This window comes from Desulfobaculum xiamenense (assembly GCF_011927665.1).
GTDB lineage: Bacteria > Desulfobacterota > Desulfovibrionia > Desulfovibrionales > Desulfovibrionaceae > Desulfobaculum > Desulfobaculum xiamenense.
The window spans coordinates 115343-172466 of record NZ_JAATJA010000004.1 but is presented as its reverse complement, the minus strand read 5'-3'; the positions used below and the strand labels follow the sequence as shown (position 1 = coordinate 172466).

50 protein-coding genes (1 of these 50 only partly in view) are annotated in these 57124 nt (G+C 63.6%); 23 read left to right on the top strand and 27 right to left on the bottom strand.

All coding sequences use genetic code 11. The features are described from left to right. Positions 1-2 precede the first annotated feature (2 nt). Positions 3-482: a GNAT family N-acetyltransferase gene (locus GGQ74_RS14780; RefSeq protein WP_167942366.1), complete on the top strand. Its 480-nt coding sequence runs from the start codon at positions 3-5 to the stop codon at positions 480-482. A gap of 80 nt (positions 483-562) precedes the next feature. Beyond that, positions 563-1234, top strand: a complete 672-nt coding sequence (locus tag GGQ74_RS14775; RefSeq protein ID WP_167942365.1) for a YkgJ family cysteine cluster protein — start codon at positions 563-565, stop codon at positions 1232-1234. Between the two features lie 56 nt (positions 1235-1290). On the opposite strand, the gene GGQ74_RS14770 is transcribed toward GGQ74_RS14775, so the two are convergent. Together GGQ74_RS14770 and GGQ74_RS14765 are read right to left on the bottom strand one after the other, a co-directional pair. Continuing rightward, on the bottom strand, positions 1291-1464 hold the full coding sequence (locus GGQ74_RS14770) for a hypothetical protein (RefSeq protein ID WP_167942364.1): 174 nt from the start codon (positions 1462-1464) through the stop codon (positions 1291-1293). Positions 1465-1514: 50 nt separating this feature from the next. After that, positions 1515-3044, bottom strand: a complete 1530-nt coding sequence (locus GGQ74_RS14765) for a YifB family Mg chelatase-like AAA ATPase (RefSeq protein ID WP_167942363.1) — start codon at positions 3042-3044, stop codon at positions 1515-1517. Positions 3045-3237: 193 nt separating this feature from the next. Here GGQ74_RS14765 and GGQ74_RS14760 point away from each other — a divergent pair, with 193 nt between their 5' ends. Beyond that, positions 3238-4725 carry an ATP-binding protein gene (locus tag GGQ74_RS14760; protein WP_167942362.1) on the top strand — a complete coding sequence of 496 codons (1488 nt, stop codon included), beginning with the start codon at positions 3238-3240 and terminating at the stop codon, positions 4723-4725. Between the two features lie 140 nt (positions 4726-4865). Here GGQ74_RS14760 and lepB read toward each other — a convergent pair whose 3' ends face one another. Both lepB and lepA read right to left on the bottom strand, forming a co-directional pair. Then, complete coding sequence (lepB, locus tag GGQ74_RS14755) at positions 4866-5465, bottom strand: signal peptidase I (protein WP_167942361.1); 600 nt, start codon at positions 5463-5465, stop codon at positions 4866-4868. 100 nt (positions 5466-5565) lie between these two features. Next, positions 5566-7371 carry a translation elongation factor 4 gene (gene lepA, locus GGQ74_RS14750; protein WP_167942360.1) on the bottom strand — a complete coding sequence of 602 codons (1806 nt, stop codon included), beginning with the start codon at positions 7369-7371 and terminating at the stop codon, positions 5566-5568. Positions 7372-7840: 469 nt separating this feature from the next. Here lepA and GGQ74_RS14745 point away from each other — a divergent pair, with 469 nt between their 5' ends. The 3 genes from GGQ74_RS14745 (at position 7841) to GGQ74_RS14735 (ending at position 10875) form a co-directional block, all read left to right on the top strand. Next, complete coding sequence (locus GGQ74_RS14745) at positions 7841-9328, top strand: sodium-dependent transporter (RefSeq protein ID WP_167942359.1); 1488 nt, start codon at positions 7841-7843, stop codon at positions 9326-9328. Positions 9329-9482: 154 nt separating this feature from the next. Continuing rightward, complete coding sequence (gene plsY / locus GGQ74_RS14740; protein WP_167942358.1) at positions 9483-10070, top strand: glycerol-3-phosphate 1-O-acyltransferase PlsY; 588 nt, start codon at positions 9483-9485, stop codon at positions 10068-10070. A 409-nt stretch (positions 10071-10479) separates the two neighbouring features. Next, positions 10480-10875 carry a DnaJ family domain-containing protein gene (locus tag GGQ74_RS14735; protein WP_245168317.1) on the top strand — a complete coding sequence of 132 codons (396 nt, stop codon included), beginning with the start codon at positions 10480-10482 and terminating at the stop codon, positions 10873-10875. 8 nt (positions 10876-10883) lie between these two features. On the opposite strand, the gene GGQ74_RS14730 is transcribed toward GGQ74_RS14735, so the two are convergent. From GGQ74_RS14730 to acs (GGQ74_RS14705), 6 genes are all read right to left on the bottom strand, one after another. Then, on the bottom strand, positions 10884-11411 hold the full coding sequence (locus tag GGQ74_RS14730) for a chemotaxis protein CheD (protein ID WP_167942357.1): 528 nt from the start codon (positions 11409-11411) through the stop codon (positions 10884-10886). Positions 11412-11564: 153 nt separating this feature from the next. Continuing rightward, positions 11565-12257 (bottom strand): amino acid ABC transporter permease, encoded by a 693-nt coding sequence (locus GGQ74_RS14725; protein WP_167942356.1) that lies wholly within the window; start codon positions 12255-12257, stop codon positions 11565-11567. Then, positions 12258-13016, bottom strand: a complete 759-nt coding sequence (locus GGQ74_RS14720; protein WP_167942355.1) for an amino acid ABC transporter ATP-binding protein — start codon at positions 13014-13016, stop codon at positions 12258-12260. It abuts the gene before it with no gap. Continuing rightward, positions 13016-13729: an amino acid ABC transporter permease gene (locus GGQ74_RS14715; RefSeq protein ID WP_167942354.1), complete on the bottom strand. Its 714-nt coding sequence runs from the start codon at positions 13727-13729 to the stop codon at positions 13016-13018. The genes GGQ74_RS14720 and GGQ74_RS14715 overlap by 1 nt, the downstream gene beginning before the upstream one ends. 95 nt (positions 13730-13824) lie before the next feature. Further along, positions 13825-14577, bottom strand: a complete 753-nt coding sequence (locus GGQ74_RS14710) for an ABC transporter substrate-binding protein (RefSeq protein ID WP_167942353.1) — start codon at positions 14575-14577, stop codon at positions 13825-13827. Between the two features lie 300 nt (positions 14578-14877). Further along, entirely contained in the window at positions 14878-16863 is a 1986-nt protein-coding gene (gene acs / locus GGQ74_RS14705; RefSeq protein WP_167942352.1) for an acetate--CoA ligase, read from the bottom strand. 275 nt (positions 16864-17138) lie between these two features. On the opposite strand from acs (GGQ74_RS14705), the gene GGQ74_RS14700 reads away from it, so the two are divergent. The 3 genes from GGQ74_RS14700 to acs (GGQ74_RS14690) all read left to right on the top strand — a co-directional run bounded on the left by GGQ74_RS14700 (position 17139) and on the right by acs (GGQ74_RS14690) (position 23194). After that, entirely contained in the window at positions 17139-19853 is a 2715-nt protein-coding gene (locus GGQ74_RS14700; RefSeq protein ID WP_167942351.1) for a bifunctional acetate--CoA ligase family protein/GNAT family N-acetyltransferase, read from the top strand. Between the two features lie 396 nt (positions 19854-20249). After that, a complete protein-coding gene (locus tag GGQ74_RS14695; RefSeq protein ID WP_167942350.1) occupies positions 20250-21116 on the top strand; it encodes a LytR/AlgR family response regulator transcription factor in 867 nt (288 codons plus the stop codon). Positions 21117-21256: 140 nt separating this feature from the next. Next, complete coding sequence (gene acs / locus GGQ74_RS14690) at positions 21257-23194, top strand: acetate--CoA ligase (protein WP_167942349.1); 1938 nt, start codon at positions 21257-21259, stop codon at positions 23192-23194. Between the two features lie 71 nt (positions 23195-23265). Here the strand turns inward: acs (GGQ74_RS14690) and GGQ74_RS14685 are convergent, their stop codons facing one another. The 3 genes from GGQ74_RS14685 to GGQ74_RS14675 form a co-directional block, all read right to left on the bottom strand. Further along, the gene (locus tag GGQ74_RS14685; RefSeq protein ID WP_167942348.1) at positions 23266-26367 is read right to left on the bottom strand and encodes an EAL domain-containing protein; all 3102 of its coding nucleotides are present in this window, start codon (positions 26365-26367) and stop codon (positions 23266-23268) included. A 277-nt stretch (positions 26368-26644) separates the two neighbouring features. Beyond that, a complete protein-coding gene (locus GGQ74_RS14680; RefSeq protein WP_167942347.1) occupies positions 26645-27193 on the bottom strand; it encodes a hypothetical protein in 549 nt (182 codons plus the stop codon). Between the two features lie 360 nt (positions 27194-27553). Continuing rightward, positions 27554-28462 carry a Tim44 domain-containing protein gene (locus GGQ74_RS14675; protein ID WP_167942346.1) on the bottom strand — a complete coding sequence of 303 codons (909 nt, stop codon included), beginning with the start codon at positions 28460-28462 and terminating at the stop codon, positions 27554-27556. 175 nt (positions 28463-28637) lie between these two features. On the opposite strand from GGQ74_RS14675, the gene GGQ74_RS14670 reads away from it, so the two are divergent. After that, positions 28638-28916 carry a peptidylprolyl isomerase gene (locus GGQ74_RS14670; RefSeq protein WP_167942345.1) on the top strand — a complete coding sequence of 93 codons (279 nt, stop codon included), beginning with the start codon at positions 28638-28640 and terminating at the stop codon, positions 28914-28916. An 89-nt stretch (positions 28917-29005) separates the two neighbouring features. On the opposite strand, the gene GGQ74_RS14665 is transcribed toward GGQ74_RS14670, so the two are convergent. Together GGQ74_RS14665 and GGQ74_RS14660 are read right to left on the bottom strand one after the other, a co-directional pair. Beyond that, positions 29006-29599: a TetR/AcrR family transcriptional regulator gene (locus GGQ74_RS14665; protein ID WP_167942344.1), complete on the bottom strand. Its 594-nt coding sequence runs from the start codon at positions 29597-29599 to the stop codon at positions 29006-29008. A 173-nt stretch (positions 29600-29772) separates the two neighbouring features. Further along, positions 29773-32076 (bottom strand): methyl-accepting chemotaxis protein, encoded by a 2304-nt coding sequence (locus GGQ74_RS14660; RefSeq protein ID WP_167942343.1) that lies wholly within the window; start codon positions 32074-32076, stop codon positions 29773-29775. Between the two features lie 671 nt (positions 32077-32747). Here GGQ74_RS14660 and GGQ74_RS14655 point away from each other — a divergent pair. Beyond that, a complete protein-coding gene (locus tag GGQ74_RS14655; RefSeq protein ID WP_167942342.1) occupies positions 32748-33122 on the top strand; it encodes a NifB/NifX family molybdenum-iron cluster-binding protein in 375 nt (124 codons plus the stop codon). Between the two features lie 82 nt (positions 33123-33204). Here GGQ74_RS14655 and GGQ74_RS14650 read toward each other — a convergent pair whose 3' ends face one another. The 3 genes from GGQ74_RS14650 to GGQ74_RS14640 all read right to left on the bottom strand — a co-directional run bounded on the left by GGQ74_RS14650 (position 33205) and on the right by GGQ74_RS14640 (position 35591). Continuing rightward, complete coding sequence (locus GGQ74_RS14650) at positions 33205-33654, bottom strand: DUF2721 domain-containing protein (RefSeq protein WP_167942341.1); 450 nt, start codon at positions 33652-33654, stop codon at positions 33205-33207. Positions 33655-33991: 337 nt separating this feature from the next. After that, positions 33992-34084, bottom strand: a complete 93-nt coding sequence (locus GGQ74_RS14645; protein WP_167942340.1) for a MetS family NSS transporter small subunit — start codon at positions 34082-34084, stop codon at positions 33992-33994. A gap of 4 nt (positions 34085-34088) precedes the next feature. Beyond that, positions 34089-35591 (bottom strand): sodium-dependent transporter, encoded by a 1503-nt coding sequence (locus GGQ74_RS14640; RefSeq protein WP_167942339.1) that lies wholly within the window; start codon positions 35589-35591, stop codon positions 34089-34091. A 453-nt stretch (positions 35592-36044) separates the two neighbouring features. On the opposite strand from GGQ74_RS14640, the gene GGQ74_RS14635 reads away from it, so the two are divergent. After that, complete coding sequence (locus GGQ74_RS14635) at positions 36045-38105, top strand: glycosyltransferase (RefSeq protein ID WP_167942338.1); 2061 nt, start codon at positions 36045-36047, stop codon at positions 38103-38105. Continuing rightward, entirely contained in the window at positions 38086-39177 is a 1092-nt protein-coding gene (locus GGQ74_RS14630; RefSeq protein WP_167942337.1) for a radical SAM protein, read from the top strand. Before GGQ74_RS14635 ends, GGQ74_RS14630 begins: the two co-directional genes overlap by 20 nt. 263 nt (positions 39178-39440) lie before the next feature. Here GGQ74_RS14630 and GGQ74_RS14625 read toward each other — a convergent pair whose 3' ends face one another. Both GGQ74_RS14625 and GGQ74_RS14620 read right to left on the bottom strand, forming a co-directional pair. Next, positions 39441-40850 carry a sigma-54-dependent transcriptional regulator gene (locus GGQ74_RS14625; protein WP_167942336.1) on the bottom strand — a complete coding sequence of 470 codons (1410 nt, stop codon included), beginning with the start codon at positions 40848-40850 and terminating at the stop codon, positions 39441-39443. Next, entirely contained in the window at positions 40825-43278 is a 2454-nt protein-coding gene (locus GGQ74_RS14620; protein WP_167942335.1) for a c-type heme family protein, read from the bottom strand. Before GGQ74_RS14620 ends, GGQ74_RS14625 begins: the two co-directional genes overlap by 26 nt. A gap of 252 nt (positions 43279-43530) precedes the next feature. Here GGQ74_RS14620 and GGQ74_RS14615 point away from each other — a divergent pair, with 252 nt between their 5' ends. The 8 genes from GGQ74_RS14615 (at position 43531) to ald (ending at position 49650) form a co-directional block, all read left to right on the top strand. Further along, positions 43531-45171 (top strand): YeiH family protein, encoded by a 1641-nt coding sequence (locus GGQ74_RS14615; protein WP_167942334.1) that lies wholly within the window; start codon positions 43531-43533, stop codon positions 45169-45171. Positions 45172-45180: 9 nt separating this feature from the next. Further along, the gene (locus GGQ74_RS14610; protein ID WP_167942333.1) at positions 45181-45351 is read left to right on the top strand and encodes a hypothetical protein; all 171 of its coding nucleotides are present in this window, start codon (positions 45181-45183) and stop codon (positions 45349-45351) included. A gap of 134 nt (positions 45352-45485) precedes the next feature. Next, the gene (locus GGQ74_RS14605) at positions 45486-45932 is read left to right on the top strand and encodes a universal stress protein (protein WP_167942332.1); all 447 of its coding nucleotides are present in this window, start codon (positions 45486-45488) and stop codon (positions 45930-45932) included. Then, positions 45929-46549 (top strand): hypothetical protein, encoded by a 621-nt coding sequence (locus tag GGQ74_RS14600; RefSeq protein WP_167942331.1) that lies wholly within the window; start codon positions 45929-45931, stop codon positions 46547-46549. The genes GGQ74_RS14605 and GGQ74_RS14600 overlap by 4 nt, the downstream gene beginning before the upstream one ends. A 14-nt stretch (positions 46550-46563) precedes the next feature. After that, a complete protein-coding gene (locus tag GGQ74_RS14595; protein WP_167942330.1) occupies positions 46564-46869 on the top strand; it encodes a hypothetical protein in 306 nt (101 codons plus the stop codon). Between the two features lie 267 nt (positions 46870-47136). Then, positions 47137-47382, top strand: a complete 246-nt coding sequence (locus tag GGQ74_RS14590) for a hypothetical protein (RefSeq protein ID WP_167942329.1) — start codon at positions 47137-47139, stop codon at positions 47380-47382. A 574-nt stretch (positions 47383-47956) separates the two neighbouring features. Then, positions 47957-48439, top strand: a complete 483-nt coding sequence (locus GGQ74_RS14585; protein WP_167942328.1) for an Lrp/AsnC family transcriptional regulator — start codon at positions 47957-47959, stop codon at positions 48437-48439. 107 nt (positions 48440-48546) lie between these two features. Then, on the top strand, positions 48547-49650 hold the full coding sequence (gene ald, locus GGQ74_RS14580) for an alanine dehydrogenase (protein ID WP_167942327.1): 1104 nt from the start codon (positions 48547-48549) through the stop codon (positions 49648-49650). A gap of 163 nt (positions 49651-49813) precedes the next feature. Here the strand turns inward: ald and GGQ74_RS14575 are convergent, their stop codons facing one another. From GGQ74_RS14575 to flgB, 7 genes are all read right to left on the bottom strand, one after another. After that, the gene (locus GGQ74_RS14575) at positions 49814-51193 is read right to left on the bottom strand and encodes a FliI/YscN family ATPase (protein ID WP_167942326.1); all 1380 of its coding nucleotides are present in this window, start codon (positions 51191-51193) and stop codon (positions 49814-49816) included. After that, positions 51190-51921, bottom strand: a complete 732-nt coding sequence (locus GGQ74_RS14570; protein ID WP_167942325.1) for a FliH/SctL family protein — start codon at positions 51919-51921, stop codon at positions 51190-51192. The genes GGQ74_RS14575 and GGQ74_RS14570 overlap by 4 nt, the downstream gene beginning before the upstream one ends. Then, on the bottom strand, positions 51908-52903 hold the full coding sequence (gene fliG, locus GGQ74_RS14565; protein WP_167942324.1) for a flagellar motor switch protein FliG: 996 nt from the start codon (positions 52901-52903) through the stop codon (positions 51908-51910). Before fliG ends, GGQ74_RS14570 begins: the two co-directional genes overlap by 14 nt. Further along, positions 52903-54513, bottom strand: coding sequence for a flagellar basal-body MS-ring/collar protein FliF (gene fliF, locus GGQ74_RS14560; RefSeq protein WP_167942323.1), 1611 nt, complete (start codon positions 54511-54513; stop codon positions 52903-52905). The genes fliG and fliF overlap by 1 nt, the downstream gene beginning before the upstream one ends. Before the next feature lie 32 nt (positions 54514-54545). Then, positions 54546-54827, bottom strand: coding sequence for a flagellar hook-basal body complex protein FliE (gene fliE, locus GGQ74_RS16600; protein ID WP_167942427.1), 282 nt, complete (start codon positions 54825-54827; stop codon positions 54546-54548). 175 nt (positions 54828-55002) lie between these two features. Then, positions 55003-55440: a flagellar basal body rod protein FlgC gene (flgC, locus tag GGQ74_RS14550; protein ID WP_167942426.1), complete on the bottom strand. Its 438-nt coding sequence runs from the start codon at positions 55438-55440 to the stop codon at positions 55003-55005. A gap of 6 nt (positions 55441-55446) precedes the next feature. After that, on the bottom strand, positions 55447-55857 hold the full coding sequence (gene flgB, locus GGQ74_RS14545) for a flagellar basal body rod protein FlgB (protein ID WP_167942322.1): 411 nt from the start codon (positions 55855-55857) through the stop codon (positions 55447-55449). A gap of 330 nt (positions 55858-56187) precedes the next feature. On the opposite strand from flgB, the gene GGQ74_RS14540 reads away from it, so the two are divergent. After that, positions 56188-56751, top strand: coding sequence for a tetratricopeptide repeat protein (locus GGQ74_RS14540; RefSeq protein ID WP_167942321.1), 564 nt, complete (start codon positions 56188-56190; stop codon positions 56749-56751). 232 nt (positions 56752-56983) lie between these two features. Continuing rightward, on the top strand, positions 56984-57124 hold the beginning of the coding sequence (locus GGQ74_RS14535; RefSeq protein ID WP_167942320.1) for an IMP cyclohydrolase. The gene runs 459 nt beyond the window's last position; the window shows 141 of its 600 coding nt (coding positions 1-141); its start codon is at positions 56984-56986; its stop codon lies off the right edge, out of view.

Genomic DNA, 57124 nt, shown 5'->3' with positions numbered 1-57124 from the left:
ACATGAGCATGACGTGCAGACCGCTTCTCCCGGACGAAACCGCACAGGCCGCGGCCCTCATCGAGGAATCGTTCGACCACGGCGTGGCCCCGCTTTATCCACGCGAAGGCATTGAGGAATTCAAGAGCTTCGTCACACCGCAAAGCCTCCGGGAGCGCCTCTCCGGAACAGGCTTCGCCTTCGCCGCGGAGCGCGACGGCACGCTCGTCGGCGTCGTGGAGGTGCGCGACGGGCACCACATCGCCATGCTCTTCGTCGCCCCGCACTGCCAGCGGCAGGGCATCGGGCGCATGCTCCTCCGCCATGCCACCACGGCCTGCCTCGAACGCGACCCGACCCTTGACGCGATAACGGTCTTTTCGTCGCCCAATTCCGTCGGCGCTTACAAGCGCTTCGGATTCGCGGCCGACGGCCCGGAACAGGAGAAGAACGGCATCCGCTACACGCCGATGACACTCGACCTGTCCCAGACACGCAACTGACTGCCGCAGGGATCACCGGAAGCGCCCACAGTGGGCACGGTTCCCTCGACGGCACACCTGAAGGAAGGAATATAAGGACAATGACTCAGGAAAAGACCAGAACGCATTGCGAACAGTGTGGCACCTGCTGCCGCAAGGGCGGCCCGTCGCTGCACCGCGACGACCTGCGCCTGTTCGCAGAGGGAATCCTCGGATTCGGCGACGTGGTGACCCTGCGCCGTGGCGAATTCGTCCACGACCAGATCACCGGCCAGCTCGCCCCGTTGGAAGAGGAACTCGTGAAGCTGCGCGGCACGGGCCTGTCGTGGTCCTGCGCGCAGCTCGAACTGGACGGCAACATGTGCCGTATCTACGACAACCGCCCCGTGGAATGCGCCGCCCTCAAATGCTGGGACACCGCAGAGGTCGAGGCCATGTACGCCGTGGACCGCATCGTCCGCGCGGACATCCTGCCCGAGGGCCATCCCCTGCTCGACCTCGTCGAGGCGCACGAGGCCGAATGCCCCTACGAGCGTCTTGAGGACGCCATGCTCGGCTTCGTCAACGACGATCCCGGCGCGGAGGCCGCAGTCTTCGAAATGATCGACTACGACGCCAACTTCCGCACCGTGTTTCGCGAACGCACCGGCGCGTCCGCCGAGGATTGCGACTTTCTCTTCGGCCGCCCGCTGCACCGCACCATCCGCCAGTACGGCGTGGACATCGTCACCCGCGATGGCCGAAGCCGCCTTACGCGAATGGCGCACCCCTAACGCACGTTTCTACAACACTGTCTCCACGGCCCCCGCGCAACCGCCGGGGGCCTTTTTCATCCGCGCCCGGCCTCGGCCTGCGCTTCGCCCTGCGCCTGACGCTTGTAGAGCCGATAGCCGGGGCACCACGATATGTGCCAGCGCCAAATGCGGGCGATGAGGGATTGCGGACGACGCTCCGCAAAGCGCCGTAGCGGGCAGATTTCACACATGGGTTTCAAAAATGGCATCGGTGTCCTCCCGCGTTGAGATGATACGCCACGCCGCCCGTTGCCGACGGCTAGGCGCTTGGCCTGTCCAGACTCCGATAGTTGATGGCCTCGGCCAGATGGCCGCATTCGATGCGCTGCGCACCATCGAGATCGGCAATGGTCCGTGCGATGCGCAGCACGCGGGTGTAGGCGCGGGCCGAGAGGCCGAGGCGATGCACGGCCTTTTCCAGAAAGGCATGCTCCATCTCGGACAGGGCGCAGTGGCGCTCCAAGAGCCGCCCGCCAAGATCGGCGTTGGTCAGCACGCCCTGCCCGGCATAGCGCCTCGCCTGCACCTCGCGCGCGGCCTGAATGCGCGCCCGCATGCCCGCCGAATCCGCGCCGCAACCAGAGGCCTTGAGGTCCTCATACTTCACGGCGGGCACTTCCACATGCAGATCGATGCGGTCCAGCAGGGGGCCAGACAAGCGCGAGCGGTAGTTGGCGATCTGATGCGGGGAACAGGTGCACGCGTGGGCCGAATCGCCAAGGTAGCCACACGGGCACGGATTCATGGCCGCCACCAGCATGAGGTCCGCAGGATAGGTCAGGGACACGGCGGCGCGGGAGATGGTGACCCGCCCGTCCTCCAGCGGCTGGCGCAGGACTTCCAGCACGTGCTTCTTGAACTCCGGCAACTCGTCGAGGAAGAGCACGCCGCGATGCGCCAACGAAACCTCGCCGGGGCGCGGATGCGCGCCGCCGCCGATGAGTCCGGCATCGGAAATGGTGTGATGCGGACTCCGGAATGGGCGCGACACGCACAGCGCCCTGCCGTCCAGCAGTCCGGCCACGGAGTAGACCTTGGTCACTTCCAGCGCCTCGTCGAAGCCGAGCGGCGGAAGCACCGTGGGGATGCGGCTGGCGAGCATGGTCTTGCCGCTGCCGGGAGGTCCGATGAAAATGAGGTTGTGCCCGCCAGCGGCCGCGATCTCAATGGCACGCTTGGCGTGCTCCTGTCCCTTGACCTCGGCGAAGTCCATGGGGAAATTCTCGCGGTCCGCCCAGAGTTCGTCGAGCCCGTTCGTCACAGGAGCGGCGTCGGCATCACCCGTCACAAGACGCACGGCGTCAGCGAGGGTCTGCGCGGCATAGACGGACACGCCGTCCACGACCGAGGCCTCGGCGGCGTTGACGGCGGGCACGATGAGCCCCCGCGCCCCGTCATCGCGTGCGCGCACGGCCAGCGGCAACACCCCGGACACGCCCTTGAGTTCCCCAGTCAGGGACAGTTCCCCGGCCAGAAACCAGCCATTCAAACTTTCGGCGTCGAGCACACCGGCACCGGCGAGCAGGCCGAGGGCGAGGGGCAGATCGTAGGCGCTCCCCTCCTTGCGCAGATTGGCCGGAGCGAGATTGACGGTGATGCGCGAGGGCGGAAGCCTGAATCCGCAATTGCGTAGCGCGGCCATCACGCGTTCCTTACTCTCGCGCACGGCCCCTTCGGCCAGCCCGACCATGGTAAAGGCGGGCATGCCGCATCGCGAAAAATCCACTTCGAGTTCGACCTTGAAGGCGTCGATACCCATGAGGGCAGCGCAGGAGGCTTTAGCGAGCATGTGAACATCCATGAAGAAAATTCGTGAAGAGGCAGTTCGCGTTTTCAATACATCCTTACACATATCAGCGCAACCACCCGCTGCCTCACGAAATTCCTCCACCACTCCCCAAAACAGAACAAGAGCATTGCACTGCCTTCTTTGATGCGGTAACCAAATGCGCTACACCAACACCCATCTGGAAACAGGAAACATGCACCACCACGCACGCTATTTTCTGGCTCAGCTCTCTCTCCCGGTCCGCAAGATCATGGCTGCAACCGCAGTCGACTGTGCGCGCCATGTTGCGCAGACACTCGGCTTCAACAAGACAGAAATCTTCGGCGTCAAAATGGCCGTTGAAGAGGCCTTCATCAATGCAACGAATTACTATCCGGACGAAGTAGGCCCGGATGAACTGATATATTTAGACTTTTTCGTCGAAAACGACGCGCTAATCATTTCCGTCAGGGACAAAGGCATCCCTTTCGATCAAAAACGCGCTGCACAATTCTCCGCAGACAACTCCTGCAATTCCGACGCACGGGCAATGCACACGTTCATGGATTCGGTCACGGTCCTTTCCCATGGCCGCGACGGCAGAGAGGTGCGCCTGACCAAGAGGATTCAAACTGGAACCCTGCCCGCCGAACTGGTTGACGACAAACAGGCATCAGTCAAAAAACCGCGTACAACAGTGAAAGCGCCACTCATACGTCTGGCCCGCCGTGCAGACGACCTCGCCGAAGTCTGCCGGTTGGCATGGCGCTGTTATGGATTCACCCACGAGGAACTTCTCTACGACCCCGGCTTGCTAACCGAAAAGGTCGCCAAGGGAGAATTCAAATCCGTCATCGCGATCGACCCGGAGAGTGGGCGCATTTTCGGGCACATCGGGCTCAAGTATCACTGCCCTGACGACCCGGCCCCGGAACTGGGGCTGGCATTCGTGGACCCGGCATTTCGTTCGCCACAGGTGCCGCTGAAAATGGCCAACGTCCTCTTCGACATTGCGGAAGCGGATGGGGCCAAGGGGATTTTCGACTGCTCCGTCACCACGCATACGTTTTCGCAAAAGGGCATGCAGGACAGGGGTTCCAGGCCATGCTGCATCATGCTGGGCATCGCCGCTTCCGGCATGCAGGCCAAGGAACTGAAGACCTCCCGACAGGCCAAGGGTTCTGTCGTGAACCACTACTATGCCTTCGATCACTCCCGCCGCACGATCTACATCCCGCCACATCATCAGGCCATGGTGAACGACATATACGGCTGGATGGAAGTCCCGAGGGACTTCGGAACACCCGCCGTCACTCCCCCTGCTGAGACCTCCTCCATCAGCGTTATCGACCTTCCGGACGCACTCAACGCGAGCTTCATCATCGTCCACGCCATCGGCGCGGAAACGGCGGCCGAGGTGGGCATCCGGCTGCGTCAATGCCGCACCATGCGAAAGGATGCCGTGTTCGCCTTCATCCCGACCAACGACGCCGCGTCGCCAGCCCTTGTCGAGCAGTGCGAGGCCATGGGGTTCTTCTTCTCGGGCGTCATGCCGCACATCCATGGGGGAGAGGACCGGATACTCCTGCAGTTCGTAGATATCCCCATCAATCTTGATGCGATCAAGGTGTATGGCGACATGACCAGGACGCTCTTCGACTACATCACGCGCGAACAGCTCAAGGCTCTCGGCCCGCGCTAACCCCTCGCCATCATCCGGCGCACGCGATGCGGACCCCACGCAAGACGTGCGGCCAATCCATGCGTTCAGACGCAAAAAGGGGCCGATCCCTGCGGACCGGCCCCATACATGCGGAAAGGCAAACCTCGACTACGTGGCGGCTACTCCACGAGGCTACCGAGGCGGCTCCAGCGGATGCTGAAAGGCCCGTCCCACGACCAGTAGATGCGCCACGCCTTGCCCACAATCTGCGAACGGTCCACGAAGCCCCAGTAGCGGGAGTCCGAGGAGTTCTCGCGGTTATCGCCCATACAAAAGTACTTGTTGTCGGGCAGGGTGACCGGGCCGAAATTGTGGGCCGGGGGGAAGTTCTTGGCCGGAAGTCCAGCGAGGTACGGTTCGTCGAGGCGCTCCCCATTGCGGTAGACGACGTTGTCGCGCATCTCCAGCGTGTCTCCGGGCAGGCCGATGACGCGCTTGATGTAGTCCTTGGACTCGTCGAGGGGATAGCGGAAGACGATGATGTCGCCGTGCTCGGGGTCGGAGATCGGAACGACGGTGATGTCTGTGAAGGGGACCTTGATGCCGTAGAGGAACTTGTTGACCAGCAACTGATCGCCGATCTGCAGGGTTTCAAGCATGGAACCCGAGGGAATCTTGAAGGCCTGCACCACGAAAGAACGTATGAAAAACGCGAGGATCAGCGCAATGATGAGCGCCTCCGCGTAGTCACGTACAACCTTGTGCCATCTGGGATTCATGAGTGTGTCCTGTCGCGTTTCCGGAAGAAAGGGGCGAACGCATGGCGCGGCCCCTTTCCCGAGGTTGAGTCCGAAGCGGCGGGCGTTCCCGCGCCCGTCTCTAGTCCGAATCGGCCTTGAGGGCGGCGAGGAAGGCTTCCTGCGGAATCTCCACGCTACCCATCTTCTTCATGCGCTTCTTACCCTCTTTCTGCTTTTCGAGGAGCTTGCGCTTTCGGGTGATGTCGCCGCCGTAGCACTTGGCCGTGACGTTCTTGCGCAGGGGGGCGTTGCGTTCGCGGGCGATGACCCGCGTGCCGATGGCCGCCTGCACGATCACTTCGTAGAGCTGACGGGGGATGGAGTTCTTAAGCTTCAAGGCCACGGCACGGCCGTAGCGCGCGGCGCGCTCCCGGTGCACGATGACCGCCAGCGCATCGACGACGTCGCCATTGATGAGCATATCGAGCTTCACGAGGTCGGCCTCGCGGAAGTCGATGAACTCGTAATCCATGGACGCGTAGCCCTTGGTCACGGACTTCAGCTTGTCGAAGAAATCATAGACGATTTCCGCGAAGGGCAGCTCGTAGGTGATGATGACCCTCGTGGACGTCAGGTAGCGCATATCCTTCTGGATGCCGCGCTTCTCCTCGCACAGCTTGAGCACCGCGCCCACGAACTCGTTGGGCACATGGATTTCCATGCGCACGAACGGCTCGGCCAGCGAGGCGATGGACTGCTGTTCCGGCAGCTTGCTCGGATTGTCGATGACAAGGACGGTGCCGTCGGTGGCGGTGACCTTGTAGGCCACGGACGGAGCCGTGGCGATGAGCTTGGCTCCGAATTCGCGCTCCAGCCGCTCCTGGATGATCTCCATGTGCAGCAGGCCGAGGAAGCCCGCACGGAAACCGAAGCCGAGAGCCTGCGAGGTCTCCGGCTCGAAGCGGAAGGCCGCGTCGTTGAGCTGGAGCTTTTCGAGGGCGGTCTTCAGCGGGTCGTACTCGGCGGGTTCCACCGGGTACAGGCCGCAGAAGACCATGGGCTTGATTTCCTTGAAGCCGGGGAACGGCGTGGTCGTGGGATTACGCATGAGGGTGACGGTGTCACCCACGGGCGCATCCGAGAGGTCCTTCATGTTGGCGCACATGAATCCCACGTCACCGGGGCCGAGTTCGGGAACGTCCTTGGCCTCGGGCGAGAACACGCCGAGGTTGGTGGTCTCGAAGGCCCGCCGGGTGGAGTGGATGAGGATGCGGTCACCCTTTTTGATGGTGCCGTCCAGAATGCGGAACATGACCACCACGCCGCGGTACGAGTCGTACCACGAGTCGAAGATGAGCGCGCGAAGCGGAGCCTCCGGGTCGCCCTTGGGCGCGGGCAGCTTCTCCACGATGGCTTCGAGGACGGCGTCCACGTTAAGCCCGGTCTTGGCGCTCACGCTGATGGCGCTGGAACAGTCCAGCCCGATGATCTCCTCGATCTCGCTGGCCACGCCGTCCGGATCGGAGCTTGGCAGGTCGATCTTATTGAGCACCGGAATAATTTCGAGATCGTGCTCCAGCGCGAGGTACACGTTGGCCAGCGTCTGGGCCTGCACACCCTGCGTGGCGTCCACCACGAGGAGCGCGCCCTCGCACGCAGCCAGCGAACGCGAGACTTCATAGGAAAAGTCCACGTGTCCGGGCGTGTCAATGAGGTTGAGCACGTATTTGCGCCCGTCCTTCGCCGTATAGGGGATGCGGACGGTCTGCGCCTTGATGGTGATTCCGCGCTCGCGCTCCAGTTCCATCTTATCGAGGTACTGTTCGCGCCGCTCCCTGTCGCCGACGAGTCCGGTCAATTCGAGAATCCGGTCGGCCAGGGTGGATTTGCCGTGGTCGATATGCGCAATGATGCTGAAATTTCTGATATTGCTTGTGCTGCTCATATGTTGTCGACGATGAAATCGGAAAAAAGTGGTTCCGCCCGATCGGACGTGGAGACTTCTCTACGGCATTTGCCAGCACAAGTCTAATACCTGTTGCACCCGCAGGGAAGTCCCCTGCATCACAACGCTCTGCCCCGCACCGACGCACCCCCTGCCTAGGCACCCCCTCCGCCCTGCACCGTACACCTCCGCCGCCCGGAATTGCCCGTCCCCCCGCACCGGATTGGAATCCTTCACCATCGTGAAAAACGACCAAAGGACTTGATTGTTTGTGCAAACGAATGTATCAAGACACCCTTATTTTCCGCAAAGGTAACTTTTGTAGCTGATTTTTTGCAACGCAAAAATTAGCAGGGGAAAAAGTTTCCAAACGAAAAATTTTGGCAATAGTTTTTTTCTTTTCGGCATTGTCCGGCTCCAATCCGGACGGTCTTGACAGATTACCGGTTCACACAAGGAAGGGATTTCAATGACCTCGAATCAGGAGACGTGGGGCTCCCGCGCGGGATTCATCCTCGCTGCGGTGGGTTCCTGCATCGGCCTCGGCAACATCTGGCGCTTCCCGTACATGGTGTACGAAAACGGCGGCGGCGCGTTCCTCATTCCCTATTTCGTCGCGATGCTCACCGCGGGCATTCCGCTCCTGATCCTCGAATTCGCCATCGGGCACAAGTTCGAAGGTTCCGCACCCCGCATCTTCGCCTCCATCTCGCGCCGCTGGGAGTGGCTGGGCTGGTGGCAGGTGATGGTGGCCTTCGTCATCTCCCTGTACTACGTGGCCGTCATCGGCTGGGCCATCTCCTACGTGTGGTTCGCCATGACGCAGGCCTGGGGTACCGACACAGGCACATTCTTCATGAACACCTTCCTGAACGTCACGGACTCCCCGCTCAACTTCGGCGGCATGAACTGGCCCGTCTTCGGCACCATCGTCCTCGCGTGGGGCGCATGCTGGGGCATCCTGTTCGGCGGCGTGCAGACCGGCATCGAGCGTGCCAACAAGATCTTCATGCCCCTGCTGATCATCCTCGTGCTCATCATCATGGGCCGCGTGCTGTTCCTGCCCGGCGCCATGGAAGGCCTCAACTGGCTCTTCAAGCCCGACTTCGCCGCCCTGACCAAGGGCAGCGTGTGGATCGCCGCATACGGCCAGATCTTCTACACCCTCGGTGTGGGCTTCGCCATCATGGTCACCTACGCCAGCTACCTGCCCAAGGATTCCGACGTAAACAACAACGCCGTGATGACCGTGTTCATCGACGGCGGATTCGCCATCCTCGCGGGCATCATGATCTTCGGCGTGCTGGGCTACATGGCCGCCGCCAAGGGCGTGGCCGTGAACGAGGTCGTCAGCTCCGGCGTGGGCCTGTGCTTCGTGACCATTCCGCAGGCCATCAACTTCCTGCCCATGCCCAAGGTCTTCGGCACTCTGTTCTTCACCGCCATCGTGGTGGCTGGCATCTCCTCCCAGATCTCCATCTGCGAGGCTTGCGTCGCCGCCATCCGCGACAAGTTCGACATCTCCCGCAAGACCGCCGTCACCGCATACTGCCTGGCGGGCTTCGCCGGAAGCGCCATCTTCGCCTGCGACGGCGGCCTGCTGGTGCTTGACGTTGTCGACCACTTCATCAACAACTTCGGCGTGCTTATGACCGGCCTCGTGGAGATCACCGCCATGGCGTGGCTCTTCAACATCGAAGACCTGCGCAAGCACATCAACGCCGTGTCCGACTTTGCCATCGGCCGCTGGTGGGTGTTCAGCCTCAAGTTCGTCACCCCGCTGCTCTTGGGCTACATGGCCATCCAGAATCTCGTTGGCGACATCGCCAAGCCCTACGGCGGATACCCGACCGCTGCCGTGACCGTTTTCGGCTGGTCCGTGGTCGCGGGCGTGGTGCTCCTCGGCTGGCTCATCCAGACCGTCAAGGCCTACGATCCCGCGCGGATCTCCAAGTAGCGCCGCACGACATCGCACCGAACGGGGGGCACGGTCCAAGGACCGTGCCCCCTTCTCGTTGCAGCGCCACCAACAGCCGCCGCCCCGTGCACGGGCTTGCCCATCGCGGCGAGTGCTGGTAGGTGGAGATGGTTCAATCATCAAGGAGAACAAGATGCTGTCACTCGGTTGGATTGCGATTACCTATCTTCTGGGATCCATCCCCTTCGGGCTGTTCGTGGCCAAGGCCTGCTGCGGCGTGGACCCGCGCCTCGACGGCAGCCGCAACACCGGGGCGACCAACGTGGCCCGCCTGTGCGGCTTCAAGTACGGCGTCATGGCCCTCGTCCTCGACGTGGCCAAAGGCTTTCTGCCCGTGCTCGGCGCGGCGGCCTTCAGCCAGTCGTCCCTCTTCCTCGGCCTCGTCGCGCTGGCCGCCGTCTGCGGCCACGTGTGGTCCGTGTTCCTGCACGGCAAGGGCGGAAAGGCCGTAGCCACCACCGTCGGCGTATTCCTCGCGCTGGCCCCGTGGTGCACCGTCATCGCCGCACTGCTCCTCATCGCCGTGGTCATGGCCTCCGGCTTCGTGTCCCTCGGCTCCCTCACGCTGGTCACCGCCATGCCGGTCCTGCTCCTCCTCTCCGGAGAGCCGACCCTCGCCATCTTCGCGGCCATCATCGCGGTCATCGTCTTCTGGCGGCACCGCGAAAACATCCAGCGCCTCGCCCGCGGCGAGGAAAAATCCTGGAAGAAAAAGGCCTAACCGCCTTCCCTTCCCGCTTCACGCCACGCAGGCCCCGGTTCTCCGGGGCCTTTTTGATGCCGCTAACGGCCAGGCGAAACGAGGCGAAAAGTTTGCCTCCGGCGGCCGGGCATGCGCGAAAAGTTCGCCTCCGGCGGCCGGGGCGCTGCCCCGGACCCCGGTCAAGGAAATGATTTCCTTGACAATCCTCACTAGGGCTTCGCCACGCAAAGCCGCACGGTTCGCCACAGGCAGACGGCCTATCGCATGTCGGGGGTCCAGGGGGCCAGCGGCCCCTTGGCCGGCGGAGCCTACGGCTTGCATCCCTCAACGAACGAGACGGTCGGGCTACGCGCCGGCGAATCCTACGTCTTGCATGACGCAATGAACGATACGGCCAGCCACAGCGCGGCGAAGGAGGACAACAGGCATGAGCTTGTGGAACATCATGGGCGACGTGGTTGAGCAGCGCATCCGCGAGGCGCAGGAGCGCGGCGATTTCGACGGCCTTGAGGGCCGGGGCAGGCGCATCGAATTCGAGGACGACTCCATGATCCCGGAGGACCTGCGCATGGCATACAAGATTCTGCGCAACTCCGGACACCTGCCGCCGGAGATCGTGGCTGATCGCGAAATCCAGCGCACGGTGGACCTGCTGGCGCAATGCTCGGACGAGAAGACGCGCTGCCTGCAAATGCAGAAGCTGAACGTGCTGCTGACGAAGATGAGCGCCGCGCGGGGCAGGTCCATCGAACTGGACGAGGCGTATTACGACGAGGTCGTACGGCGGGTGAATGTCGGACGCGCGAAGCCGGGACGGGAATAAGGTGGGGATCAATCGTCGCCGCTAAAGCGCCGGATGAAGACCTCGCCGGTGTGCGTAAGGAAAAAGAGCTTCCGCCCCCGCGTCCCGCCGACGTCGATGGCGCACGGCCGGATGCCGAGTTCCGCCAGCGCGGCGACGGCCGTTTCCGCGTTGCGCACAGCCACGGAATACTTTTCCGCGAACAGCGCGTTGGCTCCGCCAAAGACCTTGCATTCGAGATCACGCAGGGCGCAACCGTGGGCCTTCATCCTTTCGGCCATACTGCGCACGCCCTCGTCGGCGAAACGATAGGGACCGTATTCCGAAGGCGAGTGCTTGGAGCCTCTGGAGGGAAGTAGCGCGTGAAAAATGGCTCCGCAGCGCGTGCGCGGGCAATGGAAGGTGACGGCCACGCAGGAGCCGAGAACGGTGGTCACGGCCGATGGCTCGCACGAGGCGACGGCCTCGCCCACGCCAAGGTTGTGAAAGGGAAGACCGGGATAGCTCGCGAGGATTCTGCGGAACACGTCGACCAGCCTGTGTGGAGTTGCGGGCACCTGTCCCACGACGATAGCACCGGCAATCTCGGCTGGTCAAAGATGATGATGCATGAGGCGACGCAACCGCCCCACGCGAAACGGCCCCGACATCGCCTAGGCAATGTCGGGGCCGTTTCGTTTCGAAAACGCTGATTTAAGAAGCGCCTTCCGCTAGCCTCTGGCCCGGTTGAAGCCGGGAATGGAGGTACGCTCCTCAAGGCGCTTGAGTCCCCACGTGGCGAGGCTGACGATGAGCAGGTAGTACAGGCCCACCACTGAAAAGACCTCGATGTTGCGCCAGGTGGCCTTGGCGATTTCGCGGCCCATACCCGTGAGTTCGTTGACGGTGATGATGGAGGCCAGCGACGAGTACTTGATGAGATAGATGATCTCGTTGCCGCAGCCAGGCAGCGCGCGGCGCACGGCCTGCGGCAGGACGATGTTGACCACGGTCTGCATGGGCGTCATGCCCAGCGCCTGCGCGGCCTTGATCTGGCCAGCCTTGATGGACATGAGCCCCATGCGCACGTACTCGGACTGATACGCGGCGCTGCACAGGGCAAAGGCCACGATGGACGACTGCATGGGCGTCATGACGATGCGCAGCCCACCAAGGGAGATATAGGGCAGCGCGAAGTACCAGAAGTAGAGCTGCACCACCAGCGGTGTGCCACGAAAGAGAGACACGTACAGGTCCGCGAACCTGCGCACGGGCACGGGTCCGTAGACGCGCAGCGCGCCGGTGATGACGCCGAACACAACGCCCAGAGCCGAGGAAGGGATGATCAGCTTCAGGCTGACCAGCAGTCCCACGTTCAGCCCCGGAACGATGCGTTCCATGACGAATTGGAGGAACTCGTCCATTTACAGGGACTCCCCGGTCAGTTCGTTGATCTTGGAGCAGAACTCCTGCGTGCGGGTGGTCGCGCCACGGCCCAGAAGTTCGCGCGGGGAACCCTGCTCGATGATGGCACCCTGCTGCATGAAGATGAATTCGTCTGCAAGCTGCGAGGAAAACGTGATCTGATGGGTGGCCATGACCATGGTCATGCCGCCCTGCGCGAGATCGCGGATGACGGCCAGCACCTCGCCGATGAGTTCGGGGTCCAGCGCAGAGGTCGGCTCGTCGAGGAGCAGCACCTCAGGGTCCATGGCCAGAGCGCGGGCAATGGACACGCGCTGCTTCTGGCCGCCGGAAAGCTGGGCGGGGTAGAGTCCGGCGCGTCCGGCCAGCCCCACGCGCTCCAGCTCGGCCATGGCGCGGTCGGTGGCCTCGCGCTTGGACATGTGGCGCACCTTCACGAGGGCGATACGAACGTTCTCCATAGCGGTGAGATGGTCGAACAGGTTGAAGTCCTGAAAGATCATGCCCACCTTCTGGCGATAGGCGTACAGGGACTTTCTGTCGGTGGCGTGCACCTCCTCCCCGTCGAGCCAGAAGCGCCCGGTGTCCGGGGTGATGAGGAAATTCATGCACTGGAGCAGGGTGCTCTTGCCACCGCCGGACGGACCGATGAGGACTTTCAGCTCGCCACGGGTCAGCGCGAGCGAAGCGTCCTTGAGCACGTGGTTCTCGCCGAAGGACTTGTTGAGTCCCTGAACGCGAAGAATGATGTCGGACATCAGAAGGATCCCTCCCGGGTGTACCCCGGAATTCTCACTTTATCCTCAAGACGGCGCAGGGCCTTGAGCCCGACCCACGTCAGCACGAAAAACAGCACACCCGCAAACAGGGCGAGCGGCAGGGGCTGGTGCGTGGTGGAGGCCACGGACCGCGTGCGCGACATGAGTTCCATGACGCCGATGGCGAAGGCCAGCGCGGAGTCCTTGAGGATGATGGAATATTCGTTGGACCAGCCGGGAATGGCCAGCCGCAGGGCCTGAGGCAGAATGATGCTGGTGATGGCCACGGAATCGCTCATGCCGAGGGCGCGAGCGGCCTTGAGCTGGCCGGGCGGCAGCGAGAGGATGGCACCCCGGAACAGCTGCGACTGGTAGGCACCGCTGGTGAGCCCCAGCACGATGGCCGCCGCAGCAAAGGCGCTGTCCAGCCCGATGACCCGCAGAGCGGGAAACACATCGGTCAGGAAGGCGAGGATGCCGAAATAGAAAAGGTACAGCATCACCAGAATGGGCACGCCCCGAAACAGCCACACGTAGAAGCCGACGAGACGGCGCACGCGTGGCGAACCGTAGACCTGCCCGACGGCCATGGGGATGCCCATGCACAGGCCGAGGAGCATGGCTCCGGCCACGAGAGCCGCTGTCCACCAGATGCCGGACAGCAGATAGGGCAGCGCATCCATGATCGCCGCGAATGCTTTGGTGAAATCCATTATGAAACCGCTTTGCTTAAGACAGACGAAACCGCCCGGAAGAGTCGTGCGACCGACTCCCTCCGGGCGGTGGCAGCGTTACGCCGCAGAAATGACTAGTGGATGTTCCACTTGGCCTTCAGCTCTTCCCAGTAGGGATCGGCCTTGAGCAGATCGAGGCCCTTGTTGAGCTTGTCGAGCAGCTCGGCATCGGCCTTGCGCACAGCGTAGCAGTAGTCTTCGCTCTCGGCGTCGAACACGCCGGCGATCCTGTAGTCCTGTCCCTTCATCATCTCGTAGGCGATGGTGCTGTCCATGGCGGAGCCGTCGATGCGGCCGATGGGCAGATCCTGCATGGACAGGTCCGTGGAGTCGTACTTGGCGACCTTGAAATTCATGCCAGGACGGGCGGCCAGCTCCTCAAGATACTTGACGGTGTTGGTTCCGCGCTGCACGGCAACGGTCTTGCCGGAGGTGAGGATTTCGTCGAGGTTCTGGGTGTTGTCGCCACGAACCACGAGCACCTGCGTCACGCGGAAGTAGGGCTTGGTGAAGTTGACGACCTTGGCGCGCTCGGCAGTGGCGCTCATGCCGGAGGCGATGAAGTCGATCTTGCCGGCGTTGAGGGCGGGGATGATGCCATCCCAATCCATGGGCTGATGGCGAACCTTAAAGCCCATCTTGTCGGCGATCCAGTTGACGGCTTCGACGTCGAAGCCGGTGGGCTCACCATGCTTGTCCACAAAACCGAAAGGCGGGAAGCCGAAATCGATGCCGTTGACGTAGACCTTCTCGGAAGCGATGGCGCCGCCTGCAAGCATTGCGGTCAGCATCAGGCCAATGACGGATGCGAGAAGTTTCTTACCCATGCTCTCCACTCCTTTGTGCCCGCATTTCCCCTCGGGCATTTGAACGGTTATCCACATCCACTATGACGGTTTGTACATGAAAACCAGAACTCTTGCGCATACCAGACAGCGGCCCGCTGGGCAAGCATCAATACCGCGTCCGCAATCGTAGAAAACCCGCGCGGGCACTGGATGCGCGGGGGAATGCATCCGCTACGCCACGCAGGGGAATCCGAGCGCGACAAGGCATGCCGCAAATGAAGAGGGCCGGGCGCGTATCCGCACCCGGCCCCGAGGAAAGGGGTGTGCTGCTCCCCTGCCCTAGCCGAGCAGATCCCTGCGGCCGTCGAGCAGGTCGGAAATCACGCCAGGATCGGCGAGGGTCGAGGTGTCGCCGAACTCGTCGGTGATGCCCGCCGCGATCTTGCGCAGAACGCGACGCATGATCTTGCCGCTTCGGGTCTTGGGCAGGCCGTCGGCGAACTGGATGACCTCGGGCGAGGCGATGGGACCGATCTCCTTGCGCACCCATGCGCGCAGCTCGCCGATGAGTTCCTTGGACTCCTCGACGTCGGCGGTCAGCGTGACGTAGGCGTAGATGGACTCGCCCTTGATGTCGTGCGGCATGCCCACGACCGCGGCCTCGGCCACGGCGGGATGCGCCACGAGGGCAGATTCGATCTCTGCGGTGCCCATGCGGTGGCCGGAGACGTTGATCACGTCATCCAGTCGGCCCATGACCCAGAAGTAGCCGTCCTCGTCCACACGAGCGCCGTCGCCGGACTCGTACATGCCGGGGAAGCGACCGAAGTAGGTGCTCTTGAAACGCTCGGGATCGCCGAACACGCCGCGCAGCATGCCGGGCCAGGGCTTGCGGATCACGAGGTGACCGCCCTCGTTCGGGCCAAGCTCGCGACCTTCGGAGTCCACGATGGCGGCATCGACGCCGGGCAGCGCACGCGTGGCCGAGCCGGGCTTGAGCGCCGTGGCGTAGGGCATGGCCGAAATAAGAATGCCGCCGGTTTCGGTCTGCCACCAGGTATCGACGATGGGCAGCTGGCCCTTGCCGACGTTCTGGTGGTACCACATCCACGCCTCGGGATTGATCGGCTCGCCCACGGAACCGAGGATGCGCAGGGACGAGATGTCGTGCTTCTGCGTCCACTCCACGCCTTCGCGCATGAGGGCGCGGATGACGGTGGGCGCGGTGTAGAAGATGTTGACGCCGAACTTCTCGACGATCTGCCAGAAGCGGTCCGGCGCTGGATAGCTCGGCACGCCCTCGAACATGAGCGAGGTGCCGCCGAGGCACAGCGGACCGTACACGATGTAGCTGTGGCCGGTGATCCAGCCGATGTCGGCAGTGCACCAGTACACGTCGTTGTCGTGCATGTCGAAAACGTACTGCATGGTGCTGGCGGTGTAGGTGAGGTAGCCGCCCGTGGTGTGCACCACGCCCTTGGGCTTGCCGGTGGAGCCAGAGGTGTAGAGGATGAACAGCGTATCCTCGGCCTCCATGTGCTCGGGCTCGCAGAAGTGACGGATGTCGTCGGCGGCCATTTCGTCGTGCCACCAGCTATCGCGTCCCTCGACCATGGGGATGTCGTTACCGGCGCGGCGAACGACCACGCAGCGCTCCACGCTGGGGCAACCGGTGAGAGCCTCGTCGGCGTTGGGTTTGAGCGCAATGGTGCGGCCCGCGCGCAGAACGGCGTCGGCGGTGACGAGCACCTTGGCCTCGCAGTCCTGAATGCGGTTCTGCAGGCTCATGGCCGAGAATCCCGCAAAGACGATGGAATGCGTCGCTCCGATGCGGGAGCAGGCGAGCATGGCGATGGCCAGTTCGGGGATCATGGGCAGGTACAGGGCAACGCGGTCGCCCCTCTTCACGCCCATCTTGCGCAGCACATTGGCGAAGCGGTTCACCTCGGTGAACAGCATCTGGTAGGTGTACACGCGCACGTCCTCGTCCGGCTCGCCCTGCCAGATGATGGCGGCCTTGTTGCGGCGGCCGTCCGTCAGGTGGCGGTCAAGGCAGTTGTAGGACACGTTGAGCGTGCCGCCCTGAAACCACTTGATGCTCGGATTGTGGAAATCCCATTCGAGAGCCTTTTCCGGCTCCTTGAACCAACTCACCAACTCGCGGGTGCGCTCCATCCAGAACCCTTCCGGGTCCTCCATGGACCGGCGGTACAGCTCCTGATAGGCGGCCTTGTCGCCCACCCATGCCGTCTCGCGACCTTCGGTCGGGGGCATGAAAAGCCGCTTTTCCTGCAACATGCTTTGAATTCTTTCCTGTTCTGTCATTGCGCACCCCTTTCACGTATCGTTTGATACCCGTGAGGATCACGGAAAACACAGCGGAACGGGTGCAGCACGGACCCGTCCCCATCACTTGTTGGATACCCGCTTTTGTAGCTTCTGGGAATTTCTGTGGACATGTTTTTTTGGTAAACGGCAGGAATTCATGGTATGAGCGGACCCAAGGAAGGGCGGCCTTGCCCGGGGAGCTGGTCGGCGGCCGAACCCGGCGGGTGAACGGACACTTTACGGGCGCGCTGCGCCGCGAGAAGCTATCAGACATGAACCTGACCAATCTGCACACCATGTTCCGGCCCACGTCCGTGGCAGTCATCGGCGCGACTGACGAGCCGGGAACGCCGGGCGCGGTCATACTGCGCAATCTTCAGGCCTGCAAGTTCATCGGCCCCATCATTCCCGTGCACGAAACGCTCACGGAGGTGGCCGGTCTGCCCGTGTACCGCGAGATCGACACTCTGCCGCTCACGCCGGACCTCGCCATCATCTGCTCCGAACCGGAGACCGTGCCGGACTACGTGCTCCAGCTCGGGCACCGTGGCGTGGCCGGAGCGGTCATCCTCGGCACGGGCTTCGCCGCTCTGCCGTCCGACGTCCGCAAGATGCTGGAGGGCGCCATCCTCAGCGCCGCGCGGCGCACGGATCTGCGCATCCTCGGCGTGGGCAGCATGGGCTTCATCTGCCCCGGCGTGGGCATCAACGCCAGCCTCGCCCACACCGACGCCAAGCCCGGACGCATCGCCTTCGTCACCCAGTCCGATTCCCTGTTCACCACGGTGCTCGACTGGGCCAATATGCGAAACATCGGCTTTTCCTACTTCATCTCCCTCGGCACCAAGCTCGACTTCGGCTTCGGCACCATCCTCGATTTCCTCAACTCGGACCCCAACACCCGCGCGGTGCTGCTCTACGTGGAGGACATCGAACGCGCCCGGCAGTTCATGTCCGCCGCCCGCGCCACGGCCCGCAACAAGCCCGTCGTCGTCATCAAGGCCGGGCGCACCGCAGAGGCCGCCCGCGAGATGGCCCGCTTCAAGGACGGCCCCCTCGGGCAGGACGCCGTATACGACGCCGCCTTCCGCCGCGCGGGCATGCTGCGCGTCTACGATACCGACGCCCTCTTCGACAGCGTCGAGACCATCGCCCGCTCCAAGCCGTTCAAGGGCGAGCGGCTCGCCATCGTCGTCAACGGCATGAGCCCCGGCCTCATCACCATGGACCGCTTCATCGAGGGTGGCGGCGTGCTGGCTGAACTGGTCCCCGACACCCGCGAAAAACTCGGCGAACTCCTCGCCGACGAACCCATGCCCGGCTGCAACGCGGAGGGCTGCATCGGCAACCCGGTCAACATCGCGCCAAACGCCCCGCCGGAGCGCTACGCCGAGGCCCTGCGCATTCTGCTCAAGGCCCCGGACGTGGACGCCGTACTCGTCATGCATTTTCCCTCGGCCCTCGTGGACGGCCGCGAAGTGGCGCAGGCCGTGGCCGAGGTGGCCCGCCGCGCCAAGCGCCTCGTGCTCACCAGTTGGGTCGGCGGCGGCAACGCCGAGGCGGCCCGCGAGGTCTTCAACGAGGAAAGCATCCCGGTCTACTCCACGCCGGACAAGGCCGTGCGTGCCTATCTGAACCTCGTCCACTACCGGCGAAATCAGGACATGCTGGTGGAGACCCCGGCCTCGCTGCCGTCGTCCTACCAGCCGGACACCGCCACCGCCCGCCGCGTGCTGCACAACGCCCTCGACGCCGGGCGCGACAGACTCACCGTGCCCGAGGCCATGGACATCCTCGCCGCCTACCAGATTCCCGTCGTGGACACGCGCCTTGCCGCCACCGCCGAGGGGGCCGTGGAAGCCGCCAACGAGCTGGGCTATCCCGTGGCCATCAAGGTGCTGTCCCCGGACCTGCGCTGCAAGTCCAAGGCTGGCGGCGTGGCGCTGGACCTCGACACCCCGGAGGCCGTGGCCGACGCCGCAGCGGCCGTCATGCACCGCGTATGCCTCGCCCAGCCGGACTGCTGCACCGCGGGCTTCATCGTCCAGCGCATGGGACGCAGGCCCCGCGCCCACGAACTGTTCATCCAGATGGGCACGGACCCCATCTTCGGGCCCTACATCCGCTTTGGGCAGGGCGGCTCCGAATCCGAAATCATCGGCGACGCCGCCGTCACCCTGCCCCCGCTGAACATGGCGCTGGCCAAGGAGCTCATCTCCCGGACCTTCGTCTCGCGGCTCCTGCAGGGCCACGCCGACCGCCCACCGGCGGACATCGAGGCACTCTGCCAGACCCTCAACAAGGTCTCGCAGCTCATCGTGGACCTCCCCGAGATCGTGAGCCTCGAAATCAACCCCCTGTTCGCCGACGAGCAGGGCGTGCTGGCCCTCGATGCGGACGTCGAGATCGCCGAGGCCGAAGTCACCGGCCCGGAACGCCTCGCCATCCGCCCCTACCCACGCGAACTGGAAGAGTGCATCCAGCTGCCAAACGGCATGCACGTCACCCTGCGGCCCATCCGCCCCGAGGACGAGCCCGCCCACTGGGATTTCCTCTCCCGCCTGTCCATCGAGGACATCCGCTACCGCTTCTTCGGACTCATCCGCGAACTGCCGCGCTCCGAAATGATCCGCCTCACCCAGATCGACTACGACCGCGAAATGGCCTTCATCGCCTCCCTCGAATCCGAGGACGGCCCCAACGAAACCCTCGGCGTGGTGCGCGGCATGACCAAGCCCGACAACTCGGCCATGGAATTCGCCATCATCGTGCGCTCCGACATCAAGCGCCAGAGCCTCGGCAAGACACTCATGCGAAAGCTCATCGGCTACGCGCGCACGCGCGGAACCCGCGCCATCATCGGCGAGGCGCTCATGGAAAACGCCGCAATGGCCGCACTGGCAGGCTCCGTCGGCTTCACCGTCACCAAAAGCTACGACGACGACGTCTACAAGTTCCGCATGGACCTCGACGAATCGCAGGACTAGCGCACCGGCTAGCGCTGTGGGCGTCCGCCGTGCGCAATGCGCAGTGCGCAGTGGCCGGGACGTATCGGTCGTTGACCGGTGCGAGACGTAGGCTCCGCCGGCCAAGGGGCCGCTGGCCCCTTGGAACCCCGATCTGCGATAACCGTGGGTGCCCTAGGCGCACCGTGCGGCTTTGCGCGACGAAGCCCTAATGAGGATTGTCAAGGAAATCATTTCCTTGACTGGGGTCCGGGGCAAAGCCCCGGCCGCCGGAGGCGTTGACCAGCGAAGCGGCCCACAACCATGGCGGCCCCTCGGCACGTCCGCTAGGGCGCGGGTTGCCTGCCTTTTCTTTTCGCGCTATTCCTGTGGCTTAGAGGCGATACCCTTCATGATGCACCAACATCCGGAAGTTGCATGTCCCAGCTGAACGTCCTGCTTCTGCATCCCGACCCGCTTACCCGGCAATCGCTACGCGCCCGCCTGTCCGGCGTGGAGTTTCTGCGCGTGCTGGGCGAGGCCGTTTCGGCCTTCGAAGCGCTCGAAATGCTAGAGCACATCCCCTATGGCGTCATCGTCACGGGCGTCGCGCTCGAAGGCGAGGCCGACGGCTTTGAGCTGGCGCAGATGCTTTCCGGTCGCAAGCACAAGCCCGCGCTGGTCTTCATCGCCGAGGACGAGGGACCGGCCTTCACGGCCTTCGAGATGGGGGCCACGGACTACCTGCTGTGGCCGGTGAACGAGGAGCGCTTCGAGAAGACGGTCGAGCGATTGCGCCAGTTCCGCGCGCACTACAAGGAGATTCCCGTTCCCGCGCACTGGAACGACCCCGACGCGGAGGTCGACGAGGAGGCCACGGTCCGCGTGCGCCTCGGCGAGGACGAGGAGGACCGCTTCCTCAAGGCGCTGTCGCAGGCATGGGAATACACGAGTCAGGCGCGGCAGGTGGACATCGAGAAGCTGGCCGTGACCATGGACGGCCGGACGCTGCTCATCCCGTACAATCAGGTGGTGTTCATCGAGGCCTACGAGGACTACTCCTACGTGCATACCGCCAACCAGAAATTTTTGACCTCCTACCGGCTGAAGAACCTTGAGGACAGGCTGCGCATGTTCCGGTTCTTCCGCGTGCACAGGAAGTATCTGGTCAATCTGGATATGGTGACGGAAATCGCCTCGCTGCCCGGCAGCAACTTCATGCTGCGCACGGCGGGCAAGACGCGCATTGAGCTCCCCATCAGCCGCAGACGCGTCGCCGAGCTAAAGAAGATGCTCGGCCTGTAGAGGGACCGGAACGGGACGAACGGACGCGAGCGCGCCGCTTACCCCGCATCTTGCCCCTTTGACCGAATTTTGGATCACAAGGCATCCGCCCCTGCGCTAGAAAAGATTGCATGGCGGAAACCGCGAACATGGAGCATGAGATGGACCATACAGGCGCCCTGGACGCATTGCTGCACGAGGAACGGGTCTTCCGTCCCCTCCCGCAGATCGTCATCGAGGCCAACGTCACCCCCCAGAATCTGCAAGCCGCGCAGGCCAAGGCCGACACGGACGCCCTTGCCTACTGGGAAGACGCCGCCCACGAGCTGGACTGGTTCAAGAAGTGGGACAGGGTCCTCGACGACTCCGACGCGCCGTTCTACAAGTGGTTCCCCGGCGCGAAGTGCAACATCGTCTACAACGCGCTGGACCGCCATATCGAGACCGGCAACAAGAACAAGCTGGCGCTCATCTGGGAGGGCGAACCCGGCGACCAGCGCAAGTACACCTACTACGAGTTGTACCGCGCGGTGAACCGCTTCGCCAACGCGCTGCGCTCCCTCGGCATCGGCCGGGGGGACCACGTGGTCCTCTACATGCCGCTTCTGCCCGAGACCGTCATCTCCATGCTGGCCGTGGCCAAGATCGGCGCGGTGCACAGCATGGTCCACGGCGGCTATTCGGCCAAGGTTCTGCGCGAGCGCATAAGCGACGTGCAGGCCCGGCTGGTCATCACCGCCGACGGCTTCTACCGCAACGGCAAGATCGTGAATCTCAAGAACGTGGTGGACGAGGCGCTGACCTCGGCCAGCACGGAATGTGTGGAAACCTGCGTGGTGGCCCACAGGGTGACCGTGGACGTGGAAATGCACGAGCCGCGCGACCTGTGGTACGACGATCTCGTGCGCCGCGAGCGCCCCGAGGCCCCGACCGAAGTCATGAACGCGGACGATCCGCTGTTCGTGCTCTACACCTCGGGCACCAGCGGCACGCCCAAGGGTATCGTCCATTCCCACGGCGGCTACATGGTGGGCGTCAACCGCACCATGAGCTGGGTCTTCGACATCAAGCCCACGGACATCTTCTGGTGCACGGCGGACGCGGGATGGATCACCGGCCACAGCTATGTGATCTACGGTCCCCTCGTCACGGGCACCACCACGGTCATGTACGAAGGCTCGTCCCTATATCCGCAGGCCGACCGCCTGTGGGACGTGGTAGACCGCTACGGCGTCACCATCCTCTACACCGCGCCCACGCTCATCCGCATGCTCATGCGCTACGGCCCCCAGTATCCCAAGCGCAAGGACCTCTCGACCCTGCGCCTTCTGGGCACCGTGGGCGAGCCGTGCAATCCCGAGGCGTGGGTATGGCTGTACAAGTACATCGGCCGCTCGGAGTGCCCCATCATGGACACGTGGTGGCAGACGGAAACGGGCATGCTAATGATAAGCCCCCTGCCCATCTCGCTGCTCAAGCCGGGGTCGGTGAACAAGCCGCTGCCCGGCATCGCTGCGGACATCGTGGACGCACAGGGCAATGCCGTGCCCGCCGGAACCACGGGCTATCTGATCCTGCGCCGCCCGTGGCCGGGCATGATGCGCGACGTGCTGGGCGACTCCGCGCGCTTGCGCAGCGACTACTGGGAGCGCATCCCCGGTGGCGTGTATTTCGCGGGCGATCTGGCCCGGCGCGATCAGGACGGCTACATCTGGATCGAGGGCCGCGCCGACGACGTCATGAACATCGCCGGGCACCGCATCGGCACGGTGGACGTGGAAAACGCGCTGACCTCCCACCGCTTCGTGAGCGAAGCGGCCGTCATCCCCGTGCCGGACAAGATCAAGGGCGAGGTGGCCAAGGCCTTCGTCATCCTCACCCCCGGCTGGGAAGACCATTTCGAGAACCTCGACGAACTGCTCAAGGCCCTGCGCCTGCATGTGCAGAACGAGATTGGCCCCGTGGCCGAACTGCGGGCCATCGAGCCACGCAAGACCCTGCCCAGAACTCCCTCCGGAAAGATCATGCGCCGCATCCTGCGCGCCGAGGAACTCGGGCTGAATCCCGCCGAGGTCACCACCCTTCTCCCCGACGACTGATCCCACGAAAAACGCCGGGGGCCATGGCCCCCGGCGTTCCGAAATGTCCCACGCCAAACGCGTTGACCGTCCTACGTCTCCTTCGTGGACGGGAAGATGCTTCCACGCTGGAACAGCTTGCGAAACTCCATGTGCGGCAACGGCTTGGAGAACAGGTACCCCTGCGCGTAGGGGCAGCCGTGCGCCTTGAGAAAATCCACCTGCTTCATGGTTTCCACGCCCTCGGCCACGACGGTGAGTCCCAGATTCGCCGCAAGAGAGAGAATGCCGCGCGCCACCACGTCGCCTTCGCTATCCCCGCCCGAAATGTCGAGGACGAAGGAGCGGTCGATCTTGAGGGTGTCGATGGGTAGGCGGCTCAGGTAGGCCAGCGAGGAATACCCGGTTCCGAAGTCATCGAGCAGCACGCGCACCCCGAGCCCCGACAGACGTGTCAGCACGTCCACGGCCGCCTGCATATTCTGCATGAGCAGCGTCTCCGTCACCTCAACCCCAAGCTGCGACGGCGGCAGCCCGGCACGCGTCAGGATGTCTTCCACCTTTTCCACCAGATTGCCAGTGGCGAAATGTCGCGCGGAGAGATTCACGGAAACCTTGAATGCGGACACGCCCTCCTCGCGCCACACCACAGCGCGGCGCACGGCCTCCTCCATCACCCATAGATCGAGAGGCACCACCAGCCCAGTTTCCTCCGCCACGGGGATGAAGTCTCCGGGCGGCACCATGGTCCCGTCGGGCCGCATCCAGCGCACGAGGGCCTCGGCCCCGGCAACCTCGCCCGTGACCAGATCGACCTGCGGCTGGTAGTGGACCACGAAATTGCGATGATCGAGTGCCGTACGTAGCTCGCCCTCAAGGGACAGACGCTTCATGGCGCGTTCGTTCAGATCCGCCGTGAACATGCTAAACGAGTTCCGTCCGGTGCGCTTGGCCTGATACATGGCCATGTCCGCGTTGCGGACCATGCCCTCGGGATCGGAGCTGCCATCGTCGGGGTACACGGATATGCCGATGCTGAACCCGAGATAGATGTCCGAGTCCTGCACGCGGAAGGGTTTCGAAAAGCGGTCGTTGATGGCCGTGGCGAGGTGGGCGAAGGTATCCGTATCGTGAGCGTCGTCGACCAGCACCAAAAATTCGTCGCCGCCGATGCGGGCCACGGTGTCCTTGCGGCGCAACACCTCGCACAGGCGATCGGCCACCATGCGCAGCACGCGGTCGCCGCTCGAATGCCCGAGGTTGTCGTTGACCAGCTTGAAATCGTCGAGGTCGAGCAACAGAAGGCCCACCAGCCCGCCCTCGCGGTGTGCTGTATCGATGGCCCGCTGCAAACGCTCCATGAGTAGCTGGCGGTTGGGCAGGTCCGTGAGTTCGTCGTAGAATGCCTGCCGCACCAGACGGGCCTCGGCCTTCTTGTGCTCTGTAATGTCCGTGATGGCGGCCACGCTGACCCGCTCTCCCGGCACCAGAGCCACGGTCATGCTCACGTCGTGGACATTGCCTTGTCTGTCATAGAGCCGCGACTCGTAGACGCGCGGAACGGACATCGGATCGACACGGCGCCTGCGATGGAATTCGAGCATGCGGGGAACATCCTCCTCGTGGAAGATGTCCATCCACGACACCTTGCCCTCGACCTCCGCCGCGCCACGCCCCACCAGCTTCTCGAACTCCGGATTGACGAGACGGATGGTCGTATCGTCGTCGATGAGGATCGAGGCGGACCCGGTATTCATGAACACGGTCCGGTACAGCTCCTCGGCCTCGCGAAGCGCTGTCTGCGCGGCCTCAAGTTCCGTGACATCCACCAGCGTCTCAAGGATGCAGCGACGTCCCTTCCACGTCACGGAGGCCGCGGTCTTGACCACGCTCACGAGGACGTCGTCGCTTCGGCGCACCTTGCGCACCAGCGGCTCGACCTCCTCGGCCTCGCGCACGCCGTGCTCGGCGACCAATGGGCATGCCGCGCCCATGGTCGGACAGAACACGTCGCGGCAGCGGTGGCCCACCACGTCCGTCCGGGACAAGCCCAGAAGGGACAACGCATGGGGGTTGATCTCCATCACCACGAGCGTCGATTCGTCCACGATGACCACGCCGACCCGCAGATGATGCAGTATCTGTCCGAAGAACTGCTCATTCTCCCGCAGTTGAGCCAGCATGCGATTGATGTCCATGGCCAGGCTGCCGATCTCGTCCTCTCCGGCCATGTCCACACTGTCCACATAGGTCGAACTGGCGGCGATCCCCGCAACCTGCCCGCTCAGATAGGCAAGGCGGGACACCACCAGCCGATCAAGCAGCAGCAGGGAAAGTACCGCCATGATGAGCACCGACACCGCAATGCCAGCCAGATGATAGCGCAGCACGGACATGCCCAGTCCGTACACCTCGCGGGGCATCGTCACGGCCAGCAGGAGGGACCGCGTTCCATACAGATCGGCGACGGTAACCACGCCCCTGATCATGCCGTCTTCCACCGGCTCGACATGGCCGGGACGGGCCGCCTGTTTGCGCATGTCCTCGGGCAGGGTGGGGTCGTTCAGCATGCGCAGATCAAGATGCAAGCGCGTGCGGGCCGCCAGATCGCGCACGAGTTCCGGGCCGAACCTGCGCCCCATGACGAGGACTCCGGCTCCGGGGCCCTTCAGATCACTAGTGAGAATGGACTGCGAACTGACGATGTAAAGATGGCCGTCGAGAATCAGAAGACCGGAGACGCCCTCGCCAGACTGGGGCGAGGTCACGAGCAGTCTGCCGGAGCGAATGGCATCGTTCAGGTGTTGCGGAAGGGGGCGGAACTTCCCGGTCTCGACATCGGCAACGCGCCCCTCGTACAGCGCCCCGTCACGATCGATATAGAGAATGAATTCGAGCCGCTGCTCGTCGAAGGTGCTCATGGCGAGGTTCGACGACACGTATTCCTCGTCGTGCTCGCTCATGAAGTCGTAGGTGTCGTCCCACCACGCCCAGTCGCGGCACAGCGCGGTCAATCCGCCTATTTCCGCATCAAGGGCGTTTCTGGCCCGGGTGAGGTTGCGCAACACATCCCGCCGTTCGAGATCGGCGAACCCATCGGCGTATATGACATAGGCGACACCAAGAGACGACAGCAGCATGAACAGGCTGACGACGGCGACCACCGCTGAAATCTTGGCCCGAATCGTTTTCATCGACTCCCCGCATTCATGATCGACCACGCACCGCGCCACAAGGCCCCACACAACACTAGCACGCCATCGCAACGGGAACAACGCGCCCGTGGCGATGATTCGCCTTCACTCGCGACAATGCGCGCGCAGTCGGCAGACAACGCACCAGTAGCGCACGCAACTATCAGAAGAGAAAGACAGAATCAACACGGAAGGGCAGTATCGGCAGGACGAAAAATCGGCGCAGGGCAAAAAAATGGGGCAGGAATCATCCTGCCCCGTCCATTCACGCGTAAAATCAGGCGACCTGACGCATGGCGCAGCGCAACAGCTTCTCGCCACACTGGAACATGATCTTGACCTTGTCGGTCTCCACCAGTTCGCAGACGTAGCCGGTGCCGAACTTGGTGTGCTCGACCACGTCGTCCACGTTGTAGGCGGTTTCCATGCTGTAGGGCTTGGGTTCGCGGTGGCTACGCGCAACGAGGGCGCGTTCCCACAGCTTGCGCACGGCCTCGGAATCGACGGCGGGCGTGCGGGAGGCGGAACTGCGGCGCGTGGTGCTCCGCGTGGCTGATGCTCCACGGGGCGCTGCCGCCGAAGGCTCGATCGCGCCGGGCTTGCGCACGGGGCTAACCTTGCCGCCCGAACGCTTGACCACGGTTGCGCCTGTTTCCGTTCTGGGCACGACGGGCGGGCGATGCTTGTGCATGCTTCCGCATGCGCAGCATTGCACCTTGATCACCTCGCCATTGACCATGGCGGCGATGACGTGGTTCGTGATGTCCTTGCACCGGGAACAGCGCGACTCGGTGTATCCCCCGACAATGAGCTTCTTCGTGGCCATACGTCTGTCAATCCTTGTCTCGAGAGTCCAGTGCAAACAAAAAACCACAAGGATCGGCCTTGTGGTTGCGCTGCACAAATTCGGCCCTTTCCCTAGTCTTTTCCCAGCCGCATTGCAAGCCCCCTTTCGCCGCAATCGGCCCCGCCAGCAAGGGCGGACAATGATCCCGGAACGTTGCGACACCGACACGGGACGCGCTCTCGCGACGACACGCGAACGCCTCAGCATCGCCCATGCATCCCGTCACTGCATGCAGCCCTGCATCCCGCAACGAAACGCCCCCCAAACGTCCGCACACGACAAAAAAGGCGGGAACCGCACACGCGGTTCCCGCCCCAAAAGCCATGGAGACGAAAGAAGCTAGCCTTCGAGCTGCTGAATGCCGTCGAGACGCCACATATCCCCGGCGACGCCTTCCTCGCGCAGGAAATGCCACACCTCGCGGACCTGTTCGGACCCGGCGGCGGGACTCTCGCGCAGGAACACGTCGAAAAAGACCGTGGCCACGGTGCGCTGCCCCTCCTGCCGCACTTCGAGAAGGCGGGCATTGAGCATGAGGATTTCCGTTCTGGACGGCGTGGGGTCCTGCGCCGCCTGCTCGCGGATTTCGGCGAGCACGGCGGGGGACACGAACTGGGCGATATCTTCGAGATCACGCGCATCCCACGAGCCCTGCAAACGGCTGAAGGCGACCTTCGCGCCTTCGAGAAATTCCTTCTCGTCGAATCCCGGAGGCACGGGCACGGACGGCTCCTGCGCCGCGCTGGCACCGCCGCCGAGGGTGCTCCACCCGCTGGCGGCCTGATCCTGTCCGCCTGTGCGGTAGCTCGTCGTCCCCGGATCGGGACCGGCCCCGCCATAGGACATGCCCGCCCCCTGCGTGGCGTACTGGGGCGAAGAGGCACTGCGCCTGCGGAACAGTTTGAACAGCAGGAACGCAAGGCCACCGAGGATGATCAGATCCATAAATCCGCCACCGGCAAAGGGATGGCCGAAGAAGAGCGAGCCAAGCAGCGATCCGGCGAGCATGCCGCCAAGGAATCCGCCGAAGCCTCCGAAGCGAGAGCGCTGATTGTTCACCATTCCGGTGCCGGATGTCGCGGACTGCCGGGTGGGCGATACGGGCTTCGTGTAGCTGTTCTGATAGGACTTGCTTCCGCCGAAGGAGCGACCGCCGCCAAGGCGTTTCGCATCGGCGAAATCCGCACTCGCAGCCACGATGGCAATCATCACGAGCGGTACAAGAACGAATTTCAAGAGATTGTTCATAACGCACTTCCGTTTGTTGAATGGTGCAACCCCGGAGATATAAGGCCCCCTATCGATGTGTCAAGGAAGTGCAACCGGGGTTGCAACCTGCGATGTGTCGTGGCAGTGTTCGCCAGAAATAAAAAAACGCGCGGTTACCGCGCACTGCACCTTTACGGTACAAAGGAGTTCAACCATGGCCACCTGCACCGCAAGCCACATCCTCGTCGACACCGAAGCCGCATGTAACGACCTTCTGAAGCAGATCGCCGAGGGCGCCGAATTCGCCGATCTCGCCCGCAAGCATTCCAAGTGCCCCTCCGGCCGTCGCGGTGGCGATCTCGGCTCCTTCCGCCCCGGCATGATGGTCCCCGAGTTCGACAAGGTCTGCTTCGAGGACGCCGTGGGCGAAGTGCACGGCCCCGTGCGCACCCAGTTCGGCTATCACCTGATCCTCATCCGCGAGCGCAACTAGCCCGTCGCGGGGCCGTCCCCGCCAGACGCACAAAAGAAAAGCCGGAACGGTCATGCCGCTCCGGCTTTTGCGTCCGACAAGGCGCGAGGCTACCCGCGCCCGGGCGAACGAAGAAGAATCTCGAGATTGCGCCGCACCGCCTGCGGCCCCACGTCAGCGTCCGACAGAAAGCCGAAATAGCGCATGCGCGTCATCCCGAGGACAAGGGAACAGACCATCGCAGCGGTGGTGCGGATGTCGATGTCCCCGCGCACCGCGCCTTCGGCCGAGGCGGCCGTGAGCCCCTTGGTGATGGTGTCCAGAATGAAGTCGTGTATGGCCTGAAGCTGCATCTGCACCTCGTCGTCCCCACGCCCCGCACGGTTGGGTGCATCGCGAAAGATGAGCGAAAAGCTCCGCTCGTTCTCGCGCACGAAACCGGCGTAGACCTCAAGCACGCAACTCACCTGCTCCAACCCACCCCGGCATTGCACATCTTCGAGCGCCTCGCGAAGGGACGTCTCGAAACGCATACGAACCTCGCGGACCAGTTGCAGGAATATCTCGTCCTTGGACGAGAAATGCCTGTAGATGCTTCCCTCGGAGATGCCCGCCTCGCGGGCGAGCAGGCTCGTCGGCGTATTGGCGAATCCCCTTTCGGAGAACAGCCGCGCCGCAGCTTCCAGAATCTTCTGTCTGGTCATTTCCCTCCCTCTGCTACAGGGTCCACTCATTTCACGTATCTATCTTCCTTGGCTACCGCTCGCAGGGGCGTACGTCAACAGCGCCGGCAGCCACCCGAGCGCAGCAATGCGCACGGGCAGGGGCGGGAACGCACAGATTCCCGCCCCGCCGATTCACGAAATCCACCGATGCGCTAGCGCATGGTGCCTATGAGTTCCTGCAAGTCGCCAGCCAGACGCGCAAGGGACGTCACCGCCGATGCGGACTGGGTCATGGCGTCGGCCGTCTCGTCGGCAATGCGATTGATGTCGCCAGCGGACTGGCTGATCTGCTCGCTAGCCGCGGACTGTTCCTCGGCTGCGCTGGCGATGGACTGCACCTGCGCGGAGGTCTCCTCTACCATGGCAAGAATATCACGAAGTGAGGAAACGGCCTCTTCAGTCTGACCGGACAGCGTCTTCATGATCGCGCCGGACTCGGACATGTCCTGCATGGTGCGGCCGGTGCTGTCCTGAATGGCATGCACGGCCCGCCCGACCTCCTTGGTGGCGGTCATGGTCTTCTCCGCCAGCTTGCGCACCTCGTCGGCGACCACGGCGAATCCGCGTCCAGCCTCGCCTGCGCGGGCGGCCTCGATGGCCGCGTTGAGCGCCAGCAGGTTGGTCTGGTCGGCGATATCCTCGATGACCTGCACGATGGTCGAGATGCCCTCGGCCTGCGTGCCAAGCCCCTTCATGGACTCGTCCACCTGAAGGAAACCGGAATGGACACGGTCGAAGCCGTGGATGACCTCGCCGACGACATCCACACCCTTGCGGGCCGTGCTACGGGTGCGCTCCGCAATTTCAGCGGCGGCGGAGGCATTTCGGGCCACCTCCAGCACCGAGGCGTTCATCTGCTCGATGGCGGTCGCGGCCTCGGCGGCCATGCCGCGCTGCTGATCGGCACCGCGGCTCGACTGCTCCACCTGCGCCGAAAGCTCCTCGGATGCGGACGCAACCTGATCGGACACCGTGCTGGCCTTGTGGGCCACGTCCTCGATGAGGGCGTTCTTCTGCTCGATGGCCGTCTGCTGCATGCGGACCTCGGTCAGGTCGAACCACATGGTCAGCGCGCCGAACACCTTTCCGTCCAGATCGTAAAGCGGCGTGGCTACCACGGAAAACACGCGCTTCTCGCCCTTGTGGGTCACGAAATCAATCTCCTGCGTCACCTGCCGCTTCTCGCGGATGGCCTTTGCCAGCACCGTGGTGCGCGACGCGTCGCCAAAGGCGAAGTCCGCTGTGGTCCGCCCAAGGTAGTCGTCCGAGGAGCCCTCGCGGCCCACGGCCTCGACCATGGCGGCATTGAGGAAGGTCAGCCGCTCTTCGGCGTCGGCCACGGCACACGGCATGGCAATGCCGCCAAGCACCCCCTGCGCGAAGGCCAGCTTGGACTTCAATTCGCCGGTCATGGTCGCGATATGGCGGGCCAGATCGGCTATCTCGTAACGGAATTCACCGCTGAGTTCAGCCTTCAGATCGCCCGAGGCCACGGCCTCCGCAAACGCGCCCACACGCCCGAGCGGCGTGATGACCCTGCGTCGGAACAACAGCATAACCAGAACCGCGAGCACGAAAACGGCCACGGCGCCGATGCCGAGGAGCACGTTACGCACCTGCGTGGCCCCGGCCGCCAGATCGCGCTCCGTGGCGGTAAGAACAACAATCCACCCGGTGCCGGGGTGATGACTGAATACCGCCACCTTGCCTTCGCCTTCATATTCATAAAACAGCGTGCCGGTCTGCCGCTCACGGATTGTGGTCTCAAAATCCTCAAGCGGAGCATCAAGAAGAATAATTTTTGAATCAGGATGCGCAATCACGCGCATGTTTTGGTCATACATGTAGGCGTAGCCGCTGGTGCCGATGGTCACAGGGGTGACGACCTTCTGCGTGAACTTCTCCCAGTCCACGCTTGCCACCACGCCGCCAACCAACTCGCCACCGCGCGACACGGGGGCGGCGATACAGAAGGTCAAATGCTTTGAAACCGGCGAACGAACGAGATTCCTATCGATGAACGCGGCGTCGCCGTTAGCGATGCCCTGCACAAAAGAGAATCCGCTCACGTCCATGCCACGCAGGTCCGAACCGTTGGCGTTGAGGCCCGAGACGACTTTTCCGTTCATATTAAACATGAACACGGCCTCGAATGCCTTGTTGTTGCGTATCATATTCTGCAACTGCTGGTCGATGCCGAACGAGGAGTTACGCACCAACGCGTTCTGAACTGCGCTCTGCATGGCCAGTCCGGTGACGACATCGCTGCCCTTGTCGATGAAATCGTCCAGCTGGGTGACGATGGAACCCGTCAACGTCGCCATGAACTCAGTGTTGGTGTCCACCTCAAGCTGATACACGGCCCGGTTGGCATAGAAGACGATCGCGGCGACCGACGTGATGATGACCAGCACGACGGTCAGCATGAAGCCCGTTGCCATACTCCTGAATCTCACGGTTTCCTCCCTTGGCCACCGCGTTCGGCAGCCGAAACACGCTTCGCCGCCACCAGTCGGTGGCAGCCCCTATCGATCACGGCGCACCCGTCTCGCGCGGTCAGACCCCCGTCCCCAAACGGTAGTCGCACAGGCCGCGCACAGGCTCACCCGTTCGATTGCGACGGAACAACCCGCCCGGCCGCCATCATGACAGCCCTCTTCATACGTCCCCGCCCTTCGGCATACAGGCGTTTTCCCCCGCCCGCGGGACATCGTCCCGGCTGCATCGTCCCCTCGAAGATGCAACACCACACCGACTCGAGCCCTATCGCGACATCCAATCTCATACACCACACGGCGCATGCTCTCCCAGGACGTCGAATACGTAGTGAGCACTCACCCCTTTATGCGTTTAGTCTGCCACAGAGGCGCACTCACTTTCTTCACGCAAAGCACACTGTCATCCACCACAATGAACACCAATGGATGACAATGCAAACTTTTCGATCCATCTATCACAAAAAGGGAACCAGTTTGAGAATATCAGGTTGTGCATTCATCATGCCGAAAACTGCAGACTAGGCGCGTTCCACGCCCACACGCACACACCGTCTGCACGAAGTGAGGCCTAACATGATGAAATAAAAGCGGATAACAAAAAAGGCACCATCGTTGCTTCATGGTTGCGCATGACGCAAGACACGATCATCGCCATCTGCGGAACACGTCAGGACCTCGACGCACCCGTCGAGCCGGTGCTCGGCCGTGCGAACTTCTTTCACATCGCGAACCTGCGCACCGGTGAAACGCAGGCGCTTCCTAATCCCTACAAGGATATGCGGGAGGGATGCGGCGTGCTGTGCGCACAGTTCCTCGCCGAACGAGGCGTTCACGCCGTGCTGACAGGCAATTGCGGCCCTCGTGCCGCACGCGCCCTGCGCGAGGCCGGGCTCTCCATCTCCTACCCCCACACGGGCAGCGTCAGAGAAGCCATGGAATCGTTCCGCTTAAAGCGGACATCCTCTCCACAAAACCCGGAAGCGCAACCCCGCATTCCCGACTGACCACGCGTGCCATTCGGACCAACCGGTCCATCCTCCACATGACGGCAGGGGGGCAAAAGCCCCCCTGTCGCAATGCACTTCCCTACTTCTCATTCCTGTGTGCCAATTCCATCTCGACTCCGATGGAATTGAGCGTCATTCGTATATCCCACAGGAAAAAGGCCATCGACAGCACCAGGCAGACTATGGCCGCGAAGAACAACCCCTGCACGAGATTCTCCAGATGCAACGCCATGACGTGAATGCCGAACAGGCACAGCATGACGAGGCTGACCAGAAACACGCTGGCCAGCGCAAGGGAGATGGACGCCCGCAGCACACGGCAGCGGTTATAGAGAATGGCGATCTGCCTGCGCATGCCCGGAACATCCGCCTCGGACGCCGTACGCAGGCGGTCCAGCAGCAGGTGGATGCGGTCGATGGGACGACCGATGCGGTTGGTCATAGACAGAATGAGCAGGCCCACGCCGGAAATGAGCACGCAGGGGCTGATGCACGCCTGCAGGATGCTCGTGAGCACTTCTATGGTCATGTTGCGACTCCTTGGGGGATTGTTGCCGCCCTCTGACCCGGAGGGCGCATTGGCTCGTTACTCCCGCCGCGCATGGTGCGTCAACGCACGCCGCCACACCCAATGTCTTTCCACGGCGCGACTTCTTCAACGAATTTCGGCCGCTGGCAGTGCTTTTGGCATTTTACACCCGGCAGGCACCTTTTCTCCACATTTTCCAAAAGCCAACAGGAAAGCCGCCTCGAACCGACAGGCACTCCTTCGTAATGACACCTAATGACGGCACGCTCCCGTGGCGCGCAAAAAAGGGGGGACACCTTCCGGTGTCCCCCCTTCGATTCGCTCCGTGATGAGGAGGCTACTTGCACATGGCCTTGCGCAGACACAGGGCGGCGCCGCCCCAGGTGATGCCGAGACCGATGATCATCATGATGGTTGCTTCGATGGACATATTGTTACCTCCTCAGGGAATTGTCGGTGATGGAAACGAAATCGGCCGGGCTTCTTCTGGCCTGAAGCATGAAGCCGACAACGACGGTGGCGACGAACACGACCCAGCCGAGGGTCACGATGCTCACCAGCGAGTAGCCGCCGTACAGGGTGCTCAGATCGCCCCAGAGATTGGTGACGAACAGGAAGGCCAGCATGGGCACGGTGACGAAGCGCAGGCACACGGACCACACGGTGCCGACGTAGAACTCGGAGTTGCGGTTCACGTGGTCGCGCACGACATCAAGGTTACACAGCCAAGCCACGAAGAATATCTCCACGAGGGCCGCACCCATAATGCCGAAGTTGTTGATGAAGTGGTCGACGATGTCGAGAATCAGCAGGCCTGCGCCGGTGCAGAAGGCCAGCGAGACGACAAGGCCCACGCCGCAGATGATGTTGGTGGCCTTGGCGCGGCTCCACTCCATCTTGTCCATGAAGGCAGAGATGCAGGCTTCCACGATGGAAATGTGGGAGCTGACGCCGGCCATGGTCAGGGACAGGAAGAACAGCGTGCCGAACAGCGCGGGCATGGGCATGAGATTGATAGCGGTAGGAATGGTGATGAAGGCCAGGCCCACGCCGCCGGAAACCACTTCGTTGACGCCCACGCCCTGCTTGGCGGCCATGTAGCCGAGCACGGAGAAGATCATGACGCCCGCGGCCATGGAGAAGCCGCAGTTGATGAACACAGTCATGCAGGCGTTGTTATTGATGTCGGCCTTCTTGGGCAGGTAGCTCGAGTAGGCGATCATGATGGCGAAGCCGATGGACAGAGTGAAGAAGATCTGTCCGTACGCGGCGACCCACACCTTGTAGTTGGAAAGGGCGCTGAAGTCGGGCTTGAAGAGCCAGTTGAGGCCTTCCTGCGCGCCGGGCAGCGACACCACGCGCGCGATCATGACGAGCAGCAGCACGAACAGGGTGGGCATGAGAACCTTGCCTGCGCGCTCAATGCCGGTCTTGACGCCGGAGACGCAAGCCGCCCAGGTGATGCCCCAGCCGATGAGCATGGCGATGAGGATCGTATTCTGGATGCCGCCCAGATCGAAGGGCGAGCCGGTCAGACCGAGGAAGCTGCCGAAGAAGAAGTCCTTGGGCGCTTCACCCCAGGCCTGGGTCACGGCGAAGCCGGTGTAGGCGATGGACCAGCCGATGATGGCTATGTAGTACACGGAGATGACGAAGGCCACCAGCACCTGCATCCAGCCCAGCCACTCCCACTTGGGATTGATGGCCGCGAAGGTCTTGGGCGCGCTGCCACGGAATTTGTGGCCGAGGCCGAACTCAAGAATCATGAACGGAATGCCAGCGGTGAGCATGGCGAAGATGTAGGGAATCAGGAATGCGCCGCCGCCATTCTCATAGGCCATGTACGGGAAGCGCCAGATGTTACCGAGACCGATGGCCGAGCCGACGGCCGCGAGGATGAAACCGATCCTCGAACCCCACTGTTCACGTTCGTTCATTACACACCTTCCCTAATACGTGTTGATACCTCGATCGCCCGGACCCACTGCGCGGCGGTGTTCCGCCGTCGCAACCCCTTGGGGTCCGCGCGATCTCCCTTTGCACCGCCGGGGCGCGGTGCCGGTTTTCGATTCAAAAACGCTGTTCTCACAGGCGTTTTCGCAATCGAAACCGCAGGCCAGCAACCCCGGAAAAGTCAAGGAACTGTGATTACCGCTGTTCCGCTACAAAGTCCAGAGACAAATGACCATTGCAGCGGTACTTTTTGCGAAAACCATACAGGACAGGCGCATAATACGTCCAATCTGTGTTGATACAGACGCAAATTGCGCCCAACAGCGCTGCCATGGACAATGACAGACCGCCCCTTTCCATCCGCTACACAACGCGCATCGTTTGTAGTAGAAAAGGAGCTGCAAACAGCTCGCAACCACCTGGAGAATTGAAAATAAATGCCCGCCGACGACAGACATCTTTCCGAAACGAAAACGCTCCACCTCCTCGTGGCGATCCCGATCTGCCGGGATAATCTCCCCATGGCGCTGGCCTCGGCGCTGTCCATCGTGGACGCCGGAGGCCCGCCGCCCCTGTTCCATGGCACGGACACCGCCATCCTGCGGCTGGCCGAACGCATCATGCCTCTCGCCCCGCGCCCCGTGGAGGCAGAGAGTCCCGCCGAGCTGCGCTCGGCAGCCGGACACGGTGGCCCTATCCTCGCCGTGCGCCCCGGAGCCATGTTCCTCGCCACTCCCGAGGCCGTTGCCGAGGCCTTCGCCTCCCACCCCTCGCACGAGGCGAACCCTGCGCAGCATCTGCCGCTGGCCCTTCATCCGGCGGACGGTTCCCCGGCGCGTGTCCTCGCTCCGGCGGCCCCCATCCTCGCCCCCCCGCGCGACATGGGGAACGCCACCCTCGTGGCGGACCTCACCGGGGCATGCACGGTCATGACCCACATCCTCGTGGCCGAACAAGACGCGTCCATTCCCGTGTCCCTGCGCACGTTGACCCGCGCGCATCTGCCCTTCGCGCGACTGGTGGAACGCGCACAGCGCGCCATCCATCAAGCAGATCCGGATTTCCACGGCGTTCCCTTCCCACCGGAATGGCTCTGCGCCGACCACACGTTCCTCGTATCGGACCGCCACCCCATGCCCCTGCTCCGCCTGCCGCAGCAACCCCTGCGCCTCGACCCGCAATGGCTGGCCTACGTTCCAGACAGCGCCTCGCGCGGCCACCTGCCCGCACGTAGCGACGGCGGAATTCTCGTCCTCGACGAGGAGGGCGCTCCAGTCCCCCGCCGCGCAGACGCATCCGACGCTGCGCGAGGACTCCTCGCCGAGGGCAATGCGGCGCAAGCCCTTGCCCTGCTCGACGAAACCCTGCGCGGAAATCGACATGATCGCCGCGCCCTGCTGCTGCTTGCACAACTCCTCGAATCGCTCGGTGAAGATGAACAGCTCGCGCGGATACTGACCTACCACCTCGACTCCCGCCCTGACGATGCCGATGCGCTGGGCATGCTCAACGCAACCCGCCGCCGGGGCATGGATCGCCTGCTGGCCCGCTGCGAAATCGACAATACGGGCTACCTTCCCCGCCCCTTCCGCGTGTCGGTCATCGTATCCACCTATGCCTCGCAGGCCTTCATGGCCGAATGCCTCGCCGACCTCGAGGCCCAGAGCATCGCCGCGCAGACGGAAATCATCGTCGTCGATGCGGCATCGCCCGAAGACGAACGTTCCGTGGTCGCCCAATTCCAGAAACGGCACAACAACATCCGCTACATTCGCACCCCGGAGCGCATCGGCATCTATCCGGCGTGGAATCTGGCCATTCACGTCAGCACCGGCACATACATCACACCCTTCAGCACCAACGACCGCCTCGCGCCGGACGCCCATGAGCGTCTCGCCGCCACCCTCGATGCCCGGCCGGACAGCCTGCTCGCCTTTGGCGACACACTGCTCACGGACGAGCCACACCAAAGCTTCGCCAACCACAGCCCGAGTGTCCGCCACGGTGGGGCGTGGCGCTGGCCTGACTACAGCTTCGAGTACAATCTCGTCTCGTGCACAGTGGGTCCACATCCCATGTGGCGACGCCAAACCCACGCCAGTCACGGCTTTTTCGACGAGCGCTTCCCCGCCCTTGGCGATCAGGAATTCTTTCTGCGCGTCGGGCGCAGTTCCCGGCACGTCCACATCCCCCACTTCACCGGACTGGCATGGCTCTCGGACTCGGCCCTCTCCGACGAAAGCCACACCCAGCAGGAGCTTCTGCGCATCCGCCACCGCTACCAGTGCATTCACGCACGAGACATGGTAGAACTCAGCGTGCTCAACACATACGTCGACGACCTCCTTCATCTGGCACGGAAGCGGGGCATCCCCGCAGCGGCGGCCCTCTTCGCCCGCCACGCCCAACGCCTGGCCGACAGCCCCCTGGTGGACGACCTGCGCCAACTCCTCCAACCGAAGGAGCCCCGGGAGTCCCATGGCTGCCCCCCCCGCTAGCCCCTTCGCCAGCATTCAGGCCGAACCGACCTCCCGCTGCACCCTGCGCTGTGCCACCTGCCTGCGCGGAAACTTCCCGGAACAGTGGGTCGACGCGGACATGCCGCCCCGCGTTCTCGACGCCCTCATCGACGCGGCCGAATCCTGCGAATCCATGCACCTGCAAGGCTGGGGCGAATCGCTCCTGCGCGACGACATGCCGGACATCGTGCGCGCCGTGGCGAAGCGCGGGGCACGGCCGAGCCTGTCCACCAACGGCACGCACCTTTCCAATAAAACGGCCCGCGCCCTCGTCGACGCCGGGCTGGCATCCATGGCCGTGAGCCTCGCAGGCCCGGACGACGCCACGCAGACCGCCCTGCGCGGTCGGGGCACCTTCTCCCGCGCCCTCGAAGCGCTCGCCACCTTCCATGCGGCCCGGCACGACCGCCACCCGCCACTGCTGGTGAACCTGCTCGTCACGCCCGGCACCGCACGCGCCATCCCCTCCATCCTGCGCCAATGCGCCCGCGCCGGGGCGGACAGGGTCGTCCCCACGCACATGGTCCATGTCTGTTGCGACACCCAGGCCGCTCTCGTGGCCTATGACCGCCCAGAACGCCACACATGGCACTGGCTTGCCGCACGCGTCGCCTCGTGGCGGCACGGCATCGGCTTCGTCCCCCCGCCCATGCGCACCGAGGAACTGCCCGTCTGCCCGCGCGACCCGCTGCACAGCCTCTTCATCGCCGCAGACGGCACAGTCTCGCCCTGCGTGTACCTCTGCCCGCCCATGACCGGGCCATATCCCGTCCGCTTCGGGGACAGCCGCACACAGGCCTCCCGACTCGGCTTCGGAAACATCGCCACCAGCCCCCTCGCCGAAATATGGGACAGCGCGCCATACCGGGCCTTCAGACACGCCTTTGAGCGCCGCCTCGACATCCACGACGCGCTCACCGCAGGCATCGGCGCGGACTTCGAAAGCGCGGCCCGCCTCGACCACGCCGTGGCCGCCATCGCCGAGGCCTTCGCCACCACCCACCGCCCGCCGGACCCCTGCCGACACTGCGCCCACCTGCACGGCGTCTAGACGCCATGCGGCAATCGCCATGGCCGACCGTATCGTTCGTTGATCAATGCAAGCCGTAGGCTCCGCCGGCCAAGGGGCCGCTGGCCCCCTGGACCCCCGATATGCGATAGGCCGTCTGCCCTTGGCTAGCCGTACGGCTTTTAGCGACGAAGCCATAGTGAGGATTGTCAAGGAAATCATTTCCTTGACTGGGGTCCGGGGCAAAGCCCCGGCCGCCAGAGGCATTCTCTTCTCCACCCTCCGCGTAGCGCCCGAAGTGGCGGCTACGCGCGGCGGTAGCGTTCGGCGTCGATATCGAGGCGGCGGAGGATCTTCTGAAGGGAAACGCGTTCGAGGCCGGAGACGCGGGCCGCTTCGGAGATGTTTCCGGCGGTCTTGCGCAGCAGTTCGGTGACGTAGTTGCGGGTGAATTCGTCCATGACGCGGGACTTGGCGTCCTTGTACGGGGGGAGGCTGTCGTCGGCGGGTTCGGCGTCGGGCCGGGCCTCGGCAAGACGAACGAGGGCGAGATCGATGACGTCACCCTGCGAAAACACGGCGAGTCGACGCATGAAGTTCTGCATTTCGCGGACGTTTCCCGGCCACGGACGGCTGGTGAGCCACGCAAGAACTTCCGGAGCGATCTCCTTGGGCATGAGGCGCATTTCGCGGCAAGCCTGCGAGAGGAAATGGTGGGCGAGGAGCGGAATGTCCTCGGTGCGGCGGTTGAGGGCGGGGACATGCACGTTGAGGACGTTGAGACGATAGAAGAGGTCTTCGCGGAAGAGCCCTTCGCGCATCTTGCGTTCGAGGTCCTGATTGGTGGAGGCGAGAATGCGCACGTCCACACGCACGGAGGCGCTGGAGCCAACGGGACGGACTTCGCGCTCCTGAAGCACGCGCAGGAGCTTGGTCTGGATGTTCATGGGAATGTCGCCGATTTCGTCGAGGAGCAGGGTTCCGCCGTCGGCTGCGACGAAGAGCCCTTTGCGGGAGCGGTCGGCACCGGTGAACGCGCCCTTGACGTGCCCGAAGAGTTCACTTTCGAGAAGCTGCTCCGGAATGGCGGGACAATTGACCTGAAGAAAGGACTTTGCGGCACGGGCGGACACGGACTGCACGGCGCGGGCGACCATTTCCTTGCCGGTGCCGGATTCGCCGGTGATGAGCACGGTGTAGTCGCTGGCGGCGACAGCGGCGATGGTCTCCTTGAGCCGCTTCATGGGCGCGGATTCGCCGATGAGGGCCGTCCCGAGTTCGCTTTTGGCCATGAGCTCGCGCAAGCGCGAGTTCTCTCCGAGCAGACGGGCGCGTTCGAGCCCCTTTGCCGTGGCGCGGAAGAGTGCGTCCGGCTCCACGGGCTTGGTCAGGAAATCGTAGGCTCCGGCCTTGAGGGCCTCCACGGCGGATTCGATGGAGCCGTACCCCGTGAGCATGACCACGGAGAGATTCGGCTCCGCGGCAAGGGCCTGCCGCAGGAGTTCAATGCCGCCGATGCCGGGCATGCGCAGGTCCGAGAACATGAGCGACACACGTTCGCGGGAGAGGATGTCCAGCGCTTCGTCCCCGCTGGTGGCGGTGCGGGTGGCGACGTCGGGGAACTCGCGCTTGAGCAGGCGGGCGAGGCCGCGCGCGAAATCTTCCTGATCGTCGACGATGAGTATCGCCTCAGGCTGGGCGTTGTGTATCTGCATCTGTTGCATCCGTATCCTCCGGAACGGGGAAAGTGAGCGTGAACTGTGCGCCATCGCGATTTTCGACGTCGATGGTGGCACCCATCTCGCGTACGAGGCCGTAGACCACGGCCAGTCCGAGGCCCGTTCCCCGGCCCACGTCCTTGGTGGTGAAGAAGGGGTCGAAAATGCGGCCGAGGTTCTCGCGCGGGATGCCGGGACCGTTGTCGGCAACGATGATGAGCACTTCGCAGCGGGTGGCATCGTGCACGGCGCGCAGGTGGACCTGCCCGGTATCGCGGGCCACGGCGTCGAGGGCGTTGAGCAAGAGGTTCGAGAGAATCTGTTCGAGAGACGCGGGGTCCGCCTTGATAAGCGGCAGGGCCACGGGCAACTCGGTGGTCAGGTTGACGTGACGTGCCTCGGCCTGCACGGCGAACACGTCGCACACCATGCGTAGCACATCGCCGGGATCGCAGGGACCGTCGGACGCCTTGCGCGGGCGGGCGAAGTTCAAAAGTTCCTGGAGCACGCGCTGGGCCTGCCGCGTATGGCGCAGGATGACATCGAGGTCGGCGCGCTGCTGGTCCCCCCCCGCGGCGGAGCGCAACAGTTCCGCGTAGCAGGCGATGATGCCGAGCGGATTGTTGATCTCGTGGGCGAGTCCGGCGGCCAGCTTGCCCACGGTGACGAGCTTCTCGTTGTGCTGCATGCGCGTGAGCATGAGCTTTTCGGCCGTAACCTCGCGCGCGTAGACGACGGCGCGCCCGTCGCGGTTCTGCCCCCCGCGCACGGGATAGACCGAAACCTGGAAGGTCCGCCCACCGGGGATTTCCTCCTCGTAGGACAGAGGCGTGCCCCGGCCGAGAACGCTCTGCAAGGGGCAGCCCGATCCGTTGTTGGGGTCGAGGCCCAGAAGACGCGGCGCGGCGTCGATGCCCTCGTCGGCCTGCGACGCGCCGAGCACCCGCGCGGCCTGATTGGCAAGCACCACGCGGCACCCGCCATCCATGAGCAGCAGTGGGTCCGCGATGCCCTCGAAGATGGAGCCGAGCAGGTCGTTCTGGGTGAGCAGCGTGTCCAGCGCGTTGAGATTCTCCATGGCGATGCCGAGCTGCTGGCCGAGAGCCACAAGCACGTCGCGCACCTGACCGGGTTCGATCTCCGCGTTGTCGCCGGTTTCGAGGTACAGGTAGCCCTCCACGGTGTGGTCCGAGGAACGCACGGGCACGTAGGCGCGGTCGTGGAAGACGAGTGCCTCGCCCGAGGCGACGATGCGCTGCCAGTCGTCCGGCAGTGGCGGGCGGACGTCGGGCACGGGCCACGAGTAGAAATTCTGGGATGCCAGCGTGCAAATGAAGGCGGCCCTGCGCGCCTTGAACCGCTGGCCGATGCGCGGCAGCGAGGCCTCGATGAGTTCGCGGCGGGTGTGGCTGACATTAAGCGTGTCGAGCAGACTCACGAAGAGCATGACGTCCGTGCGGCGCTCCATGGCTTCGAGGGAGAGGTCCGCCGTGCGGTCGTCCACCATGCGCCGCAGGTTCACGGCGTAGTGCTCCAGCTCGCGCCGGGCGGTGCTGAGGTGCGCGGCCAGTTCCTCCACGCCGTGCATGACGTCCTCAATCTCGTCGCCCTTGCCGAGCCGGTCCAACACATCGGTATCGGCCTGCTCGGTGAAGTGATGCCCGAGCACGTCGGTGAGGCGGCGCAGGTTGTGGACCACCACGCGATTGAAAAGCACATTGACGATGCCGAAAAAGAGCAGCGCACCAGCCACGGCCAGCGAGATATAGCCGAGCGTGGCCCCGCGGATGCGTGAGAGGGCGCTACCCACGGGCAGGGTGACGGACGTCACGCCAGCCACCACATCCGCCTCGTGGCCGAAGCCGCGCTGGCTGCCGTAGCGTTCGATGAGTTCGCGGGGGGCCTTGTCCGGCGAGCCGTGGCAGTTCATGCACGAGGTCACGAAGGTGACCGGGCGCGCGGTGATGTAGAACTGCTGCCCGGCGATGGTGTCGAAACGCGAGAAGGTCGTGGCGCTCGGATGTTCGCGGAAGTAGCGGATGAGTTCGATCTCGCGCTTGTTGGCCTCGTAGTGCGGATTGCGGGCGTTTATGGCCACGCGGCGGTAGTTGTGGGGCGTCACGTCTCCTGAGGCCATACCGTCCATCACCTTGCGCGAGATGTAGGACGTGCTCATGGCCTCGATGATGAACTGATCCTTGGGCAGCACGCGGTACATGGTGGGCCGCAGGGTGGAGCGGACATAGGTGCGCACCGCCTCCACCTGATTGAGCATCAGTTCCGCCTTGCTGGCGACCTCCGTCTCAAGGAGCGAACGCAGATGGAAATACAGGCCGCAGGCAAAGAGCAGGCCGCCGCCGAGGGCGATGCCCGCGAGGCCTATGAGGAAGCGCGTCTGGAGTTTGGTCGGTTTCGTGACTCGCATGGTGTGATGTACCCGCGCGGTGCGTCGGGCATGGTCCTGTGCATGGCACACTAGTCGGGATAGGCCGTCGGCGCAAGGGGCGGTGCGTCCTTGAGTTTACAGGTGCTTTCCGAAGTTTGCATTTCGTGACGACGACAATTGTTCAAAACGACCGTTGCGTGGGCAAGAATGGTCAACCGCAACAATGGCACAAAGATTGCCTGCAATGTCGGTGTCGTATCAACACGTTCCAATGCAAAACTGGAGGCGAACATGGCACATGGAGAGCTGGATCGTCCAGGATGTGCGCCGGTATGGATTGTCAGCGTGATCATGCTGGCCTATGCCGCGCTCGTGCAGTCCGGCGCGGTGACCGATGCGCTGAAATACCTGCACGTTCACAAGGAAATGGATACGATGGTCATCCTCGGCTACGTGGGCGGCATTCTCGGCGTGGTGACGGGAGTGCTGCTCAACGCGCGCCGGGACAAGGCGATCACCAACTTCGACACCTTCGTCATCAACACCATCCCCGGCATCCTGTTCATCGTCCTGCTGGCCATGACCATCCGCTGGTTCGCCGAACCGCTGGTGGTTATCGCGTCCAAGGGGCTTGAGGGGGCATTCGGCTTCTCCATGTACAAGGTCCTGAACCTCAACTACGTGGTGCTCGGCATCCTCGTGGGCATCATCATCACCAACACGTGGGGCATCCCGCACTTCGCGGCCTCGGGCGTAAAGACGGCGCGCTTCGTGCTCAAGATGGGCGTCATCCTGCTCGGCGCGCGCTACTCCTTCGCGGAACTGGCCAAGCTGGGCATGACCTCCGTGTGGATGATCGGCTTCTTCGTGCTGGGCACGGTGTTTATGGTGCTGTGGCTGGGGCGCATCTTCAACCAGCCCAAGTCCATGAGCGGCGTGCTTTCGGCGGGCATGGGCGTGTGCGGCGTGTCGGCCACCGTGGCCTGCGCGCCGGTGGTGCGCGCGCGGTGCTCGGAGATGGCCTACACCATCGGCACCATCCTCGGCTTCGGCGTGCTGTGCATGTTTGCCTTCCCCACCATTGGCAAGATCGTGGGCATGACGCCCACCCAGTTCGGCGCGTGGGCGGGCACGGGCATCCTCAATTCCGCACAGGTGGCGGCGGCCTGCTTGGCCTACAACGCCGTGGACATCAAGACCCTCAAGGTCGGCGAGATCTTCAACATCACCCGCGTGCTCTTCCTGCCGGTCATCGTGCTGGTGCTGGCCATGTGGTATGGCCGCGAGGTCGGACAGAAGCTCAGCTTCAAGGAAGTGGTCATCGACAAGTTCCCACTGTTCATCCTCGGCTTCCTGCTGCTGTTCCTCATGTCGTCCGTCGGCCTGTTCAGCCCGCCCAGCCACTACAAGGGCAAGTATCTCGACTTCAGCTACAGCCAGCGCACCGAGGTGACTCCTGAGGAGCTGGAGGTGGTGAAGGGTGCCGTGGCGCAGGGCGTGCCCGGTCTACACATGGAGGAGGCCGAGGCCCTTTCGGACCTCGCCCACCAGCGGCAGTTGGCCGGAAACTTCGCAGACAAGGACAACAGCGCCGTGTACGACACCACGGCCAGAAAGCGCATGGATGCGCTGGAGTCCATCCTCGCCCGCGCCAAGGGCAAGGAAATCGCCATTTCCGCGGAACTCAAGTCCGCCGTGAATCACGCCGTGAAGCAGGTCCACAAGAAGTCCAAGACCATCGTCGCGCTGACAGACGCCATGATGTGGTTCTTCGCCTACGGGCTCATCGGCCTCGGCATGCAGATCACGCGCAAGGCCATCGCGCAGGCGGGCAGTTGGCCGCTGGCCATCGGCCTCATCTCCGGCGTGACCAAGGCCACGCTGTCATTCCTGGTGGTCATCCTGTTCGTCAAGGAAGTCGTGCTCAAGTAGGAGGAACCCATGTCCGAAGTGAGAGTGGAAAATTGCGACGTGCAGCGTGACGAGCAGTCCTCCAACGAGGAGCGCGCCCTGTCGGTGTTCGCTTCCGAGCGCAACGAGGACCTGACGGCCCTCGGCTTCGTGCTCGTGGTGGTCTTCTTCGTCCTGCTGTTCACCAAATGGTTGGCGTAGTGGATGGCCGCGCGACGGCGCGGCGTCCTCCGCATGCCGACGCGGACCCGCCGGTCCGCACAGGCCCTCCCTCATCCGCCGCCCCGGCCCGTGAACACGCGGGCCGGGGCACGGCGAAACACACCGAAGGAAACATGTTCGCAAACATCCTCGTGGCAACACATGGCACCCCCGGCGCGCAGCGGGCAGAACAGCTCGCCGCGCGGCTGGCCGGGGACTGGGGAGCGCGGCTTACCGTGCTTTCCGTGGTCAACGCGGACTGGAGCCTCATGACCGGGGACGACTGGCTCAATTCCTCCGCCACACGCAACCATTTCGCGGACTACGTGGAGGCCGAGATAGACCGCGAGATGCGCGCCGTGTGGGAACGCATCCGCGAACAGATCGCCCCGCTCGATCCCGCGTTCGTGCGGCGGGTGGGGCCTCTGGAGCAATCCATAACCGACGCCGCCCGCGAAACAGGAGCGGATCTCATTGTGGTCGGAACGCGACAGCAGCGGCAGGCTCCCGGCTTTCGGGCGCGGCTGGACGACAGGCTCTTGCACCCCGAATTACCCTGTCCGTTGCTGGTGGCTCCGTGAACGTGTATTCTCGCTGGATGATGGACACGTCCGGCCAACAGTTTCGGGACATGATGGATCGCCTCATGCGCAGCGACGCGACATGGACCGAGGTCAACCTGCCGTGGGCCCCGGAATTCTGGACCGCGCTCACGCCAGAGACGCTGGCCCGCCTCAATCCCCACTGGGAAATCGCGCGGTGCGACGGCGAGACGCTCGATGTCCACGACCATCTGCTGGACGAGCCGCTCACAGTGCGCATCCGCATGCACGCGAACCACGTCTCGTGGGTGGCGGAGATCGAGCCGCTTGGCGTGGCGCTCATGGCCCGCTCCCATGCCGACGGGGCGAACACGCTGTTCACCAGCTCCGGCGAGCCGCCCATGCAAGCCAACGTGCCCGCCGAGTTTCGTGGCAAGTGGGCGTTCTTCTGGCTGCGTAGCCTGCGCGAGTATCTGCGCGTATGCGGTGCCTGCGGCCTATCCGGCGCGTTCTGGCGGCTATTCATGCGCCGCTGCTGGCTGACCATGACGCCGCAGCAGCGCCGCGTAAGCCTGTTTCTCGTCAAGTTCACCGTAATCGAGATGATTCTCATCGTGGCCCTTGGGCTGGGCTACTGGCTGTATCTGAAATTCTGACCGGGAGGGTGAGCATGGGTCCTGTCCTACGCAACTGGATGCGCCATTTCCTGTGGTCGCTGTGTGCCGTGTGCTACGTCGGCTCCATGCCGGTGATCGTCTATCAGCTTCTCGGGCAGGGGCGCTCGTGGCCGGGCCTGTTCGTGCGCACGGCAGTGCTGCCGGGCGGGGAATGGCGGGCGCATGTCGTCTGGGACAGTCCGGGGCTTGTCGCCGTCGCCTGCGCGGCCCTTGTTGCGGCGGGCATCTACGCCACATGGCGGCGGCATGATTTCCTGAGTTATCGCGAGTCGCGCTTTCGCAGCGCCGGAGGATTCTAGGCGGGATCGGGCCAAAGCCCTTTTTCGATGACGCGGGATAATACGACGCGCCGTCGGCATTTTCCAATGCCGTCGGTGCGTCTTTTTGTGAGGAAAATCGCAAGCGGTGGAGATTGCGCCATCGGCCGACGGGCTGCACGCATGCCGATAGGAATAATCGTGTCAGAACGGGATGTTCGGACATAGACAATTCCCGTGGGGATTCCTATCTTGAAGCTAACGGGAAAGGGTTCCAATGGTTCAACAGCTAACGGACAAGGAGGACCCATGATCGATAGGGAAAGACTTGCAGACAGACGGCGCATTGGCATGAAGCTGCTCCGCTGGCACAGCGAGCAGGCACCCCACATCAAGAGGATCACCGGCGAACTGAGCGACGACGAGGCCATGCGCCTTCGCGGAAAGCTCGGAACCACCCGGGTTTCCGAATCCCGCCGCCGCAAGAAGAACAAGGACGCCATGTCCCTGCGGGAAATGCGTCAGGAACAGGATTGGCCCTGGTACGATTTCTAGACGGTACGCCGTCTCAACATAGCAGATGAACGCACACGACACGCCCCCGGCCGCAAGGCCGGGGGCTTTTTTGCGTTCCGCGCGGCGAAGGGGGTGCCGTGAATGGACGTTGTCGTTCGCGGCCCGATGCAAGACGCGGCCTCCGGCGGCCAAGGGAGCGCGGCTCCCTTGGATCCCCGAATAGGCGATTGTCCGCGTCCCCATTGCGTGCGTTCCGGCTTTGCCGCTGTCCCCATGTCGGGGGTCCAGGGGGCCGGCGGCCCCTTGGCCGGCGGAGCCTACGGCTTGCGCCTGTCAATGAACGATACGCCCCAGCCACTGCGCGAAATCCGCCCCAGCCCATCATACCGCTTCCCCACCCGCGCCACACGTATCGCAGTGCGCCGCAGGCCCTGCGGCCGCGCGCATCATCGCAAAGACGTCACGCTGTAATGGCGCTGGGGCACCGAGAAAAAACATTGACAGATAATTTGCGAATTCGATATTTACTGCTTCGCGAATTGACGAATCGGAAAATTCCTGCATCATGAATTTTCACATCACCCCTGACGGGGAGAGAAGCGGAACACAACACATGAAGAGACAGCTCGACCAGACGGACGCCAGACTCGTAGCGGCGCTGACCGAAGACGGCCAGCAGTCGACGGGCAGGCTTGCCGAGCGTCTCGGCGTGACCGGCCCGACGATTCGTTCGAGACTCAAGAATCTCATCACTTCCGGAATGCTGCGCGTGGCCGCGCTGGTCGATCCCTTCCGCGTGAAGGGGCTGACGGTGGCGCTTGTGGGCCTATGCGTGGAGAGCCACAACAAGCTTGACCGGAAGATGGAGCAGATATCGAAGCTGGAGAAGGTGAACTGGGTGGCCGTAATTACCGGCCGCTACGACCTGCTGGTCGAAATCGTACTCACCGACGGCATAGACGACCTCTATCACTTCATAAATGAAGAGCTGTCCCAGATCGGCGGCATCACCAACACGGAGTCCTTCGTGGTGATGCAGGCCCGTCGCAAGTGGATACTGCTGCCGCAAGGCGCACGGGACAGCGGGGAAAGATAGCGAAGACGAGCGTGGACGGAGCAAACGGGTTCCGCCCGCGCGCCTTATCGTTACCGGTTCCGCCCCAAGGCGGAAATGAGCCAACATCCAACACGAGGATTGTGCCCATGATCATCGGTGTCCCCAAGGAAGTCAAAACGTTGGAGAACCGGGTCGCAATGACCCCCGGCGGCGTGAAGAGCCTGACCAAGCGTGGCCACGAGGTGCTCGTGGAACGCGGGGCCGGTCTCGGCAGCGGCATCACCGACGAGGAATACTCCGCCGTCGGCGCACGCATCGTCAGCACCGCCGAAGCCTGGGCCGCCGAGCTGGTGGTCAAGGTCAAGGAACCCATCGCCTCCGAGTACGGGTACCTGCGGGAGGATTTGATCCTCTTCACCTATCTCCACCTTGCCGCGGACGAACCGTTGACCAAGGCACTGCTCGATTCCGGCTGCACGGCCATCGCCTACGAGACCGTCCAGCTTCCGGACCGCACCCTGCCGCTACTCATGCCCATGAGCGAAGTGGCTGGCCGCATGGCCGCACAGGTGGGCGCACGCTATCTGGAGCGCTCGCAGGGCGGACGCGGCATTCTGCTTGGCGGCGTGCCCGGCGTGTCTCCGGGCGCGGTGGTTATCCTCGGCGCGGGCATCGTCGGCACCAACGCAGCCAAGATCGCCCTCGGCCTCGGCGCGCAGGTCACCATGATCGACATCAACCACCACCGGCTGGTGTACATGGACGACGTGTTCGGCGGACGGCTGATCACCATGACCTCGACGGAGCACAACATCCGTCAGGCCGTGCAGTACGCGGACCTGCTCATCGGCGCGGTACTCATTCCCGGCGCCAAGGCCCCGAAGCTGGTCACGGCCAACATGGTGAAGACCATGAAACCCGGATCGGTCATCGTGGACGTGGCCATCGATCAGGGCGGCTGCATCGAAACCATAAAGCCCACCACCCATGCCGACCCGATCTACGAGATCGATGGCGTGGTGCATTACGGCGTGACGAACATGCCCGGAGCCGTGCCCCGCACCTCCACGTTCGCACTCACGAACCAAACCATCACCTACGTGCTCAAGCTCGCCGACGCCGGCCTTGATGCCCTGCGCGCCGACGCCGCACTCCGGGGTGGATTGAATACATACAAGGGCACACTGACGTGCCCCGCCGTTGGCGAGGCTTTTGGCCTCCCTGCATCGGCACCAGAGGTCATCCTCTAAAGCGTACTCTCACATCATCCCTGTTTTGCGGTATACCTCCCGCACCATGGCCCCCGGCACCCCCCTTTATGCCGGGGGCTCTGTTTTTCGGCGTCCGAAAATGCAAAGGCCCGTTCCCCCACGAGAGGAACGGGCCTTTGAAATATGCATTGGCGGATGCGCTTCAGCGCCGGGCGTTGCCGCGACCGGCGCGCGCGTTCTGGGCCTGCGCCGGGGCCAGCTTGCCCGCGCCCCCCATGAGCGCGGCGAGATTCGCGAAGCTTTCCTCCAGCGTCGATCCGCTGCCCACTTCCTGCTGCAGAAAGGCCCGCTGGGGACCGATCATGTCGAGGGCCGCGTCGATCTCGGCGTTGGAACCGCGCGCGTACGCGCCGATGTTCACCATGTCCTCCACACGGTTGTACGTGGCGAGCAGGCGGATAAAGTCCTGCCCCACACGCAGCATGTCGCGTGGGGTCACATCGGAACGCAAACGGGACACGCTTTTCAGCACATCAATGGCGGGATAGTGGCCCTGATCGGCCAGATCGCGTGTGAGCACAATGTGTCCATCGAGGATGGAGCGCACGGAGTCCGCCACCGGCTCGTTGAAGTCGTCGCCATCCACGAGCACGGTGTAGATGCCGGTGATGGTGCCGTTGACCGAGCGCCCGGCGCGTTCCAGAAGTTTCGGCAGCGCGGCGAAGACCGACGGTGTGTAGCCGCGCGTGGTGGGCGGCTCCCCGGCGGCGAGGCCAACCTCGCGGGCGGCCATGGCGAAGCGGGTCACCGAGTCCATCATGAGCAGCACGTCCTTGCCCTGATCGCGAAAGTATTCGGCCATGGCCGAGGCGGCGTAGGCCGCGCGCATGCGCACCAGCGGGCTCATGTCCGACGTGGCGACCACGAGCACGGAACGGGCCATACCCTCGGGACCGAGATCCTTCTCGATGAATTCCAGCACCTCACGGCCGCGTTCGCCGACAAGGGCGATGACGTTGACGTCGGCGCGGGTGTAGCGGGCCATCATGCCCATGAGGGTAGACTTGCCCACGCCGGAACCGGCCATGATGCCCACGCGCTGCCCCTTGCCGAGAGTGAGCAGGCCATTGATGGCGCGCACGCCCACGTCCAGCGGCTCCTGAATGCGCGGACGGTCCAGCGGGTTGAGCGGATTGGCGTAGAGAGGATAGTAGGCGGCCGGGGCAATGGGCGTGCCGTTGTCGAGGGGCGCGCCGAAGGCGTCCACGGCGCGGCCGAGAAAATTGCGACCCACCGGGAACAGGGGCGGGGTAGCCGTATTGCGGATAAGGGAGCCGGGCCGGATGCCGCGCATCTCGCCGTAGGGCATGAACAGGCTCGCGCCCTCGCGGAAGCCGACGACCTCGGCGTAGATGGCGTTCTCGGCGCGGCCGTCGGGCAAAAGCTCGCACACCGCGCCAAGGGGGGCCTTGATGCCGCGCCCTTCGGCGATGAGACCGACCACCTTGCTGACCTTGCCGTAGGTCTGGCAGGGGTTGGTATCGCGAAGCAGGGCTATGCAGCCGCGCGGATCGAGGCTCACCGGTTGTCTCCGTTGACGATGCCGAGCTGATCGAAGACCGGTGCAACGGCCGCGAAGCGCCCGGACACGGAATTATCCACCATGCCCTCCTCGCTTTCGAGGACCATGCCGCCCTGCGCGAGGGCGGGATCGACCCGCAGTCCCCAGCGTTCGAGGTCCGGATGCGCGGCCTTGGCGCGTTCAAGTAGCGCCTGCATGATTTCCTCGTCCTCGGGCCGAATGCGGATGACGAGGCCCTTGTGCGTGTCGATGGCGTCAAGGGCCTGATCGAGCAGCGCGGCAAGCACCTCCTCACGGCGGGAATCGAGTTCCACGGCCAAAAGGCGCTCCACCGCAAGGCGAACGAGAGTGACAATGTCCTGACGGTGGCGCTGCCAGATGGCGTCGCTGCCTTCCTGCACGGCGCTCATGGCCTGCGCAAGGGTGATGGCAGACTGGTCCACGGCGGCGTCGAGCTGGGCCTGACACTGCGCCGCGGCCTCGTTCAGTCCCTCGTGAAAGGCACGCTCGCGAATCTCCTGCGCCTCGCGCATGGCATCGGCAACGATCTCGCGGGCACGGTCCGCGGCCTTTTCCTGCACGCGGCGCATGTATTCCTCTTCGGTATGCGCCGACCACCCGCGCGAGGTGCCCTGCATGCGCTCCAGCGTCTCCTGCGAGAGGCCGTTGCCGCCAAGGCCCACGACGATGCGCCCCTGCCGCTTGCCCTGTCCGTCAGACAAAGACATCTCCGCCTCCGCGGCCGATCATGATGCGTCCCTCGCTCTCCAGCCTGCGAACGATCTTGACGATGTTCTGCTGCGAGCTTTCGACCTCGGACAGGCGCACCGGGCCCATGATTTCGAGATCCTCTCGAATCATGGTGGCGGCGCGTTCCGACAGGTTCTTGAAGAACTTTTCCTGAAGATCCTCGGTAGACCCCTTGAGGGCCTTGGTCAGGTCCTCGTTGGAGACCTCCTTGAGCAGTTCGCGGATGGAGCGGTCGTCCAGCGCGCGAATGTCCTCGAACACGAACATGAGGTTGCGGATGTCCTCGGCCATCTGCGAGGATTCCTCCTCGATCTCGGAAAGGACCTCTTCCTCGGTGGCGCGGTCCACGGCGTTGAGGATTTCGGCCACGGCCTGCACGCCGCCGACCTTCTTGCCTTCCTTGCCGCCCATGGCGATGAGCTGACTCTGGAGCACCTTGTCCACTTCGAGGAGCATTTCCTCGGCCACGGCCTCCAGCCGGGCCAGACGCATGAGAATCTCGGGCCGCACACCGGCGGGCAGCGCCTGCAACAGGTCGGCGGCCTGATCCGGGTGCAGGTGGCCGAGGATGAGGGCCAGCGTCTGCGGATGCTCGTTGCGCAGAATCTGCGACAGGATGCGCGGGCTGACGTTCTCCAGTTCGCGGAACGGAGCCGGGCCGGTGTCGAGATCGAGCGCGTCGAGGATGTACTTGGCGGTCTCGGAGTCGAGGTTCTTCATGAGCAGCTTCTTGACGGTGTCGGGACCGCCCATGAGCATCTCGGCGTTGAGGATGAGCTGGTGGTGGTACTCGCGAAGCACCTCTTCCACCTGCTCCTTGGGTATGGTCTCCATCTCCACCATGGCCTTGGAAATCTGGGCGATCTCGGTGCGATCGAGCCGCTTGAACACCTCGGAGGTGAACTTCTCGCCCATGGCCAGCAGCAGGATGGCTGTCTTGTGCGGTCCGGAAAGGCTCATTACGTGGTGGCCTCCTCTTTGAGCCAGGTCTTGATGATGGCCATCGCGCCGTCCATGTTCTGCTCGGAAAGTTGCAGGGCGTGGGCGCGAATGTCATCGAGCTTGCGCAGCGCCTCCAGCTCCTCCTCTTCCTCGCCCTCGGAAAGGGCGATGCGGCCCTCGCCCTCGGGCAGTCCGGCGATGCCCTCCACGCCCTCGACCTCGGTCTTGGGCCGAATGAGGGCCATGACCACGGGCCTCACCACGAGTACGAGGAACAGGAAGATCAGCAGTCCGTTGAGGAACGGCTTGCCCAGCCGCTGCACGTATTCAAGGATGATCTGCGCGAGGTCGGCCCTGATTTCCTGTTCCGGTCCGCCAAAGGAGATGCTCGATACCTCTATGGTATCGCCGCGCACCTCGTCCAGTCCCACGGCATTGGAAACGAGCTGACGGATGCGCGCCAGTTCCTGCGCATCGCGCGGGGCAAAGGAGAATTCGCCAGTGGTCTTGCCATCGGCGTCGAGCACGTCGGTGTACACGCCATCGACGATGACGGCCACGGTCAGCCGGTCCAGCTCGCCGATGGGGGAGACGATCTCCTGCTCGATCTTGTTGATTTCGTAGTTGGTGGTTCTGGTCTCGCGGGTGGCCTGCTGGTTGGAGACCGCGCCGCCCGGGCCGTCGCCACGGAAATTCGGTTCGGCAACGCCGGACTGGAGGTTGGCGGCACCCTGCTGGGTTTCCTCGCTGCGCTGTTCGCTGCGGATGACGGCGCTCTCGGGGTCGTATTCCTCCTTGTGCGTCGTTTTCCGGCTGAAGTCCAGATCGGCGTTGACCTTGGCGATGACACGGCCGGGACCGTACAGCGGAGACAGCATCTCCTCGATGCGCAGCTCAAGGGCGTGCTCCACGCTGTTCTTCTGTTCGAGCTGCGTGGTGGAGAGGGAGTCGGACGACTCCTTGGGGGAATAGATGATCTCGCCCTTGGTGTCGGCCACGGTGATGCGTTCCGTCGAGAGGCCTTCCACGGCCATGGACACCAGATTGACGATGCCGTTGACTTCCTCGGGGGTGAGCTTCTCGCCCTGCTTGAGCTTGATCACCACGGAGGCCGACGGCTCGGACTTCTCTTCGAGGAACAGCGTCTTCTGCGGCAGGACCAGATGCACGCGTGCGCGCTCCACCTGTGGGAACTCGCTGATGGTGCGCGCCAGTTCGCCCTGCAGGGCGCGCTGGTAGTTGATGCGCTGCACGAAGTCCGTCTGGCCGACCTTGACCTCGTCGAAAATCTCGAAGCCGATGCCCTGCCCGTGGATCTTGCCCTCGCCAGCGACCTTGAGCCGCAGGTCGTAGACCTGATCGGCGGGGACCATGATGGTGGAGCCGTTCTCGCCGAGCTTGTACTTCACGCCTTCCTTCTGGAGCATCTGCACCACGCTGGACGCGTCCTCGGGATACAGGCGCGAGTACAGCACGCGGTAGTCGGGCTGGTTGAGCCAGAAGATAAGCAGGAAGAAGGTGACGATGACCGTCACCGTCAGCCCGGCGATGAGGACGCGCTGGGAGACGGTGGTCCTTCCCCAGAAGGATTTGGCCCTGTCGAGTGTGTCGTTCAGAAACGGGGGCATGGTCGCTCCGTGGATGACGTGTCAGGATGCGGCTAGAACTGCATCCGCGAAAGTTCCTTGTAGGCCTCCAGCACCTTGTTGCGCACGGCGGAGGTCATGCGCATGGCAAGGCCCGCCTTCTGGAGGCTGATCATCAGCTCATGCACATTCTGCGAGCGTCCCGAGGCGAACTCCTCAATCATGGACGTCTTGACGGCGTCGAGCTCGTTGACCTTATGCAGGGAGTCGGTGACCGTCTCGGTGAAGGGCTTCTGGACCTTCATGAAATGCTTGGCGGTCTCCTCGGCGCGGGCCGTGGCGATAGGATCGTCCATGCGCTGACGGCGGACCTCGGTGTCCACCGCGCGGGCGAAGCTCGACGACGCGGGGGAAGCCTTCGACAGCGGCTTCACGCCGCCCACGCCGTTGATGCTGCCGCTCTGCATGGCGGTGCGGTATGCGGAAAGCGCTGCGCTACGGATATCGACCATGATGAATCTCCCCCTTCGCCTAGCGGCCTATCTCAAGGGCCTTGGAGTACATGCCCTTGATGGACTGGATGGAGGTCACCCCGGCCTCGTAGGCGCGCGATGCCGTCAGCATGTTCGTCATTTCCTCGACGACGTTGATGTCCGGGTAGGACACGTAGCCCTGCGGGTCGGCATCGGGGTGTCCCGGCTCGAAGACGCGCTTCATGGGACGGGAGTCCTCGGCGATGCCCAGCACGCGGGAGCCTTTCAGCTCGCGGCTCATGGAGTCCTGCATCACCTTGGAGAAGGGGGAATCCACGTCGGCCGTGGCGCGGACCACTGCGCGGCGGCGGTAGGGACCGCCCTCCGGCGTGCGGGTGGTCTTGGCGTTGGCGAGGTTCATGGACGTGATGTTCATGCTCGTGCGTTCGGTGGACAGTCCGGACGCGGCGATGTCGAGTGCGGTCATGAAATCCATCATGGTCTATCGCCCTCCTTCGGAGATGATGTTGGTCATCCCCTCGAAATTCTTCTTAATGACGGTGGTCAACGCGTTGTAGGCAAGGCTGTTCTTGGCCATGATGGACATTTCCTTGTCGAGGTCCACGTTGTCCTCGCCGTGAATCACGCGGTGCTTCAGGTTCGAGGCGAGATCGGGGCCGAACTGCCCCGCCTCGAAAACATGCGGGATGTGGTCGGCCTGCGTGCGCGTCATCTTGCCCCGGGCGTCGAGGTCGAGGGCCGCCTGCAAATCCTTCTCGAATTCCAGACGCTGGACCTTGTAGTTCGGGGTCGTGATGTTGGACAGGTTGCTCATGACGACATTTTGACGCATGAGCCGCATGTCCAGTACCTTTGCGGTAAGGTTGATATGCGATCCGAAAAGGCTCTTCATCCCACGTTCCTCCTGCATTTCCCGCTGCATCGCGCCGCGGTGCGCCCGTCGGGGTTCCGACCCCGCCCCGGTGCGCACAGGGGATAAAGCAACGCCTGTGCCAACCGCCTCGCCGCCACGGCGCACCCGCCCATAACCCCCCAGCCTACCGCGAAAACAAACCAACGCCGCCCCCGCGCCATGCCCTTGCGCCCACACCGTGGCACACGCATTGCATGACGATGGGCGGGCGGTCATATGTGCCGCACCGATCGGCCGGACCAACGGCCGGAGCGCATCGTGTTTTCGTGCCGGGAACGGTTCCCGGAATTCCCAGAGGAGGGGAATGAGATGAGCAGCCATCTTGATTACGAGATCAACAAGGAACTTGGAGAGTGCTATCTCTTCATGGGCGATCTGGAAAAGGCCCACGAGTATTACAGCAAGGCCGTCACCTGTAATGGCGTGCATCCCGATCCCTATCTCGGGCTTGCCACCATCGCCGTACAGCGCGGCGACCTCGATGACGCCCTTCAACTCTACACGAAGGCCGCGTCCATCGATGCCGACGACAAGTCGCTGGCGGGCATGGGTCTCGTGGAAATGGAACTGGGCAGGCACGAGGAGGCCTTCGGGCACTTCGCGGGCGCGCTGGAGCGCAACCCCGAAAACCTCATCGCCGTGTTCATGATGGTCCAGCTGGGGCACACCCTCGGCCGCATCGAGGAAACCCTGCCCCACATGGAAAACTTTCTCGCCATCTCCCCGCTCAAGCACGACGTCAGATACTCTCTGGCGGGCTGCCTGTCCTGCCTCGGCAGGACCGACGAGGCCATGGCGCATCTGGAGCAGATTCTCGCCAACGACCCCTCGCACGAGGCGGCGCGCGAGCTGCTCGAACAGCTCAGGTCATAACGGCTCCGGCGCGGCGCGGGCTTCGGATCCCTCCCGGCCATCCGTCGCGCGGCTGCCGATGACGCAATGATCTCCCCTCCCCTGCCTGGTTTCCCGGCTCCGGCGCGATTCGCGCCGGGCCGGGGGCCGGGCATCTCGTCGTGCGCGAAGGGGACGCCCGCTCGCCTTGCCTAAACCCCCGTTTTCTGGCACAGCCCTCCCGAACCCAAACCCCCAGAAGCGAGGTTTCGACATGGAGCTTGTGTCCATTCGGCGCGCCATCCTGAGCGTGACCGACAAGACGGGACTGGTCGATTTCGCACGCTTTCTCTCCGAGAACGGCGTGGAACTCTTCTCTACCGGCGGAACCCGGAAAATGCTCCTCGACGCTGGC

What these genes read in the sequence shown, in the direction of transcription:
- GGQ74_RS14780 (WP_167942366.1), top strand. Translation starts at nt 3, where the DNA reads ATGAGCATGACGTGCAGACCGCTTCTCCCGGACGAAACCGCACAGGCC.
- GGQ74_RS14775 (WP_167942365.1), top strand. Translation starts at nt 563, where the DNA reads ATGACTCAGGAAAAGACCAGAACGCATTGCGAACAGTGTGGCACCTGC.
- GGQ74_RS14770 (WP_167942364.1), bottom strand. Translation starts at nt 1,464, where the DNA reads ATGCCATTTTTGAAACCCATGTGTGAAATCTGCCCGCTACGGCGCTTT.
- GGQ74_RS14765 (WP_167942363.1), bottom strand. Translation starts at nt 3,044, where the DNA reads ATGCTCGCTAAAGCCTCCTGCGCTGCCCTCATGGGTATCGACGCCTTC.
- GGQ74_RS14760 (WP_167942362.1), top strand. Translation starts at nt 3,238, where the DNA reads ATGCACCACCACGCACGCTATTTTCTGGCTCAGCTCTCTCTCCCGGTC.
- lepB (WP_167942361.1), bottom strand. Translation starts at nt 5,465, where the DNA reads ATGAATCCCAGATGGCACAAGGTTGTACGTGACTACGCGGAGGCGCTC.
- lepA (WP_167942360.1), bottom strand. Translation starts at nt 7,371, where the DNA reads ATGAGCAGCACAAGCAATATCAGAAATTTCAGCATCATTGCGCATATC.
- GGQ74_RS14745 (WP_167942359.1), top strand. Translation starts at nt 7,841, where the DNA reads ATGACCTCGAATCAGGAGACGTGGGGCTCCCGCGCGGGATTCATCCTC.
- plsY (WP_167942358.1), top strand. Translation starts at nt 9,483, where the DNA reads ATGCTGTCACTCGGTTGGATTGCGATTACCTATCTTCTGGGATCCATC.
- GGQ74_RS14735 (WP_245168317.1), top strand. Translation starts at nt 10,480, where the DNA reads ATGAGCTTGTGGAACATCATGGGCGACGTGGTTGAGCAGCGCATCCGC.
- GGQ74_RS14725 (WP_167942356.1), bottom strand. Translation starts at nt 12,257, where the DNA reads ATGGACGAGTTCCTCCAATTCGTCATGGAACGCATCGTTCCGGGGCTG.
- GGQ74_RS14720 (WP_167942355.1), bottom strand. Translation starts at nt 13,016, where the DNA reads ATGTCCGACATCATTCTTCGCGTTCAGGGACTCAACAAGTCCTTCGGC.
- GGQ74_RS14715 (WP_167942354.1), bottom strand. Translation starts at nt 13,729, where the DNA reads ATGGATTTCACCAAAGCATTCGCGGCGATCATGGATGCGCTGCCCTAT.
- GGQ74_RS14710 (WP_167942353.1), bottom strand. Translation starts at nt 14,577, where the DNA reads ATGGGTAAGAAACTTCTCGCATCCGTCATTGGCCTGATGCTGACCGCA.
- acs (WP_167942352.1), bottom strand. Translation starts at nt 16,863, where the DNA reads ATGACAGAACAGGAAAGAATTCAAAGCATGTTGCAGGAAAAGCGGCTT.
- GGQ74_RS14700 (WP_167942351.1), top strand. Translation starts at nt 17,139, where the DNA reads ATGAACCTGACCAATCTGCACACCATGTTCCGGCCCACGTCCGTGGCA.
- GGQ74_RS14695 (WP_167942350.1), top strand. Translation starts at nt 20,250, where the DNA reads ATGTCCCAGCTGAACGTCCTGCTTCTGCATCCCGACCCGCTTACCCGG.
- acs (WP_167942349.1), top strand. Translation starts at nt 21,257, where the DNA reads ATGGACCATACAGGCGCCCTGGACGCATTGCTGCACGAGGAACGGGTC.
- GGQ74_RS14685 (WP_167942348.1), bottom strand. Translation starts at nt 26,367, where the DNA reads ATGAAAACGATTCGGGCCAAGATTTCAGCGGTGGTCGCCGTCGTCAGC.
- GGQ74_RS14680 (WP_167942347.1), bottom strand. Translation starts at nt 27,193, where the DNA reads ATGGCCACGAAGAAGCTCATTGTCGGGGGATACACCGAGTCGCGCTGT.
- GGQ74_RS14675 (WP_167942346.1), bottom strand. Translation starts at nt 28,462, where the DNA reads ATGAACAATCTCTTGAAATTCGTTCTTGTACCGCTCGTGATGATTGCC.
- GGQ74_RS14670 (WP_167942345.1), top strand. Translation starts at nt 28,638, where the DNA reads ATGGCCACCTGCACCGCAAGCCACATCCTCGTCGACACCGAAGCCGCA.
- GGQ74_RS14665 (WP_167942344.1), bottom strand. Translation starts at nt 29,599, where the DNA reads ATGACCAGACAGAAGATTCTGGAAGCTGCGGCGCGGCTGTTCTCCGAA.
- GGQ74_RS14655 (WP_167942342.1), top strand. Translation starts at nt 32,748, where the DNA reads ATGACGCAAGACACGATCATCGCCATCTGCGGAACACGTCAGGACCTC.
- GGQ74_RS14650 (WP_167942341.1), bottom strand. Translation starts at nt 33,654, where the DNA reads ATGACCATAGAAGTGCTCACGAGCATCCTGCAGGCGTGCATCAGCCCC.
- GGQ74_RS14645 (WP_167942340.1), bottom strand. Translation starts at nt 34,084, where the DNA reads ATGTCCATCGAAGCAACCATCATGATGATCATCGGTCTCGGCATCACC.
- GGQ74_RS14640 (WP_167942339.1), bottom strand. Translation starts at nt 35,591, where the DNA reads ATGAACGAACGTGAACAGTGGGGTTCGAGGATCGGTTTCATCCTCGCG.
- GGQ74_RS14635 (WP_167942338.1), top strand. Translation starts at nt 36,045, where the DNA reads ATGCCCGCCGACGACAGACATCTTTCCGAAACGAAAACGCTCCACCTC.
- GGQ74_RS14630 (WP_167942337.1), top strand. Translation starts at nt 38,086, where the DNA reads ATGGCTGCCCCCCCCGCTAGCCCCTTCGCCAGCATTCAGGCCGAACCG.
- GGQ74_RS14625 (WP_167942336.1), bottom strand. Translation starts at nt 40,850, where the DNA reads ATGCAGATACACAACGCCCAGCCTGAGGCGATACTCATCGTCGACGAT.
- GGQ74_RS14620 (WP_167942335.1), bottom strand. Translation starts at nt 43,278, where the DNA reads ATGCGAGTCACGAAACCGACCAAACTCCAGACGCGCTTCCTCATAGGC.
- GGQ74_RS14615 (WP_167942334.1), top strand. Translation starts at nt 43,531, where the DNA reads ATGGCACATGGAGAGCTGGATCGTCCAGGATGTGCGCCGGTATGGATT.
- GGQ74_RS14610 (WP_167942333.1), top strand. Translation starts at nt 45,181, where the DNA reads ATGTCCGAAGTGAGAGTGGAAAATTGCGACGTGCAGCGTGACGAGCAG.
- GGQ74_RS14605 (WP_167942332.1), top strand. Translation starts at nt 45,486, where the DNA reads ATGTTCGCAAACATCCTCGTGGCAACACATGGCACCCCCGGCGCGCAG.
- GGQ74_RS14595 (WP_167942330.1), top strand. Translation starts at nt 46,564, where the DNA reads ATGGGTCCTGTCCTACGCAACTGGATGCGCCATTTCCTGTGGTCGCTG.
- GGQ74_RS14590 (WP_167942329.1), top strand. Translation starts at nt 47,137, where the DNA reads ATGATCGATAGGGAAAGACTTGCAGACAGACGGCGCATTGGCATGAAG.
- GGQ74_RS14585 (WP_167942328.1), top strand. Translation starts at nt 47,957, where the DNA reads ATGAAGAGACAGCTCGACCAGACGGACGCCAGACTCGTAGCGGCGCTG.
- ald (WP_167942327.1), top strand. Translation starts at nt 48,547, where the DNA reads ATGATCATCGGTGTCCCCAAGGAAGTCAAAACGTTGGAGAACCGGGTC.
- GGQ74_RS14570 (WP_167942325.1), bottom strand. Translation starts at nt 51,921, where the DNA reads ATGTCTTTGTCTGACGGACAGGGCAAGCGGCAGGGGCGCATCGTCGTG.
- fliG (WP_167942324.1), bottom strand. Translation starts at nt 52,903, where the DNA reads ATGAGCCTTTCCGGACCGCACAAGACAGCCATCCTGCTGCTGGCCATG.
- fliF (WP_167942323.1), bottom strand. Translation starts at nt 54,513, where the DNA reads ATGCCCCCGTTTCTGAACGACACACTCGACAGGGCCAAATCCTTCTGG.
- fliE (WP_167942427.1), bottom strand. Translation starts at nt 54,827, where the DNA reads ATGGACGATCCTATCGCCACGGCCCGCGCCGAGGAGACCGCCAAGCAT.
- flgC (WP_167942426.1), bottom strand. Translation starts at nt 55,440, where the DNA reads ATGGATTTCATGACCGCACTCGACATCGCCGCGTCCGGACTGTCCACC.
- flgB (WP_167942322.1), bottom strand. Translation starts at nt 55,857, where the DNA reads ATGAAGAGCCTTTTCGGATCGCATATCAACCTTACCGCAAAGGTACTG.
- GGQ74_RS14540 (WP_167942321.1), top strand. Translation starts at nt 56,188, where the DNA reads ATGAGCAGCCATCTTGATTACGAGATCAACAAGGAACTTGGAGAGTGC.